The 57,671-nt window shown below is 39.4% G+C and carries 50 protein-coding genes (2 of these 50 running past the window's edge); 42 read left to right on the top strand and 8 right to left on the bottom strand.

Features of this window, described 5'->3' with window-relative positions:
* From B7E04_RS17000 to B7E04_RS16880, 24 genes are all read left to right on the top strand, one after another.
* Positions 1–3,839: the 3' portion of an alpha-2-macroglobulin family protein gene (locus tag B7E04_RS17000; RefSeq protein WP_080779679.1), read on the top strand. Its footprint begins 2,038 nt before the window's first position; only the last 3,839 of its 5,877 coding nucleotides appear in the window; its start codon lies off the left edge, out of view; the stop codon is at positions 3,837–3,839.
* A gap of 6 nt (positions 3,840–3,845) precedes the next feature.
* A complete protein-coding gene (locus B7E04_RS16995) occupies positions 3,846–9,734 on the top strand; it encodes an alpha-2-macroglobulin family protein (protein WP_080779678.1) in 5,889 nt (1,962 codons plus the stop codon).
* 161 nt (positions 9,735–9,895) lie between these two features.
* Entirely contained in the window at positions 9,896–10,384 is a 489-nt protein-coding gene (gene eco / locus B7E04_RS16990; protein ID WP_062650380.1) for a serine protease inhibitor ecotin, read from the top strand.
* A gap of 707 nt (positions 10,385–11,091) precedes the next feature.
* The gene (locus B7E04_RS16980) at positions 11,092–12,501 is read left to right on the top strand and encodes a TolC family protein (protein ID WP_080779676.1); all 1,410 of its coding nucleotides are present in this window, start codon (positions 11,092–11,094) and stop codon (positions 12,499–12,501) included.
* Positions 12,502–12,518: 17 nt separating this feature from the next.
* The gene (locus B7E04_RS16975) at positions 12,519–13,475 is read left to right on the top strand and encodes an HlyD family secretion protein (protein WP_080780731.1); all 957 of its coding nucleotides are present in this window, start codon (positions 12,519–12,521) and stop codon (positions 13,473–13,475) included.
* Positions 13,476–13,477: 2 nt separating this feature from the next.
* Positions 13,478–14,650: an ABC transporter permease gene (locus B7E04_RS16970; protein WP_080779675.1), complete on the top strand. Its 1,173-nt coding sequence runs from the start codon at positions 13,478–13,480 to the stop codon at positions 14,648–14,650.
* A gap of 284 nt (positions 14,651–14,934) precedes the next feature.
* Positions 14,935–15,390 (top strand): DinB family protein, encoded by a 456-nt coding sequence (locus B7E04_RS16965; RefSeq protein ID WP_080779674.1) that lies wholly within the window; start codon positions 14,935–14,937, stop codon positions 15,388–15,390.
* A gap of 9 nt (positions 15,391–15,399) precedes the next feature.
* Entirely contained in the window at positions 15,400–15,870 is a 471-nt protein-coding gene (locus B7E04_RS16960) for a hypothetical protein (protein WP_080779673.1), read from the top strand.
* Between the two features lie 2 nt (positions 15,871–15,872).
* The gene (locus B7E04_RS16955) at positions 15,873–16,277 is read left to right on the top strand and encodes a hypothetical protein (protein WP_080779672.1); all 405 of its coding nucleotides are present in this window, start codon (positions 15,873–15,875) and stop codon (positions 16,275–16,277) included.
* 83 nt (positions 16,278–16,360) lie between these two features.
* A complete protein-coding gene (locus tag B7E04_RS16950; RefSeq protein WP_062648025.1) occupies positions 16,361–16,732 on the top strand; it encodes a VOC family protein in 372 nt (123 codons plus the stop codon).
* 8 nt (positions 16,733–16,740) lie between these two features.
* Positions 16,741–17,283 carry an SRPBCC family protein gene (locus B7E04_RS16945; protein ID WP_080779671.1) on the top strand — a complete coding sequence of 181 codons (543 nt, stop codon included), beginning with the start codon at positions 16,741–16,743 and terminating at the stop codon, positions 17,281–17,283.
* 41 nt (positions 17,284–17,324) lie between these two features.
* Complete coding sequence (locus tag B7E04_RS16940; RefSeq protein ID WP_080779670.1) at positions 17,325–17,774, top strand: VOC family protein; 450 nt, start codon at positions 17,325–17,327, stop codon at positions 17,772–17,774.
* Between the two features lie 192 nt (positions 17,775–17,966).
* A complete protein-coding gene (locus B7E04_RS16935; protein WP_080779669.1) occupies positions 17,967–18,359 on the top strand; it encodes a DUF1398 domain-containing protein in 393 nt (130 codons plus the stop codon).
* A gap of 118 nt (positions 18,360–18,477) precedes the next feature.
* Positions 18,478–19,155 (top strand): DUF2490 domain-containing protein, encoded by a 678-nt coding sequence (locus tag B7E04_RS16930; RefSeq protein WP_080779668.1) that lies wholly within the window; start codon positions 18,478–18,480, stop codon positions 19,153–19,155.
* A gap of 87 nt (positions 19,156–19,242) precedes the next feature.
* A complete protein-coding gene (locus tag B7E04_RS16925; RefSeq protein ID WP_080779667.1) occupies positions 19,243–20,247 on the top strand; it encodes a bestrophin family protein in 1,005 nt (334 codons plus the stop codon).
* Between the two features lie 190 nt (positions 20,248–20,437).
* Positions 20,438–22,051 (top strand): Na+/H+ antiporter, encoded by a 1,614-nt coding sequence (locus B7E04_RS16920; protein ID WP_080779666.1) that lies wholly within the window; start codon positions 20,438–20,440, stop codon positions 22,049–22,051.
* 21 nt (positions 22,052–22,072) lie between these two features.
* Entirely contained in the window at positions 22,073–22,498 is a 426-nt protein-coding gene (locus B7E04_RS16915) for an SRPBCC family protein (protein ID WP_080779665.1), read from the top strand.
* Positions 22,499–22,503: 5 nt separating this feature from the next.
* Complete coding sequence (locus B7E04_RS16910; protein ID WP_080779664.1) at positions 22,504–23,013, top strand: GNAT family N-acetyltransferase; 510 nt, start codon at positions 22,504–22,506, stop codon at positions 23,011–23,013.
* On the top strand, positions 23,010–23,387 hold the full coding sequence (locus tag B7E04_RS16905) for a VOC family protein (RefSeq protein ID WP_080779663.1): 378 nt from the start codon (positions 23,010–23,012) through the stop codon (positions 23,385–23,387). The genes B7E04_RS16910 and B7E04_RS16905 overlap by 4 nt, the downstream gene beginning before the upstream one ends.
* Positions 23,388–23,422: 35 nt before the next feature.
* The gene (locus B7E04_RS16900) at positions 23,423–24,445 is read left to right on the top strand and encodes a glutaminyl-peptide cyclotransferase (RefSeq protein WP_062648006.1); all 1,023 of its coding nucleotides are present in this window, start codon (positions 23,423–23,425) and stop codon (positions 24,443–24,445) included.
* A gap of 99 nt (positions 24,446–24,544) precedes the next feature.
* A complete protein-coding gene (locus tag B7E04_RS16895; protein ID WP_080780730.1) occupies positions 24,545–25,570 on the top strand; it encodes a glutaminyl-peptide cyclotransferase in 1,026 nt (341 codons plus the stop codon).
* 74 nt (positions 25,571–25,644) lie between these two features.
* Positions 25,645–26,613, top strand: a complete 969-nt coding sequence (locus tag B7E04_RS16890; RefSeq protein WP_080779662.1) for a hypothetical protein — start codon at positions 25,645–25,647, stop codon at positions 26,611–26,613.
* 28 nt (positions 26,614–26,641) lie between these two features.
* A complete protein-coding gene (locus B7E04_RS16885) occupies positions 26,642–27,256 on the top strand; it encodes a deoxynucleoside kinase (protein WP_080779661.1) in 615 nt (204 codons plus the stop codon).
* Between the two features lie 85 nt (positions 27,257–27,341).
* Positions 27,342–27,692, top strand: coding sequence for an ArsC/Spx/MgsR family protein (locus B7E04_RS16880; protein ID WP_062647997.1), 351 nt, complete (start codon positions 27,342–27,344; stop codon positions 27,690–27,692).
* Positions 27,693–27,743: 51 nt separating this feature from the next.
* Here the strand turns inward: B7E04_RS16880 and B7E04_RS16875 are convergent, their stop codons facing one another.
* Both B7E04_RS16875 and B7E04_RS16870 read right to left on the bottom strand, forming a co-directional pair.
* Positions 27,744–28,049 carry a DUF493 family protein gene (locus B7E04_RS16875; protein ID WP_062647995.1) on the bottom strand — a complete coding sequence of 102 codons (306 nt, stop codon included), beginning with the start codon at positions 28,047–28,049 and terminating at the stop codon, positions 27,744–27,746.
* Positions 28,050–28,090: 41 nt separating this feature from the next.
* Positions 28,091–28,762 (bottom strand): DUF4197 family protein, encoded by a 672-nt coding sequence (locus B7E04_RS16870; protein WP_080779660.1) that lies wholly within the window; start codon positions 28,760–28,762, stop codon positions 28,091–28,093.
* A gap of 369 nt (positions 28,763–29,131) precedes the next feature.
* Between B7E04_RS16870 and B7E04_RS16865 the strand changes: the two genes are divergently transcribed.
* From B7E04_RS16865 to B7E04_RS22005, 8 genes are all read left to right on the top strand, one after another.
* Positions 29,132–31,894, top strand: a complete 2,763-nt coding sequence (locus tag B7E04_RS16865) for a SusC/RagA family TonB-linked outer membrane protein (RefSeq protein WP_080779659.1) — start codon at positions 29,132–29,134, stop codon at positions 31,892–31,894.
* Between the two features lie 10 nt (positions 31,895–31,904).
* Positions 31,905–33,335 carry a RagB/SusD family nutrient uptake outer membrane protein gene (locus B7E04_RS16860; protein ID WP_080779658.1) on the top strand — a complete coding sequence of 477 codons (1,431 nt, stop codon included), beginning with the start codon at positions 31,905–31,907 and terminating at the stop codon, positions 33,333–33,335.
* A 74-nt stretch (positions 33,336–33,409) separates the two neighbouring features.
* Complete coding sequence (locus tag B7E04_RS16855; protein ID WP_080779657.1) at positions 33,410–34,801, top strand: glucoamylase family protein; 1,392 nt, start codon at positions 33,410–33,412, stop codon at positions 34,799–34,801.
* Positions 34,802–34,911: 110 nt separating this feature from the next.
* Positions 34,912–35,619 carry a carboxylesterase family protein gene (locus B7E04_RS16850; RefSeq protein ID WP_080779656.1) on the top strand — a complete coding sequence of 236 codons (708 nt, stop codon included), beginning with the start codon at positions 34,912–34,914 and terminating at the stop codon, positions 35,617–35,619.
* Positions 35,620–35,866: 247 nt separating this feature from the next.
* Entirely contained in the window at positions 35,867–38,194 is a 2,328-nt protein-coding gene (gene bglX / locus B7E04_RS16845; RefSeq protein ID WP_080779655.1) for a beta-glucosidase BglX, read from the top strand.
* 85 nt (positions 38,195–38,279) lie between these two features.
* Complete coding sequence (locus B7E04_RS16840) at positions 38,280–38,666, top strand: hypothetical protein (protein WP_080779654.1); 387 nt, start codon at positions 38,280–38,282, stop codon at positions 38,664–38,666.
* 229 nt (positions 38,667–38,895) lie between these two features.
* Positions 38,896–39,309 carry a hypothetical protein gene (locus B7E04_RS16835; protein ID WP_080779653.1) on the top strand — a complete coding sequence of 138 codons (414 nt, stop codon included), beginning with the start codon at positions 38,896–38,898 and terminating at the stop codon, positions 39,307–39,309.
* A 149-nt stretch (positions 39,310–39,458) separates the two neighbouring features.
* Positions 39,459–39,596: a bacteriocin-like protein gene (locus B7E04_RS22005; protein WP_139785424.1), complete on the top strand. Its 138-nt coding sequence runs from the start codon at positions 39,459–39,461 to the stop codon at positions 39,594–39,596.
* Between the two features lie 88 nt (positions 39,597–39,684).
* Here the strand turns inward: B7E04_RS22005 and B7E04_RS22215 are convergent, their stop codons facing one another.
* Positions 39,685–39,834: a hypothetical protein gene (locus B7E04_RS22215; RefSeq protein ID WP_165439462.1), complete on the bottom strand. Its 150-nt coding sequence runs from the start codon at positions 39,832–39,834 to the stop codon at positions 39,685–39,687.
* 265 nt (positions 39,835–40,099) lie between these two features.
* On the opposite strand from B7E04_RS22215, the gene purB reads away from it, so the two are divergent.
* The 7 genes from purB (at position 40,100) to B7E04_RS16795 (ending at position 49,596) form a co-directional block, all read left to right on the top strand.
* A complete protein-coding gene (gene purB / locus B7E04_RS16825) occupies positions 40,100–41,527 on the top strand; it encodes an adenylosuccinate lyase (RefSeq protein WP_062647967.1) in 1,428 nt (475 codons plus the stop codon).
* A 45-nt stretch (positions 41,528–41,572) separates the two neighbouring features.
* Positions 41,573–42,532 carry a WG repeat-containing protein gene (locus B7E04_RS16820; RefSeq protein WP_080779651.1) on the top strand — a complete coding sequence of 320 codons (960 nt, stop codon included), beginning with the start codon at positions 41,573–41,575 and terminating at the stop codon, positions 42,530–42,532.
* Positions 42,533–42,541: 9 nt separating this feature from the next.
* Positions 42,542–43,966: a serine hydrolase gene (locus B7E04_RS16815; RefSeq protein WP_080779650.1), complete on the top strand. Its 1,425-nt coding sequence runs from the start codon at positions 42,542–42,544 to the stop codon at positions 43,964–43,966.
* Between the two features lie 65 nt (positions 43,967–44,031).
* Entirely contained in the window at positions 44,032–47,727 is a 3,696-nt protein-coding gene (locus tag B7E04_RS16810) for a phosphoribosylformylglycinamidine synthase (RefSeq protein ID WP_080779649.1), read from the top strand.
* Positions 47,728–47,795: 68 nt separating this feature from the next.
* Positions 47,796–48,200 (top strand): barstar family protein, encoded by a 405-nt coding sequence (locus tag B7E04_RS16805; protein WP_080779648.1) that lies wholly within the window; start codon positions 47,796–47,798, stop codon positions 48,198–48,200.
* A 437-nt stretch (positions 48,201–48,637) separates the two neighbouring features.
* Positions 48,638–49,267, top strand: a complete 630-nt coding sequence (locus B7E04_RS16800) for an SGNH/GDSL hydrolase family protein (protein WP_080779647.1) — start codon at positions 48,638–48,640, stop codon at positions 49,265–49,267.
* A complete protein-coding gene (locus B7E04_RS16795) occupies positions 49,264–49,596 on the top strand; it encodes a gamma-glutamylcyclotransferase family protein (protein ID WP_080779646.1) in 333 nt (110 codons plus the stop codon). Before B7E04_RS16800 ends, B7E04_RS16795 begins: the two co-directional genes overlap by 4 nt.
* A gap of 314 nt (positions 49,597–49,910) precedes the next feature.
* On the opposite strand, the gene B7E04_RS16790 is transcribed toward B7E04_RS16795, so the two are convergent.
* A complete protein-coding gene (locus B7E04_RS16790; protein WP_080779645.1) occupies positions 49,911–50,264 on the bottom strand; it encodes a diacylglycerol kinase in 354 nt (117 codons plus the stop codon).
* Positions 50,265–50,519: 255 nt separating this feature from the next.
* Here B7E04_RS16790 and dnaN point away from each other — a divergent pair, with 255 nt between their 5' ends.
* From dnaN to B7E04_RS16775, 3 genes are all read left to right on the top strand, one after another.
* Positions 50,520–51,650, top strand: a complete 1,131-nt coding sequence (gene dnaN / locus B7E04_RS16785) for a DNA polymerase III subunit beta (RefSeq protein ID WP_062647953.1) — start codon at positions 50,520–50,522, stop codon at positions 51,648–51,650.
* A 349-nt stretch (positions 51,651–51,999) separates the two neighbouring features.
* Positions 52,000–54,402, top strand: a complete 2,403-nt coding sequence (pheT, locus tag B7E04_RS16780) for a phenylalanine--tRNA ligase subunit beta (protein WP_080779644.1) — start codon at positions 52,000–52,002, stop codon at positions 54,400–54,402.
* A gap of 393 nt (positions 54,403–54,795) precedes the next feature.
* Positions 54,796–55,206 carry an META domain-containing protein gene (locus B7E04_RS16775; RefSeq protein ID WP_062647949.1) on the top strand — a complete coding sequence of 137 codons (411 nt, stop codon included), beginning with the start codon at positions 54,796–54,798 and terminating at the stop codon, positions 55,204–55,206.
* Between the two features lie 49 nt (positions 55,207–55,255).
* On the opposite strand, the gene B7E04_RS16770 is transcribed toward B7E04_RS16775, so the two are convergent.
* The 4 genes from B7E04_RS16770 to bla-A all read right to left on the bottom strand — a co-directional run.
* A complete protein-coding gene (locus B7E04_RS16770; RefSeq protein ID WP_007845674.1) occupies positions 55,256–55,495 on the bottom strand; it encodes a hypothetical protein in 240 nt (79 codons plus the stop codon).
* Between the two features lie 53 nt (positions 55,496–55,548).
* On the bottom strand, positions 55,549–56,439 hold the full coding sequence (locus B7E04_RS16765) for a 3-hydroxybutyryl-CoA dehydrogenase (protein ID WP_185117087.1): 891 nt from the start codon (positions 56,437–56,439) through the stop codon (positions 55,549–55,551).
* Between the two features lie 11 nt (positions 56,440–56,450).
* The gene (locus B7E04_RS16760) at positions 56,451–56,861 is read right to left on the bottom strand and encodes a hypothetical protein (protein ID WP_080779642.1); all 411 of its coding nucleotides are present in this window, start codon (positions 56,859–56,861) and stop codon (positions 56,451–56,453) included.
* Positions 56,862–56,928: 67 nt separating this feature from the next.
* Positions 56,929–57,671, bottom strand: partial view of a CGA/CIA family class A beta-lactamase gene (gene bla-A / locus B7E04_RS16755; protein ID WP_080779641.1) — the 3' portion only. Its footprint extends 136 nt past the window's final position; only the last 743 of its 879 coding nucleotides appear in the window; its start codon lies off the right edge, out of view — the gene reads right to left on this strand; the stop codon is at positions 56,929–56,931.

Raw genomic sequence — 57,671 nt, 5'->3', positions numbered from 1 at the left:
AAGAAAATATCCGCCAGCGCTATTTCTGGTGGTATCCCGCTGAGCAGTACAGCAATGAAAATTCTGTCCTGGGAAAAGCTGAGACCAATGAAAAAGGCGAATTTACCATTAAAATAGACCTGAAAAAGGATGAAAATACGGAAGGTATTCAGGTTCATAACTATAAAGTGAAAACCTCGGCCACGGATATCAACGGAGAAACACAAATGGCAGAAACCAATATCAAGGTAGCATCCGTTTCACATTATCTTTCAGCCGATGAAATCAAGGAGGCCTCGGCAGATGAAGAGCTGAAAATCAACGTGAAATCTTTCAATTACAATGATATTCCTTTACAAAAGAAATATAATGTAAAGCTGATCCGGCTGAAGCAGCCGAAACGCGTTCTCAGAAATAATTTTCAGAATAACATTCAGGATCTTCCGAAAATGTCAAAGGAAGAATTCCTGACAAAATTCCCACATGACAGATACGATAAATCAGAAGACCGCAAAAACTGGGAAATCCTGAAAACCGTGACAGAGCGTTCGCAGGATGACAAAGAACTGAACCTTGGAAAGCTGGGAGCCGGAGATTACAGGCTGCTGGTCTACAACATCGAAGGAAAGGATACCATCAAAGCTCAGCAGGATTTCAGCGTCTGGGACAAAAACGGGCTGGGCCCGGATCAGTTTCCGTTCCTGAAAATTACAGCACCCAAAGAGGAAGTGAAAAGAGGTTCTCAGGTGACAATATATGCCTATTCAGCTATTCCGGATGCCGTGGTCAATGTCTACTGGCAGGATGCTCAGGGGAAAAAGAAAGTGGAAAACAAAACATTTACCAACGGAGTGCTCGCCTATACGTTCCCGGTTTCTCAGGATAAGAATATAGTGAAATATAATGTACAGTTTGTGCTGGCCCATTATAATGATGCTCAGAATGAATTTGCCAATATCTACGTGAAAAATGACGAAGATCCTTTAAAAATCGAACTGACCACTTTCAGGGATAAAGTAGAACCCAATTCAAAAGAAAAATGGAGCGTTAGGATCTTAGGAAGAAACAAAGAAAAGGTTGTAGCTGAAGTCCTGGCTGCCATGTACGATAAATCTCTGGATAAGTTTGTCCCGAATACGTACCGTTTCGATAAATTCTATATCCCATACAGTGTAATACAGGATTACAATGTAGATAATCGGCTGGAGTCCCTGTACTGGTATAAAAATATCAATTATGTGGAAACCAAGAACGTATATTTTCCACAGTTCAGATGGTTTGATGATAATGTATTTTATAACCTGCTTGTAAAATACTGCCTCACCACAGATACGGACGGCGACGGGGTAGATGATGGCCATGATGCCTGTCCTACAGTGCCCGGATTAGACGTTTACAATGGCTGTCCGAAACCGAAAAATATGACTGCAATGGAAGCAACCAGTAGTTTAGCCAGAAATAAGGGACGTTTTGAAAATGACGAAAATAGCAGGTTGGGAAAAAAAGAAAAGCAGGCAGAAGAGAAAAAAGAGGACCTTGAAGATATAAAAGTCCGTAAGAACCTTAATGAAACTGCATTTTTCTATCCTCAGCTCAGGACGGACAGTGAGGGCAGGGTAAGCTTTGAATTTACAACACCCGAAGCTCTTACAAAATGGAAACTGATGTTCCTGGCACACACCAAAGATGCAAGAAGTGCGGTGCTGGAAAAAGATATTGTTACACAGAAAAAGCTATCCGTGAATCCGAACTATCCGAGGTTTTTAAGAGAAGGCGATGAGCTTAATTTCCAGACAAGAATTTCAAACCTTACCGATGAAGCCATGGCCGGCGCAGCCTCTTTACAGATCCTGAATGCGGAAACCAACGAAGATATCTCCTCATTGTATGGGATCATTTCCCCTATGCAGAAATTCAATGTGGGAGGAACCGGAAATTCTACGGTGAGCTGGAATATTAAAACGCCTTTCAACAAAGCCTATTCCATCATCATCAAAGTAGTGGCAAAAGCAGGAAACTATTCGGATGGTGAGCAGATCCCGGTTGCCGTACTTTCCAACAGGATGATGCTGACGGATGCGGTTCCTCTTTTTGTAAAGGAAGGACAGACCAAAACATTTACATTAGCCAATTTAAAGAACAATACTTCTAAAACTGCAGTCAATTTCAGGAATACACTTGAACTGAAAACCAATCCGATTTGGGAAATCATCTTTGCCCTGCCTGATCTGAGCCAGAATTTAAATATAAGCTCTGATGAAATATTCAATACCTGGTTTGCGGATGTGGTAGGAACGGAAATCTTCAAGGCCAATCCGAGGATGAAAGCGGTCTTTGATGAATACAAATCGGCTGATATTCTGAAAAGTAATCTCGAAAAAAATCAGGAGCTGAAACAGGTTCTCCTGGAAGAAACCCCATGGGTACTGCAGGCTAAATCTGAAACAGAAACCATGAATAATATTTCAAGGCTTTTTGAAGTGAATGCAATGAAAAACTCCATCAATAAAGACTGGAATCTGCTCAGGGAATTCCAGAACAGGGACGGAGGCTTCCCATGGCTTCCCGGCTATGAAAGTTCTTATACCTGCTCACTGTACATCCTGAAAAATCTTGGTAAAATGAATGAATGGCTTAAGGAAGGAATTTCTGAATACCAATCCGGCCAGACTGCGATGGTAAGCTCCCTGATCAGTTTTGTAGACGGACAGCTGGAAAGATACTGGAAGGAAGACGAGGACAATCCGTGGAGCAATTTCGCGCTGGATTATCTGGATGCAAGAAGGTACTGGGAGAAAGAATATCCTATTGAAGGAAAAGAAGCAAAGCTGAAGGAGACGATCATCAGCCGGGCCGATAAGTTCAAGGTGACGGATCTTACTTTCTTCGGAATTCACAGGGCTGCACTTATTTATGACAGCTACGGGCTTCAGAATACCTCTAAAAAGCTGATCAATTATCTGAAAGAAACATCCGTTTCCTCCGAAACACAAGGGGCGTATTGGAAAAAGAACCTGAACGACTGGGGCTGGTATGAAAGCAAGGCTGTGAATCATGCAGGCGCTATAGAAGCCTTAAACAAAATAGTTCCGAACGATATTGACTTCATTGAAGAATCTAAAGTCTGGCTGGCAACCCAAAAAGAAGTAAATTCATGGGGGAATTCCAGGACCACGGCAGAGATCATTTACATTCTGATGAATTCAGGAAAATCATGGACTACCCCGGAAGCAGACAAAGCCACCGTGATCTGGGGCGGAAAAGCAGTTTCGCCACAGACCAAAACTACAGGCTACCTGAAGCAGATCATCAGATCATCAGAGATCAATAAGAATCTGGCGGAAGTGACCATTACAAAATCTGGTCCGGGAATTGCACAAGGTGGATTGTTCTGGCAGTATTATGAAGATCTGGAAAATGTAAAATCTACAGAGACCTATCTTTCCATGAACAGAGAATATTATAAAAAGATAAAAACAGAAAACGGAGAGCAGTTGCTGAAGATTACGGAGAACAGTCCCTTAACGGTAGGAGACAGGCTTACGGTAAGAATGATCCTGAATACGGACCGCCCGATGCAGTATGTTCACCTGAAAGATATGAGGGCTGCCGGTCTGGAACCTGTAGATGTACTGTCAGGCTATCAGTATAAAAATAACCTGGGCTATTATCAGGTGACGAAAGACGCTTCTACAAACTTCTTTATTTATTATATGCCGAAAGGGAAATATGTATTTGAATATGATCTGGTATGTAATGCTTCAGGAAAATTTTCAGGCGGTTTTGCCATTCTGCAGAATTTTTATGCCCCTCAGATGAATGCCAGAACCAAAGGAGACAAAATAGAAATAAGAAAATAACAAAATATGAAAAACATTAAACTCATCATGATATTTCTGTGTGTCGGCTTTTTTGCCCGGATGCATGCCCAGAAATACTACGACGACCAATGGAAGAAAGTGATTGAAAACACTACGAAAGGTGCTTATAAATCCAATCTTCCCATTATTTTAGACATACAAAACCACGCCATGAAAGAAAATAATGCCATCCAGCTTATCCGTTCCCTGAAAGCGGAATTCAGCATTGTCAACCAAACGGTAGACGACAATCAGAATGATGCTGCCTCAAAATTTTTCAAAAAACTTCAGGAAGCAGATTCCAAGCTGAAAGGAGAGGAAAAACTCATGTACCGTGTTCTTCTGAATGGATTTTTCATGGATTACTTTAATCAGCATTCATGGGAAATAGAATCCCGTACCAATATCAATTCCCAGGATCTGGGCCAGATTGAAACCTGGAGCAAACTTGATTTTAAAAACTATCTGAAAAAAAGCTATCAGGAACTGGATCAGCAGAAGCCGGAAATGAAAAATATTGCGCTGGCGAAGTATAAGGATATCTTTACAGAGAACAAGGATATTGCCTACTTTCCGACTGTTTTTGAATGGTATTCCATGAAGAAGATCAGCTTCCTTTCCGACACTAACCTGTTTACAAAAAACGAGCTTACAGAGAACAGAACACAGATTACCGCCACGTTTGATGAGCTTATTGCCCGGAACACGGGAAATCCGAAGCTTTATTTTATGAAAGAAAAGCTGACAGAAAACTGTAACTACAGCCAATGCAAAGATAAGCTTGAACAGCTTCAGAATCTCCTGAAATCAGATGCAGAAGGAGATTACAAGGTGATCATTATAGAAGACATCATGAATGAACTGATCAGTAAAAAGAAGACAAAAGAAGCTCTTGCGTACGCTGATCAGGCTAAAAAGCAGTATCCGAAATCTCCATTTATTGAAAACATCAGAAACAAGGAAAACCAGCTCACCAATCCGCTTCTTACCATTAAATATGAGCAGCAGACCCAGAACAATCTGCCGATCCATTTTGTAGCGGAACATAAGAATGTATCGGAATTTTCCCTGAACATCTATGAAGTAAAAGAAGACTTTGCGACCCTGATGCAGTATGTACAGAATTCTTACAACAATACCTTTGGAAAGGTTAAAAAAACATTGGTAAGAAAGGAAACATTCCCGCTTACTGATGCGAAGGATTATCAGGTTCACAAAACTTCACTGGAGATTAAGCCGCTTCCTTCCGGAGTATACGTAGTTGAATACTCAGTTGCCGGAGCAGAGGCAAAGGACAGTGATTCCAGACAGAATTTCTATTTCCTCGTGTCCGGAAACCGCATCATCTACCAGACGAAAACAGACAGGAACCAACTTTCCAATACCATGAAGCTGGTCAACAGTGAAAATGGTCAACCGGCAGCCAATGAAAACCTTACGTTCTATGAATTTGTTGCCAATAAAACACTAAATAAAATTGAGGGTAAAACTGATGCCAACGGGACCTTTAAATTCCCGTCTACGGCCAGCAATGAATACTACAGGACTTTCCTGATCCGCCAGCCAAAAACCAATGATTTCCAGATCATGCAGGTCTACGGAAACAGCGGAAATACAGAAGCTTACAACCCGAACAAACAGACCCGTACCCTGGCACAGATTTTTACTGACCGGGCTATCTACAGACCAGGCCAAACGGTTTATTTCAAGGTGATTAATACGAAGATCGACAAAGAAATAGAAGCAACAACAGCCGGTTTAAAGCAAAAAGTTACTCTGCAGGATGCCAATGGCCAGGACGTTTCTTCCCAGGATTTTACCACCAATGAGTTCGGTTCTTACCACGGAAGCTTCATTCTTCCGAAAGGCCAGCTGAACGGTGTTTTCTATTTGAGAACTGCCGATGGTTCCAATGGCTACAAAGATATCAGGGTGGAAGAATACAAAAGGCCTAAATTTGAAGTCACTTTTGACCCTGTCAAAGAAGAATACAAATATGGTCAGACTATAGAGCTCAAAGGGAAAGCAATGATGTTCTCCGGTGTGGCTTTAAGTAATACAACCATTAATTACGAAATCAAAAAACATAACATCAGATGGAGATATTTTTGGTGGTATCCGAATGATGACAGCAATGAAAATTCTATCCTCGGTGAAGCCAAAACCAATGAAAAAGGAGAATTTGTGATCCGTCTTGATCTTAAAAAAGATGAAAAGCTGGAAGGAATCCAGATCGATAATTATGAGATTAATGCCTCTGCAACGGATATCAACGGCGAAACCCAGTCGGCCAACACCCAGCTGAAAGTAGCTTCCGTTTCTCATTATATCAAAGCGGATGAGATTAAAAATACCTTCAGCGATGAAAATGTAAAACTGAAAGTAGCCACTCTGAATTATAACGAGCAGGACCTTAAAAAATCCTATCACGTAAAGCTTTCCAAACTGAATGTTCCTAACAGGATTTTCAGGGATAACTTTGCAGCAGAAGTTCAGGACCAGCCAAAATATTCAAAAGAGGAGTTCATCAGCAAATTCCCTCACGACTTCTTCGATAAAAATGATGAGGTTAAAAACCTGAAAGCCGAAAAAGTAATCTTTGAAAAACAGCAGCAGCCATCAGATCAGCTGGATCTTGGAAAACTGGAGGCAGGAGATTATCAGCTGGAAATGTTTAATATCGAAGGAAAAGATACCATTAAAACTTCACAGAATTTCAGCATCTGGGATAAAGGGGCTTTAAAACCGTCACAAAAAACCTTCCTTACGGTTATTGATCCTAAAACAGACTTCACCAGAGGGGAAAAAGCTAAGATATATGTCTATTCGGCGGTTCCGGATGCAATCGTTAATGTATTTGTTCAGGATGGCTCGGGGAAAACTGTTTCAGAAGCTCATCAGCTGAGAAAAGGCGTTCTGGAATACACGGTTGAGGTTCCTAAAGATAAAGCCGTATCTGCATTGAATATTCAGTTCCAGGTTGCGGCATTCAATGATGTGCAGACCCAATCGGTAACATTAAGAATAAAAGACACGGAACAGCCTCTGAAAATTGAAACCATTACGTTCAGGGATAAACTTGAACCCAATTCAAAAGAAAAATGGACGGTAAAAGTTTCAGGAAGCGAAAAAGAAAAAATAAACGCCGAAGTCCTGGCCAATATGTACGATATGTCACTGGATCAGTTCGCAGCGAATAATTTCAGCTGGCAGAGGCTTTATACGCCGTATTCCATGATTACTTCTTATGACATCAGACAATATCTGCTTCAGCAGTATTATCAGAAAAGATTGAAATACTATAACGGAGCCTATGTAGACATCCCGAATTTCAACTGGTTTGACGGGGATTTCAGCAGTTATGGCTTTGGCGGAAGGGTTGCAGGGTTACAGATTGAAAATATGGTAGCATCACCTCCGGCACCAATTGCAAAAGAAGCAAGCCTTGAACAAGTTGTTGTGACAGGAGCTGTTAGGAAAAGATCAATGAAAGCAAATGCAGGAGCAGAATTGAGTGAGCAGGAAGCAGATGCCGATGGAGTTCTTGATAAAGAAGATAAACCGGAAGATCTTGAAAAAGTTCCCGTACGCCAGAACCTGAACGAAACCGCATTCTTCTATCCTGATCTGAAAACAGATGCCGAAGGAAACGTAAACTTCGAATTCACTTCCCCGGAAGCGTTGACAAAATGGAAGCTGATGTTCCTGGCTCACACCAAAGATGCCAGATCAGCAGTCCTGGAAAAGCAGGTCGTGACGCAGAAAGAATTCTCAGTAACACCAAATTATCCGAGATTCCTAAGAGAAGGTGATGAACTGAATCTTCAGTCCAAATTATCTAACCTTACGGATAAAAAACTAAGCGGTTCTGCAGAGCTTCAGATCCTGGATGCCTTTACCAATGAAAATATTTCTTCAAAATTCGGGATCACCGCTGGAACACAGAATTTTGATATCACTGAAAAAGGAAACACGGCCCTGACATGGAAACTTAAAGTTCCTAATAATGTGTCTTCCATTATTTTAAAAGTAGTGGCAAAAGCCGGAACGTATTCAGATGGTGAGCAGCAGGCGGTAGCCGTACTTCCAAACAGAATGCTGGTAACGGATGCCGTTCCTGTCTTCGTGAAAGAAGGGGAAACAAAAACATTCATTCTTGATAATCTTAAAAATTCGAATTCCACAACCATTTCCAATGTTTCGAACACGCTGGAACTGACGACCAACCCGATCTGGGAAATCATGTTTGCTCTTCCAAGCCTGAAAAACGACCCGAATAATTCTGCTGATGTCATCTTCAATAAATGGTTTGCCGATGTACTGGCTTCCGAAGTTTTCAAAGCCAATCCGAAAATGAAAACCGTGTTTGAAGAATACCAGAATAAAGGTCTGTTGAATTCAAATCTTGAGAAAAATCAAGAACTGAAACAGCTTTTACTGGAAGAAACCCCTTGGGTATTGGAAAGTAAAAATGAAGGCGAACAGATGCAGAAACTGGCGCTATTATTTGATGCCAATACCATGAGGAATTCGATCAGGCAGGATTGGGATGACCTTAAGAAACTGCAGAATCCGGATGGCGGCTTCTCGTGGTATCCTGGTTACCCAAGTTCTTACGGAACCTCTCTTTATATCCTGAAAAATTTAGGAAAGATCAATGTATGGCTGAAAGATAATGCAAAAGAATATCAGAGTTCAGAACAGCAAGAGCTGGCAGCAAGACTCATTCAGTACGTGGACAATGAGATTGATAAATACTGGGATGTGAAAAAAGGAGACATCTGGAACAACTGGACCATTGATTATCTTGACACCAGAAATTACTGGGAAAAACAATACCCTTTAAAAGGAAAAGGAGCCACTTTAAAATCATTGGTAAAACAGAAAGCAAAAACAGCGAAGATCACAGATTTCACTTTCTTCGGGCTTCACCGTATGGCTTTACTGATGAATGCGTATGGTTTGAAAGACGTTTCCAATAAATTGGTGAACTATCTGAAAGAAACATCCACTGATACTCAAACACAGGGAGTTTACTGGAAGCAGAACCTGAACGACTGGGGCTGGTTCGGATCCAAGGTAGTGAATCACGCAGGCGCTCTGGAAGCATTCAACACCTTAAAGTCCGATGACCAGAAATTTATTGAAGAAATGAAGATCTGGCTGATCACACAGAAAGAAGTGAACTCGTGGGGAAGCTCAAGAGGAACTTCGGAAGTGATTTTCACCATTCTGAATTCAGGAAAATCTTGGACAAGCGCAGATAGCGACAAAGCAACGATTGTGTGGGGCGGAAAAGAACTGGTTCCGCAAACTCAGGCTACAGGTTATGTAAAATCAACCGTGAAAACTGATGTGGTTGATAAAAACCTTGGAACGGTTACCGTAACCAAACCTGGTCCGGGAATTGTTCAGGGAGGCTTGTTCTGGCAGTATTATGAAGATCTGGATAAAATAAAATCTTCTGAAAATTATATCTCCATCACCAAAGAGCTTTACAAAAAGGTGAAAACCGTGAACGGGGAAGAACTTCAGAAAATATCAGCGGATACACCTTTAAAAATAGGGGATAAAGTAACCGTAAGAATGATCCTGAATACAGACAGAGCGATGGAATTCATTCATATTAAAGATATGCGGGCTGCAGGATTTGAGCCTTTGGATGTACTTTCAGGTTACCAGTGGAAAAACAGCCTGGGCTACTATCAGTCCACAAAAGATGCATCCACAAACTTCTACATCCAGTACATGCCAAAAGGGAAATATGTCTTTGAATATGACCTTGTCTCCAATGCAGCCGGTAAGTTCTCTAATGGGATTACGACGATGCAGAATTATTATGCACCACAGATGAATGCCCATACAAAAGGAAGTAACGTGACAATTTCAGAGTAATTTATAAAAATAAAGTAAGCAAAAAAGCTGTAGTAACTTGTTACTGCAGCTTTTTTTGTTCTGAATATAAAAATTATTTAAAAAGTTTCTATAATATTAAACGTTTGTTTAATATTGGAATGGTTTTTGAAAGTATCACAGAAATTTTAAAAACAAACAAAATGAGATTTTCAAAAACTTTAATGACAGGGTTGATCATGTTGGCAGGTGTAAATGCTTTCGCACAGAAGAAGGCAGAAAAGTTTGAGAAGCTGGAAATTGAAATGTTCCCTAAAGCTAAGGACGGATTCAAACAGGTATACATTCAGCTGCCCGTTGCAAAAAATGAAAGCGATTTAAAAGTGGAGTTTTTTGTAGGGACTGAAAAAATGGTAGACTGCAACAAATATTTCCTGATGGGTAATGTAAAAACCCAGGATCTTCAGGGATGGGGCTACAACTATTATGAAGTGGAATCTAATGGAGAAGCAGGAGGAACCCTGATGGCCTGCCCGGATCAGAAGAAAACAAAGAAATTTGTAACCCTTCAGCCGGAGATTGTAAGATACAACAGCAAACTTCCTTTAGTATTCTATGTACCGAAAGACCTTGAAGTTCGTTACAGGATTTTGCGTCCCGATGCGAAAATGAAATCTGCAGTTCAGAGATAAACAATTTATCTTTACATAGAACTCCTCACTTTTTGTGGGGAGTTTTTTGTTTATAATAAATTCCATGTTTTTTAAACTGAAGAAAAAAGTTCCCACAGATTCCGCAAATTTCACAAATTTTTATTCACCTTCTAAAAAAAATCTGTGTTATCTGAGAAAGCCGTGGGATGAAATTATTAACCAAAAAAGTTACAAAAGTTTTGAACACTTAAGATTAATTAAGATTAAATTGCTGCTGCAATAAAGTACACCTAAGTTTTGGAAAAAATCAAAGATTTTTTATGTGTCATCCTAAATCTGCTTTATCTGTTGGATCTGCGAGAGATAAAGATTAAACCATTAAGTTTGATTTAAGTTTTTAAGAATATTAAGGTTGAGCTTCGCTTTAAAGCGCACTACTTAAAAAATCTTTAGATTTTCCCTTAACGATTCTTATCTCCTTCATTTATCTTAATGTTTCAAAAAAATACCCGCAAGCATCTGTGCTCATCTGTGAAAATCTGCGGTTAATTTTTTTTATCACAAAATTTAATTTTTCTTTCCATTAAAACACCCTTTAAATTAAAACTAAACAGATCTTCTATTCTTATCACAAACAAAGGATTAAAACTAAACACTTTTTAAACTTATTTTAAATCCATTGTTATAATGAATTATCTTCGATGATTTAACAAATTTTTGCATTATATTTGTTATAAACATAAACCATGAAAAACAATTTATTGATTTTTGCGTTTAGTTTTCTGGCTTTCCCTGCTTTCTGCCGGGCACAGTCTGCGCCGGATTTTAAAGAACTTTTAGACAGTGCTATGGTCCGAGATTCCGATCTTAAAATGCAGATCACGCAGAACAAACTCACAGACCTTGACACCCACAAACTGAAAGACATCTTTCTTCCCACTCTGGAACTCAGCGGGCAGGCGGGGTATCTTAATGCAACGGCAAGGCTCACATCGCCGGAAATCAATCTGGCTCCTTTTATTCAGATCCCTGAAGGAAGTTTTAATAATAACCTTAATGTTTCAGGGTTTTCGGGAATTGCAAAAGCAGACGCTAAAATGCTTCTCTATTCAGGAGGAAAAGTGAAATATCTGAAAAAAGCCAATGAAGAAAAGAAAATATCCGAAGATATCCTTCTTGAAAAAACAAAAGATGATGTTGTAGCCAATATTTCAAAGGCCTATGATCAGCTGGCCCTCATTCATCAGTCTAAAAAAGTCCTCGATGAGAGTAAAAAAAGACTCGACATCAACAGAAAAACTGCGGATAAAGCATTAGGTTACGGACTTATCACTCCCTATGATCATAAGAAAATAGAACTTGCCCAGGCGACCCTTAATGCTAAAATGGTGGAGTATGAAGGCAAAAAAGAACTTCTTCTCACCCAGCTTTATATTCTTACAGGAATCAGTAAAGACCGCCTGAGGATGATTGATCCTGTGCTTGCTCCCGTAGAACTTCTCTCTTCAGAAAAAGGAATCGAAGAAAGGGCTGAAGTTCGTGCCCTTGATCATGGGATTACGGCCGCAGACTATAAAATCAAGGCAGAAAGAACCTGGATGATCCCGAAGGTCCAGCTCATGGCTTCTGCTTATTATATTGGCCTGTATGGCAGCCGTATCAAGACTTCAGAGAACGTAATTCCTGCAGTTCCCGCTTTAGGCTACGGAGGGGCCAAACTGGACTGGAGGCCAACCAATATCAATATCCTTCCTTTATTTACGGCAGGTGTAGGATTCAAGTGGGAGATCTTTGACGGAAAAGAAGGAAAACACGCAGAAGAAACTGCAAAAGTCGGAAAAGAAGTCCTTCAGAATAAAAAAGAAGATGCCCTTAAAAAATTAACCCTGAATCTGGCTAACAATCAGACCAATTATGATATCGCAACCGCACAGATTGCTTTAAAAGCCAAAGAAAAAGAACTGGCTAAAAGTGCGTTGGTTCAGGCGGAAAAAGAATTCAGGTACGGAATGAGCAAATCTTCACAGCTCATTGATGCTGAAAATGACCTGGAAATAGCGGAACTGGAATACCAGAATGCCTTATTTAACCAGCGGAGAGCCGGAATAGAGCTCATGAGATCCACACAGGAGCTTGATATCACTAAACTTTATTAATCCTTATCCTTACCATGATGCATAAAAATATATTCATAATATTTACAGTTCTTTTTCTGGCAGGGAGTTGCACTAAGAAAAAAGAAAATCTTAATGATTCCGAAGGAAAAGTGAAAAAGGAAGTGATCTCTTTCGCACCGAAAGTAACCGGAAGGATCTTAAAAATATACGTAACAGAAGGCCAGAGTGTGAAAAAAGGAGATACAATGGCATTGCTTGATGTACCGGAAGTTTCTGCAAAAATTGCCCAGGCTCAGGGAGCGGTAAGTGCGGCAACGGCCCAGGAACAGATGGCCAAAAACGGAGCCACGGCAGATCAGCTGAGGCAGCTTAAAGCCAAATACAAAGGCTTGAAAGAGCAGTATGAATTTGCCCAGAAATCTTTTAAAAGAGCCAATAATATGTACCGCGACAGCCTCATGTCTCCACAGGCATATGATGAGGTATATGCCAAACTTCAGGGCGCAAAGGCACAATACGATGCAGTGGTGGCAGAACTGGATGATGTACAACGCGGAACCCGTGTTGAAAAAGTGGAAATGGCAGCCGGACAGGCCTCGCAGGCTAAAGGAGCACTGCAGGAAGCCAATGTGGCCTATTCCGAAAGATATATTATTGCAACAAATGATATGGAAGTAGAAACCATCAGCCTCAATACAGGCGAACTGGCTACGGCAGGTTTTGCATTATTTAACGGGTATATTCCGAAAAGCACCTATTTCAGGTTTACCGTTCCGGAAAGTTCCATTTCAAAATATAAAAAAGGACAGGACGTGAATATGCAGGTGGTGTATAACAAAGAGAATCTGCAGGGCACAGTGGTGTATATCAAACAGTTGACCAGATATGCGGATATCACAACAGCTTATCCCGATTACCAGCTTCAGGATGCCGTTTACGAAATTAAAGTGAAGCCGAAAGACATGAATAAGGCCAAAGGAATATTGGTGAATGCTAACGTTATCCTGAAATAATTATGAAAGAATTTTTCCGGCTTTTAAAACGGGAGTTCAGGCTTTTTATCGGCAATTCTACCCTGAGGACCGTCTTCTTCCTGGCCCCGGTATTCTATGCCACTTTGCTGGGCTTTGTCTATAAAAGCGGGAAAGTGGAAAATACACCGGTACTCGTAATCGACAGGGACAATACCCCTTTGTCGAACCAGCTGACGGATATGCTGGATGATAATAAAAGCATAAGCATCATTAAATATCCACAGGAGCCTTTCAGCATAAAAGATGAAGTGATCCGGCATGAGGCGGCGGCGGTGGTGATCATCCCGTCAAGGTTTGAAGCGGATATGCTCCAGAAAAAATATCCCGAGCTGAATGTTTATGTCAATACCGGAAACGTTCTTACCGCCAATTTCGCATCCAAAGCCCTGCAGCTTACCATAGGAACATTTTCCGCCGGAGCATCCATCAAAGCTTTACAAAAGGCAGGAATGCCCGCAACAAAAGCAGCAACACAGTATGAGCCTTTTAAAGCGAATTATATCACCCTTTTCAATACCACCGGAAACTATCTTATTTTCATGTGGCCGGCCATGCTGGCTGTGGTTTTGCAACAGGTGATTCTTCTCGCCATGGCCGTAAGTTTCGCGGCTGAGTTTGAAAGAGGATCATTTGTGAAAGAATATGTCAAAATGAAAAGATGGGCATTTCCAACGATGTTGATCAAGGTGATTCCCATCTGGGTGTTCTCCATTCTGATTGTGGGAATTTATTACTTTATGCATATGATATTCAGGGTTCCGATGCCGGAAGGAATACTCAGTTTTATTCTTCTTACCGCAGTTTTTGTAGGTTCTGCATCATTTTTAGGCGTATTTATCAGTATTCTTATTCCTGATGCTTTGAAAGCAACACAGATTCTGATGGTCATTGCATCACCGGCATTTATTATCAGTGGGTTTACGTGGCCATTGAGTGCAATGCCTGATTTTGTGCAGCTGATGGCAAATATTATTCCCCTGACGCCTTTTCTCCAGGCATTTAAAATCTTACTGATCCAGAAAGGTTCGGTTGAACTTACATTTCCCTATTTGCAGCATTTGAGTATCCTGCTTGTATTCTACGCTGTTCTCGGCTGGATTGCATTAAAGGTCAAGCTGTGGCTGATTTTTAAAAAGACAGAAAAGATTGAGTAGGAGTGTTGAGCGTTTGAGAGTTTGAGAGTTTGAGCGTATTAGTGTAAGAGAGTATAAGAATAATCTGATGTAAAATATCCTATCTGCCAATTCAACTCATAACTAACAACTAGCAACAAGCAACTCACAACTCATAACTCATAATTAATAACTCATAACCCGCATTCAGAAACCCACACCCCGCACCAAATGCCTCCTCTTCAAACACGTCATCACTTTTTTCATTACCCTGTAAAAATGAAACGAAAAAACTGATATATTTGCTTTCAGAAATTAGAAAGAATATGGAAAATGTATTTGATGCAAAAGATGCTCAAAACTATATTGACAGGATCAATAATCTGGTGGAAGATACCCATGGTTTATGGGGTAAAATGACTGTAGACCAGATGCTTGCACACTGCAGTGTGTCCTACGAAATGGTATACGAGCCTGAAAAGCATAAAAAACCGGGAGCCATTGCGAAATTTATTTTAAAGACTTTTCTGAAGCCTAAAATTGTAGGAGAAAAAGCCTATCCAAGAGATTCCCCTACAGCGCCGCAGTTTGTGATTACCGGAAGAAAAAACTTTGACGAAGAGAAAAAAAGACTGATCGGTTTCATCCAGAAAACACAGCAGCTGGGTCCGGATGCTTTTGATGGTAAGGAATCGTCCTCTTTCGGAAAACTAAACGCACAGGAGTGGAATAATATGTTTGCCAAACATCTGAATCACCACCTGGCTCAGTTTGGAGTATAAAACCGGAGCATGAAAAAACTTTTATTACTTCTCATTCTTGCCTGTAATTTTGCCTGGGCACAAATGCCGGATATCTCTACGGTGTGGCTGAATAATAGCAAACCTTACGTAGGAACCATAGGAAACAGCGGGCAGCAACTTAAGCTGAAGGTTAATATTTCCGAGCAGAATAAAAAGAACGACCAGGAATATTTTATTTCAGGGTATTCTCTGGTAGACGATAATTACGCCAAATATGAAGGAAAAATTACCATCACCAAATACAGGGATGCTAAAAGAAAAGGAGTGGTATTCGGAGAGTATGATCTGGCTGAAGAGGCTAAAGGAAAACACTCCGGTACATTCAAAGGCAAGTTTGTTTATACCTTCAAATGGAACAAAAAAACTGAAAAAGTAGAAGGCCAGTATATAGAGCTTATTGGAGATTGGAAAAGTTATGACGGAACACTGGACTTCAAAACCCGATTAAAAAATCAATAACCATGTTAAGACGAATATTAGCGGTCCCGGCCGGACTCATTGCAGGAATCATCTGCATTACCATCGTGGAAAAAATAGGACATAGTGTATACCCGCCGCCTGCAGCAGCTGGAAATGGCGATATGGAGGCGATGAAGGAATATATAGCTTCAGCTCCGTTTATGGCTTTGTTTTTTGTAATCATTGCTTATGCGTTGGCGGCTTTGGTTTCAGGATTTACAGCTTCCAAAGTGGCCAATAACGGAAAACATACTTCCGCAGCAGTGTGTGGGGTTATTTTTCTCTGTATCACCATCTATATGATGTTTTCCCTTCCAACCCCGATCTGGTTCTGGATCCTTGGAATCCTTACCTGGGGATTGGTCTTTGCCGGAAGCACACTCGCTTTAAGAACAAACAAAGGATAAAAAATAACTCAAATAAATGAGTGAATTACATACGTGTGATCCGCATGTGATTTACATCGTCATTAAAAAATAATAACTAACATATGAGATTAGGAGCATTTTCAATCAGTTTAAGTGTAAAAGATCTTCAGAAGTCTAAAGATTTTTACGAAAAACTGGGTTTTACCGCTATGGGCGGAAATATGGATCAGAATTATCTGATCATGAAAAACGGAAGCACATTGGTCGGTCTGTTCCAGGCCATGTTTGATGGAAATATGCTGACCTTCAATCCGGGATGGGATGAAAACGCCCAGAATCTGGAATCGTTTGATGATGTACGCAGCATTCAGAAACATTTAAAAGAAAACGGAGTGGAGCTGGATAAATCAGCAGATGAAACCACTTCGGGACCTGAGCATATTTTCCTGAAAGATCCGGACGGGAATATGATTTTAATTGATCAACACAGATAATCAGTAGTATGAAAATATTAAAGAAGATCATTATTGTCCTAGCATCGGTCCTTATACTATGGATGGTGGTGGCCGCATTTATTTCCGGGGATTGTGTTTATGAAAAATCAATAACCATCAATGCTCCGGTGGAAAAAGTCTGGCAGCAGACGAATACATTGAAAGCCATGGACCAATGGAGCCCGTGGAACGATCTGGATCCGGGAATGAAAAAGGACTGGACAGGAACTACGGGACAGCCGGGGGAAAAAGTATGCTGGGACAGTGAAAAAGATGCTGCCGGAAAAGGATGCCAGGAAGTGAAGAAAGTGGATGCGGCAGGTAAAAGAATTGAAACGCAAATCGTTTTCTTGACACCCTATGAAAGTGAGGCCAATGCGTATGTAAAAATTGTCCCTGAGGGCAGCGGAAGCAAAGCCACATGGGGATTCACTTCAAAAATACCTTATCCGTTCACGGTAATGAAATTGTTTATGAATTTGGAAGATGCTATAGGAAAAGATTACCAGAAAGGACTGGACAGATTAAAAGAATTATCTGAAAGACCTTAAACAGAAACTCATTAAAACTTAACAAATAAAAAAAACAATCAATGGCATCAGTAAACGTTTATTTATCATTTAATGGAAACTGCAGAGAAGCATTCGATTTCTATAAATCAGTTTTCGGGGGAGAATATCCTTACATCGGAACTTTCGGGGAAATGCCTCCAATGGAAGGCAAAGAAACTCCTGAAGCAGACAAAGACAAAATCATGCACGTTTCTCTTCCTATTTCAAAAGAAACCATACTAATGGGAAGTGATACGGGTGAAGAATGGGGCGCACACTATAAGCAGGGAAATAACTTTTCTGTTTCTATTAACGCAGACTCTAAGGAAGAGGCAGACACATTATTCAACGGGCTTTCTGCAGGCGGACAGGTAACCATGCCAATGGCAGATACCTTCTGGGGCGCTTATTTCGGAATGTTTACAGACAAGTTCGGGATCAATTGGATGGTTAATTATGATGATCCTGCTAAAATGCAGCAGCATCCTTAAAATTTATATTTTAAATACGAAATATAGGTAAAACAAACCGGTGGACATTTCCTCCGGTTTTTATTTTATGCTACTTTTGCATTCCAAAAATTTTTAAATTTGAATAGAGGTGGCAGGTAGAAAGGGATAGATTGCAGGGATTAGGTACAGCCTACTGCTTATAGCTTAAAACAAAAAAATAAAAAAACAGATATGAAATTTACAATTGACCAAATTAAGGCAGAACATCAGAAAGTAAAAAGCGGAGCAGATTTTCCGGCATACATTCAGGGAATGAAGAATTTGGGTGTTTCAAAGTATACCGTATATGTGGCTGACGGAAATACGCAGTATTTTGACACAGATAATCAATCCTTAACTTCAGGAAAAAAATATGATGAACTTACCGTTTCAGAAAACCTAAATCTCGAGCAGTTTAAGACAAGGTTAAAGCTTCACCAGCAGGGAGGAACAGATTATCCTACATTCTGCAGCGACTGTGCAGAAAACGGAGTGGAAGGCTGGAAAATGGATCTGGATGCCATGACCTGTACATATTTTGATAAACAGGAAAACGAAATTCTCGTAGAGCAGATTCCCGGATAAAGGGTTCTCGCTTACCGCCTACTGCCTGTAGCTTCTCACCTAAAACATTTATTGTTTGCAATTATTGATTTAAATTATTAATTTTGTTTTGTACGATAGATAATAGTAATTGAATAATATGAGAAAGGTCTTTACGAAGCTGTTATATACGGTATTAAGTCTGGGTTCCATAACTGCGTTGGCACAAAAGAATGATCTGGGAGCGTGGTATATGTATTTCGGGAATAATAAAATCAGCAAAAAACTGAACTGGCACAATGAGATCCAGTACCGGAACTTTGATGCCGTAGGAGACCTTGAACAGTTACTGATCCGTACGGGAATAGGATATGACCTGAGCGAAAATAACAACAACGTATTGCTGGGCTATGGTTTTATTTTGAGCCAGCCTTATGTAAATGGCGAAAAGAAGGAGAATATTGAACACAGGATCTTCCAGCAGTTCATTACCAAGCAGAAGTTCGGGCGTTTCAACCTTCAGCACAGGTACAGATTGGAAGAACGCTTCCTTCAGGATGATTTCAGGATGAGATTCCGGTATATGATCGGTTTGAATATCCCGATTACCAATAAGGAAATGCTTCCGAAATCCCTGTATGCTTCAGTGTACAACGAGATTTTCCTGCATTTTGACAGTCCGGTTTTCGACCGGAACAGAGTGTATGGAGCTCTGGGTTATGTGATCAATAAAAATATGAGGATAGAAGCCGGTTACATGAATCAGATCCAGGAAAACAGGAACCGCGGCCAGATTCAGATCGGTTTTTATAATAATATTCCTTTTAACAAAAATTAATATTGACAGTCCTTGCCAGGTGCCTTGATGAAGAAAAAACTGTTAGTTTAGACCATAGAATCAACAGATTAAAAACAAATAACACATATGCATTCAGGGAAGAGATTTGGGGCGCTTGAGTTCGCCACCTGGACAAGACGCAGTATCTACGTTTTATCGATATTGGCGGCTATACCTACCGTTCTGTATTTTTTTGGCTGGAAATTTATTTCCGTTCCCTGGCAGCCCATTGCCATTTTAGGAACTGCCGTAGCCTTTATTGTAGGGTTTAAAAACAATGCAAGTTACAGCAGGCTCTGGGAAGCCAGACAGATTTACGGTGCGATTATCAATGACAGCCGTAGTTTCGGATACATTTTAAGAGATGCCCTTTCGGGTAAAGATCCGAAAAAAGTAAAAGAAATGTTTCACCGTCATTATGCATGGCTCACAGCCCTGAGGTTTCAGCTGCGTGAACCCAGAACCTGGGAGAATATGGGGACGGCACAATATGACGAATATGCGCAGAAATACGACATTCCGGAACGATTGACCAAACTGGATGAGGAGTTGCAAAAGTATCTTTCCGATACGGAACTGCAGTATATTTTAAGTAAAAAGAACAGGGCGACACAGCTGATGGCCAGCCAGAGCAAGGAATTGTCCGAAGCGTATGCCCATGGAGAAATCAACGATTTCCAGTGGACGCAGATCAACCAGCAGCTGGTGAAATTTACAGACAACCAGGGAAAGGCGGAAAGGATCAAGAATTTTCCCTATCCGAGAAATTTCTCATCCATTACCACCTATCTTTTGCTGCTGTTCATCCTTTTTGTACCGTTCGGATTGCTGAAAGAACTGGATAAATTAGGTGACGGGACCATGCTGGAAGGCTGGACGATCTGGTTTAATATTCCGTTTTCACTGATGGTAACCTGGTGTTTCCATACGCTGGACAGTGTAGGGGAAGCTTCCGTAAACCCTTTTGAGGGAAGCCCGAATGACGTGCCGATCACCCAGATCAGCCGTACCATAGAAATTGATATGAGAGATATGCTGGATGAAGCTGATCTTCCGCCGGCCATTGCTCCAAAGAACAATATTGTACTTTAAAAATAAAACTCATTTAAATACAAAAAACGATTTAGTTTAACCAAAAAATAGCTGGAAATCTTCGATTTTCCAGCGCCTTAAAAACAGCTTAATACTTAAAGACCTTGCGCCTTCGCGATAACCAACAAAAAAAGGTTTAACTCAGCCTTAAGCTTAACCATTCATAAAAACAACTAAAAAACAACTCAAAATGATTCACAATTATGTTATCATATCCATTGCGGTACTGCTGTCTGTGATGATATTGGTGATGATAGGGCAGAAGCTCAAAGTAGCGTATCCTATCTTCCTGGTGATTGCCGGTCTCCTGATCAGCCTGATTCCCGGAATGCCGCATATTGAAATAGAGCCGGATCTCGTATTCCTTATTTTTCTTCCTCCCATCCTGTTTGAAGCCGCATGGTTTACGTCGTGGCAGGATTTTCACAAATGGAGGAAACAGATCTTTTCAATGGCATTCGGGCTTGTATTTTTAACGTCAGTAGTCGTGGCTTATCTCTCGTCTTCTATTATTCCGGGGCTTACCGTTGCGATGGGATTCCTGCTTGGAGGCGTAAACTCACCACCGGATGCTGTGGCGGCAACTTCTGTACTAAAACATATGAAGATTCCTAAAAAGATCACCAGCATCCTGGAAGGCGAAAGTCTGATCAATGATGCGTCCAGTTTAATTGTCTTTAAATTTGCCTTGGCAGCCGTTATTTCGGGGCAGTTTATCTGGAGGGATGCCATTCAGGATTTCTTTATGATGGCTGTAGGCGGAGTAGCGGTTGGAGTCGCAGCAGGCCTTTTATTTGGTGCCCTGCTCAGGATTATTCCTTCCAATTCAAATATTGATACGGTTATTACACTTATTGTCCCTTACATCATGTATGTGGGGGCTGAACATTTCCATTTTTCCGGCGTATTGGCGGTAGTTGCCGGAGGTCTTCTCATGTCCTATAATTCACACTGCTACTTAAGCCACACTTCCAGGATACAGTCCGGAAATGTATGGAGCGTGCTCATCTTCGTGATGAATACCATTATCTTTATCCTCATTGGTCTTGAGCTTCCTGTGGTAGTGGCGGCGATGAAAGATTATACCATTTCAGAAGGAATTTTTTACAGTGTGGTCATCGGTGGAGCTATTATTCTCACCAGAATATTGTACAGCTATGCCGTGATGTATTTTCCAAGGCTTTGTTCAAAAGAATTAAGATTAAAAGTACCGAAACCGGACTGGCGGGAACCCTTCATCATCAGTTTTGCCGCTATGAGAGGTGTGGTTTCACTGGCTGCAGCTCTTTCAATTCCGGCATTTTTACCAAATGGAGAAGCTTTTCCGCACCGTAATATCATTTTATTCGTAACTTTCGTCATCATACTGATCACATTGGTAGGACAGGGGCTTCTTCTGACTCCGATCCTGAAGTGGTTAAAAATAGACGATGCAGGAAGCGAACTGCCAGAAGAAAAGCAGGAAGTGATCCTGATGCGTAAGCTTAAAGAAACGGCATTGCACAAAATGGAGAATGATTTCTCTGAACTGGCAGAAAAGAATACCCTGGTACGCCACCAGAAACATAAACTGGAAACAGAAATGATGCTGATGGCGGATAAAGCCCAATGTATGGCTTCCACAGGAGATTATGTAAATGCGATCAATGAAAATAAAGATGTGCTCCGCCAGATTATTCAGGCCCAGAGAAATGAGCTGCACAGGATGAAAAGAGAGAAAATATTTGATGATCACGTCATGAGAACCATTGAGATGCAGCTGGATTTTGACGAAGCAAAAATTACAGGATTCTCCCACAGCTAAATTTTAATTAAACCTGAAACTATGAATACACCGATCACTGTTCAGTACAAATTCAGTGCTTCTGCAGAAAAAATATGGAAAGCACTGACAGATAAAAATGAAATGAAATCCTGGTACTTTACAATCCGCGATTTCGAGCCGGAGCTGGGAAAAGAGTTTGATTTCTATGAATCCTGTGATGGCGGAAAATATCTTCACCACGGTCGTATTTTGGAGATTATTCCGAACAAAAAACTAAAACACAGTTGGGCCTATCCTGAACTTTCTGATGCCGTGACCATCGTGACCTGGGAACTTCATCCCGAAGATAACGGAACATTGGTAACACTGACGCACGATCATATTGAAGGCTTCGATGCTCTGGGAGAAACTTTTTCCAGAGCAAGCTTTACAGAAGGCTGGAATTCAATTATCGGGCAAAGTTTAAAAGAATATTTGGAAAAATAAATACAATGATACAGCTGCAGCCATTCACCACAAAAGATAGTGAGGAATTGATTTCCAGAATAGGAGACAGAAGAATGCTTCTTCAGTTTGCCGGCCCTGCTTACCATTTTCCGTTGACAAAAGAACAGCTGGATCAGGATCTGGACAATGAAAACAGATTCATGTTCAAAGTTGTTGACCCGTCAGAAGACAAGACCATCGGCCACGCCCAGATCTTTTTAAAAGAAAAAACGTTCCTGCTCGGGAGAATCCTGTTATGGGACGAAAACAACAGAGGAAAAGGCTATGGAAAGAAAATTGTACAGGAACTCCTGAACTATGGTTTTAGCCATTTTGAGAGGGAAACAGCAGAACTTAATGTATACGACTGGAATACAGGAGCCATTGAATGTTATAAAAAAGTAGGCTTTGAAATTGATCCGGAAGTGATGAGTGAGGTCAGTATCGATAACGAATTATGGCTTTCCATCAATATGAAAATCAGCAGAAACACTTTTGAAACACAGAAAGTATGACATTCACAGCACTCCGTCCGATTTTGTGGACAGATAATATAGACGAAACCATAGGCTTTTATATGCAGGTTCTGGGCTTTACCCTGATGGGCAGGAATGATCAGTGGCAGTGGGCCTCGATCCGTAAGGACGATGTACAAATCATGCTCTCTCAGAATGATTATGAAAAACCCAACGGGATAGGCTTCTCGGGCTCTTTTTACTTTAATGTGGATAATGTGGACGATCTTTGGGAAGACCTGAAGACCAAAGCAAAAGTCTGCTATGAAATAGAGACCTTTGAATGGGAAATGAGGGAGTTTGCCATCTATGATAACAATGGGTATATGTTACAATTTGGTCAACCCGTCGATAATATTGGCAATACGGAATAAAATTTGCTATTTTTGGGGAAATATTTAGAAATTCAATGAAAAAGAATATCATACTGGGTTTAGCAGTCGTTCTGATGCTGGCATCTTGTAATAAAGATGAAAAAATTCTGAACACCCTGAACGAATATAATAATTCAATGGTGGAAAAAGGCTACCACTTCGGGGATAAGCTTGAACTGCCGAAAGAGGTGACGGAAAATGCAGAAAGTATCAGCATCAGCTTTGGAGACAAGGAAACTTCCAGTTTAACGGTGGATCCCAAATTTTTTACCCTGGGAGATAATGCCGTAACCTTTAACATCAAAACAAAAGGAGGAAAAGTATTAAATCAGGACGCCACCATCAATGTATTTGCAAAAAATCCTGAAAAAAATATAGCATTCCAGATCATTGCAGAATATCCGCATGATCCGAAAAATTTTGTACAGGGCTTCCAGATTGAAGGAAATACCATTTACGAAAGTGACGGGCAGAACGGTTCTTCACAGATCCTTAAATATACCCTGGGAACCACCACGCCGCTGGCTTCCACCAAACAGGCTCAGGAGGATTTCTCCGAAGGAAGCACCATTGTAGGTGATAAAGTATATCAGCTGACCTGGCAGAGCAAAAAAGGATATGTATATGATAAAAGTTCCCTGAAACTCCTGTCTGAATTTGCGTATCCGAATGTGCTGGGTGAAGGCTGGGGACTGACGTACGATGGCAAAAACCTGATTGCATCAGACGGAAGCAAGCTTTTGTATTTCCTTGATGCCAATGATCCTTCAAAACTCATCAAATACGTAGCGGTGGCAGGAAGCTCACAGATTTATGACCAGCTGAACGAGCTGGAATACCACAACGGGTTTATCTATGCAAACGTATGGCAGAAACCTGTGGTATTAAAGATCAATCCTGCAACAGGAGAAGTAGTGGGAACCTTTGACTTCACGGAGATTGCAAAACAGAATACAAAAGGAAGCGATGATGTATTGAACGGGATTGCTTTCAAAGGTGACAATATGCTCGTAACCGGTAAAAACTGGCCGAAGATCTATGAAGTTCAGATCAAATAATAATTAAAGTTTATTTCAGATATATAGCGTTCCTCAGGAGCGCTATTTTTCTTTAGAGGATTAAAATTTTAGTATTTTTGGAAAATGATTAAAAGTTCACTGAAAAGAAATATGCTAACAGGTTTCACGGCAGTTCTGCTGCTGTCATCATGCGGTAATAACCGGGAACTCCTCAATGCCCTGGCAGATTACAATAATTCCAGGGAGGAAAAGGGCTATCACTTCGGAGATCAGCTCCATCTTCCCAAAGAGGTGACGGACAATGCAGAAACCATTGCGATTAGTTTCGGTGACAAAGAACTGTCTGATTTGACAGTTGATCCTGAATTTTTCACTTTGGGAGACAATGATGTTACCTTTATCATTAAAACAAAAGATGGAAAAACCCTGAATCAGGATGCTACGATCAACGTTTTCACAAAAAATCCAGAACAGAATTTATCTTACAGCATCGTGGCGGAATACCCGCATGATCCCAATAATTTCCTCGAGGGATTTCTTATTGAAGGCAATACCGTTTATGAAAGTGACGGACTGGACGGTTCATCACAGCTGATCAAATATACGCTCGGTTCCACAACTCCGAGCCTGGTGGAAAAACAAGAGGATGGTATTTTTTCCGAAGGCTGTGCTGTGGTAGGAAATAAAATCTACCAGCTGACCTATCAGAACAAAATCGGTTTTGTTTATGATAAGAATACCCTGAAAAAGATTTCACAGTTTCCCTTACCCAACGTGATCGGGGAAGGCTGGGGACTGACGTATGACGGTAAAAACCTGGTGGCTACGGACGGATCAAAAAACCTCTATTTCCTTGATGTGAATGATCCTTCGAAAGTAATCAGAACAGTTGCCGTGGCAGGTCATACGGAAACATACGACAAGCTGAATGAACTGGAGTATCATAATGGCTTTATTTACTCCAATATCTGGCATAAACCTGTTATCCTGAAGATCAATCCGGCTACCGGAGAAGCGGTAGGAAAATTTGATTTTACAAAGCTGACCAATGAAAACAATCAGGGAAACAGCGAACATGTGCTCAATGGAATTGCTTTTAAAGGTGATAATATGTTGGTTACGGGTAAAAATTGGGCAAAAATTTACGAAGTGTCGATTAAATAATTAATTATTTAAAGTTTAAATAAAAACAATTGCTGATGTTCCACTCAGGAAAGTTATCTTTACCAAAATAGACTGTGAAATTATTTAATATAGTACTGATCTTTTTTTTCTGTACCCTTGCTGCGCAGAAATCCCTGCCTTTAGATACTTTAAAGCTGAAGGAAGCTAAAGATATGCTTGCAGATGATTACGGAAACCTGTATATCTATAAAAACAAAGACTTTAGTTTAACCAAGTATGATTCACTGGGAAAGCAACTCGGAAAACTGATGCTGACTGTTCCGTACAAAGTGCAGACGGTCCAGAACCCTTTAAGTGTGCCGTTGTTCTCGGAAAATGCCCAGGAAATGAAATTTGTGGATCAGAATATGAATGAGATCCAGCGGATAGATTTCAAACAGAAGTTCGGGTTTATCAGAATGGCCTATGCGGAAGACCTTCAACAGCTCTGGCTTCTGGACGACAGTACGAAACGCCTGATCCAGTACAACTTCAGAAACAATACCACCATCAATTCCTATCCGTTTGATGCCAGTTTTGATGACCTGATGGATCTGTTGGTTTTTGAAAATAAGGTCTATATCCTGACCAGGAAGCATATCATGGTGTATTCTTTGAAATTTGAAAAGATCTTCGAAGCGCCGCTTGAAAACGGAAAAAGATTCAGAAGGGAAAATGAAGTGATTTTGGTGATTGCGGACAATTCTATTCTAAAGTATGATCCGGAAAAAGGAATGGTCAAAATTTTCGGGGATCCGGATGCACAAATTGTGGATAAAAACATTCTCGCTTATTTTGAAATCAAAGCCAACAAACTCTATCTTTACAACCTTGAAAAAATAAAGGAAACGAAACTGCAGACGGAACCGGAAATCAGGAAAGAAACTCCTTCAGCTGTTACGGAACCGTCATCTGAAAAACCGGTGGACGGCGAAGTGAAGAAAGCGGAAGAAGAGCCAAAAGAATCATCTGAAAAAGCTCCTGAGACCGGTTTACAAAAGTTGATGAATGATATCTTGGAAGCTCAGGCTGCAGGGGTTTAGTTAGATTAATTAAAAAATACATAGGAGAATGCATATTGCTGTTACTGGAAATATTGGTGCCGGAAAAACAACTTTAACCACAATGCTTGCCAGGCATTACGGATGGGATGCACAGTTTGAAGATGTAGACCATAACCCTTATCTTGAAGATTTTTATGCAGACATGAGCAAGTGGAGTTTTGCACTGCAGATCTACTTTTTAGGAAGCAGATTCAGGCAGGTAAAAGAGATCAGGGAGAGTGGTAAAAATATTATCCAGGACCGTACCATCTATGAAGACGCCCATATTTTTGCAGAAAACCTGAATGATATGAAACTTCTTTCCGACAGGGATTTTAATAATTATGTCTCTGTTTTCGGGCTGATGAAGTCTTTTGTTTCTGCACCGGACCTTTTGATTTATTTAAAGTCTGATGTTCCGAACCTGGTGAAAAAGATTTACAAAAGAGGAAGGGAATATGAGGCCTCCATCAGCATTGAATACCTTTCAAAACTGAACCAGAAGTACGAAAAATGGATCTCCAGTTATACAGAAGGCAAGCTTCTAATCATTGAGGTGGATGATCTGGATTTCGTGGAAAAGCCGGAAGATTTCGGATTCATTCTTGAAAAGATTGAGGCAGAGCTGAACGGCCTGTTTTAACAAATTTTTATCAGAAATTAAGACCGGTTTCACGTCTTTTCTTCCTAAATTTGATGAAGTAGCTTAATTTTTAAATAATTACATTATGATGGTTAAGGTTTTACACAACGGAAACTGCTCCAAGTCCAATGCCGTCCTGGAGTATCTGGATGAGAATGGGGTGCCTTTTGAGATCATCAACATCGTGGAAGATCCGCTGAGCATCCTTGAGATCAAAACAGTATTGAAAAAGCTGAATCAGAGCGTATTCCATATGATCCGTAAAACAGATAAGCTGTACACGGAGCAATATGCCGATAAAAATTATTCCGAAGAAGAATGGATTAAGATTCTTTCTGAAAATCCTTCCCTGATCCAGAGACCTATACTGATCAAAGGGTCGGTTGCCATGCTGGGAAGACCTATTGAAAATGTGAAGTTCTTTATTGAAAAATAATTCAATTAATATTATAAAAAAAGTCAGCGTTTGCTGACTTTTTCTTTTTTCTTACAATAGAATGACGCCTTCTATTTTGGCGACTTCCCTATAAATATGCACTACCTGATCTGCATCCAGAACGAATGCATTGATGTTACATGCAGTATATTTTCCGTTTTTGCTTTCGCGGTTTCCCAGCGTGAACTTTATACCGTCAAAAACTTTATAGATTTCAGTAAGTTTGGCCTGGTCTGTAGGAATGATAAATTTAAATAAATAATCTTCCGGAAAGTCATGGTGGCCTTCCAGTTTTTCCTTCAGGGAACTATAAAATTCCTCCGGGCTTGCGTGTTGATTTCCTTGTAATATATCCATCTGCCTTTGTTAAATTATATATAAATATAGCGAAAATTTTTCTATTTTCCAAGCGGTCCCAGCAGTGCTTTCGAATTCTGATGCTCGTAATCTTCAATGATGTTGAAGAGTCCGTTAACCAGTTGCTCAGATGCAAGTTTGCTAAGTCCACCCGTATTGATATTGTTGCTGCTACCCCCAAGAAGGCTTCCCAGAAGATTGTTTCCTGAAAGGGCTGTATTAATGGTTTTAGCAATGCCATACTCATTCAGCTTTTCATCCACTTTCGGAGCAATGGCTGCTACCAGCTGCTGTGAAGTCTTTTCTTTCAAGATCTGCGTGGCTGTAGTCCCCTGGATAATTCTGGTGACATCCTGTGCATTCAAACTGTTAACTGCCCCCTGAAGGATAGGTTTCGACGTATTAACGGTGTAAGCCGCCGCCTGTGCAATAAAGTCTCTTTCTTTAGCCACCAGTGAAGGGACTATTTTTTCCAGCGTAGCATTGATATCTCTGAGTTCCTTTGGAAGAGCCTTATCTACGAGATTATTCTGAAGAAATGCCTCTTTGTTACTGTAGATTCCCATTCCTTTATCTATACCGTTCAGAAGAACTCTTTTAATGATAGACAAACCAAGGTCCGAAGTCGCCATGGTCTGGCAGGATTGTACGGTGGTGAGAACCAAAGTTCCTGTTCCAATTAACAATGCAGCAGCTATAATATATTTTTTCATTGATCTTTTTTCTTATTTTCTCAAATATTACGCCAAAGGTAAACACTATATATGTATTAACAAAATATTAATCAAGGCAGCCGATTTGGTGATTTTTTTGTTCGGAATCATATTTTTTTCATTGGTTATTTTGTTTCATATTGATATTTATAATGATTTTTTTTTGTTCAGTTTTAACTTATTTAGTTTTTTGTTTAATTTGTATATGATTTTTTTAAATTTTTAAGATTTGTTAACGATGTTCGATTTTTTTTATACTTTTGAGTAATGTCTTTTTTTGAGAATTTAAATAACTCCACAAAAGGCATTATTAATTTTGATTGTACGAATAAAATTAAACTATATGAAACAACGTGATTTAAAGTATTCATGTCTCATTGCGGTTTTATACTTCGGTATGAACGCAATGCACAGACTACCCCAAAAGATACTGCCGTAAAAGAGCAGAAGATTGAGGAGGTAGTACTGATCGGATATGGGGGACAAAAAAAATTGAACATTACAGGAAGTATAGGTACTGTAAGTGCAAAAGATTTGGCTGATAGACCTAATTCTAACCCTATCAGCTCTGTTCAAGGAAAGGTAGCGGGGGTTAATATTGTTAACCCGGGTGCTCCAGGAGTTTCTCCAAGAGTTGATATTAGAGGTATTAGCTCTTTAAACGGAGCAACAGTATTTATTGTAGATGGTATTATTACTACAGACATTTCATATCTTAATCCTTTGGATATAGAATCTATGAGTATATTAAAAGATCCTTCATCTTTAGCAATATACGGGAGTAGAGCCACTAACGGAGCCGTTATTATAAAAACAAAAGGAGGTAAAGGAAAGACAACCTTTAACTTTAATTCTTATTTAGGATTAAAGACAGTTCCGAATGTTGTAGATATGGTTAATAAAGATCAGTATATTGAACTTTATAATGAAAAACTAAAATATTCCGGAGCATCATCAGGTTTTTTGGATCCAAATAATTATAGTATTAGTACGGACTGGTTTAAAGAGATTCTTAAACCCTCCATTATTAATTCAAATGATATTTCGGCTTCTGGATCTACAGATAAAATGAATTACTTTTTAAGTTTAGGATATTTGACAGATCAAGGGAACTTTGATGCAGGAAAAGGTATCAATTCTGGAAATGATTTTAAAAGGTTCACTTCAAGAATAAACGTAACTTACAAATTAACTGATAAATTAACAGTAGGTACTAATTCATCTTGGTCGCAAATGAGCAGAAATAATGCTGTGAACCCTCTTTTAACAGCATATAATTCTCCACCAGTTTATAACCCGATAAATCCTGATGGCTCTTATGGTTATCAAACATTAACATCATTAGCTAATCCTAGAGCTCAATTAGATCTTACTCGCGACAGAAATAAAGAAAATAGATATATTATCAATCTTTGGGGAGAATACAAGATTTTAAAGGATTTAGTATTTAAAACTAATTTCACTCAGGATAATGGAGATACAAGTGGATTTATTTTTACAAGTCCTTCAAGCTACCTGCCCGGAAATAATGATAGGTCAAAGTTATCTAAGTTTACTTCAAATTCCAGAAATTATGTTTTTGACAATACATTAACATGGACTAAAAACTTGGGATCTCATCATTTTGTTGGTTTAGTAGGGGCATCTGCCCAAGAAGCTAAAGCATATAAACTTACTGGAAAAGCTGAAGGTGTAAAATACAGTGGGGATGATGGTAGTTTATTTCTCATCAACGGAGGAACTAACATGACTGTTGAAGAAACTGACGTGAAAACAAGCAGGCTTTGGGGTTATTTTGCTAGAATTAATTATGATTTTGCAGGCAAATACTTACTTAATGCATCTATAAGAAGAGATGCTTCTAATAATTTTTCAGAAAGTGACAGATCTCGTTGGTTTCCTGCGGTAGGTTTGGGATGGGTTGTTTCAAAAGAGAACTTCCTGGCAGAACAAAATGTTCTAAGTTTATTAAAACTAAAGGCGAGCTGGGCTAAAATGGGTAATCCTGATGTTCCGAGATCTTATGATAATCGAGCAATCAAAATAGGAGGTGCGTATTTTGGCAATACAGGCATTGATGGCTATAGTACTACTGATATTTATGATTTAAATATTGGATGGGAAACCATTGAAGGAAAAGATGCCGGAGTAGAACTAGGTTTCTTCAATAATAAACTAACATTAGAAGCTAACTATTATCGTAAAGATTCTAGAGATGTAGTTTATCCAATAACACAACCGGCAATATCCGGAGCTAGTAATAAATTGGTAACTAATGCATTTTCGTTTTATAATAAAGGTTTTGAATTTAATTTAGCTTATAACACAAATATTACGGATAAAATCAAATTAGGAGTATATGGTAACCTAACAACATTAGATAATCGTATTACAAGTGTTTATAATAATTCATTTAACGAAACTGGTCCTTATTTATTTGGTAATACCATTACGAGATTAGAAACTGGACAGGCAGTTGGTGCTTTCTATGGATATAATGTTGTTGGAGTATTTCAAAATCAGGCACAAGTAGACTCTGCTCCTGTATACTCATCAGTGAAAAAGCAGGTTGGTGGGTTCATGTTTGAGGATAGAGATGGAAATGGTGTAATTGATAGTAGGGACAAATCATTTTTAGGAAGTCCTATCCCTGATTATACTTATGGATTCGGATTCAATCTGTCTGGATATAATTTTGACTTTGCCATTGATTTCCAGGGAGTACAAGGAAACAAAATATACAACTATAATAGAGAGCAGCGCTATGGAAATGAAAGCTGGGATTTAGATATGTACAGAAACCGTTGGCATGGTGAAGGTACTTCCAATACAAATTCTGCAATTTCCACAGACCAACAGATTATAGTGCCAAGTAGTTTTTATGTAGAAGATGGTAGTTTTTTTAGAATTAGAAATATATTAGTAGGATATACATTAGGCTCTGATTTTACAAAGTCTCTTAATATAGAAAAATTAAGAATTTATGTTTCTGCTCAGAACCCGTGGACAAGTTTCAAATATAATGGATTCTCTCCGGAAATTTTAAACTCAGACAGGGTACAAATGGGAGTTGATAATAATATTACTCCTATATCAGCAATTTATACTTTAGGTTTAAACTTAACATTTTAAAAATTGAGCAATGAAAAAAATAATAATATCATCAATTCTTGTATTGTCCTCTCTTTCATGTAGTAATGACTTTTTGGAAAACAGAGTTGAAAATGCAGTTTTAGCAGAAGAATTTTTTAAAACTGAAGCAGACGCAATGTCTGGTACGGCTGCTATTTATGCTTTTTTGAAAGGATGGGATAATTCTGCTTTTCCTTTTCAATATGTAATGGGAGTTACTGGTGATGATGTGGTTAAAGGAAGTAATCCAGGAGATTCTTCATTTATTAATGCATACGATAATTACTCTTATACAGTCTCAGATGCAGGTATTGAAAGCTACTGGAAAGCACAATGGAAAGGAATTGCATTATGTAATCGTGTTATTACGCATGTTCCTTTAATAGAAATGAATGCAAACCTCAGAAATAGATTGGTTGCGGAAGCGAAGTTTTTAAAGGCTTATTTTTATTTTAATTTAGTCAGGTTATGGGGCGGAGTTCCAATATTTGATAATATTCCTGTAAATCCCTCAGAGTTTAATTACAACATACCAAGAAATTCAGTGAATGAGGTGTACGACTATATTATAAAAAACCTGAATGAGGCAGCTGATGTTTTACCTCAGTCTTACCCAGCAAGTGACTTAGGCCGTGTAACCAAAGGAGCAGCAAAGGGTATATTGTCAAAAGTATATTTATACAAAAAAGACTGGCAAAAAGCCTACGACACATCTAATGAAGTTATAGCTATGGGATATAGTTTAGATCCCGATTTTAACCATTTATTCAGGATTGAAGGTGAATTTGGAACTGAATCTGTATTTGAAGTAAATAATCAATGTACTGGAGCTTTTGGCGGTTCTCAGTATGCTCAAGTTCAAGGAGTCAGAAACCAGTTTGGGTGGGGATTTTTCACTCCTTCTCCTGCTCTGGAAAACGCATTTGAAGCAGGTGATATCCGTAAGGAGCTCACAATTCTTAGAAATGGGGAAACTACGCCAGAAGGAGATGTAATCGCAATGCAGGATCCTCTTTCCGTAACAACTTTTAATCAGAAAGTATATGTTCCTAAATCACATCAGACTGGTTGTGATCAAGGCTCAGAACAAAATATAAGAATTTTACGTTTTGCAGACATATTGCTGATTAATGCAGAAGCGGCAAATGAGTTAGGAAATATTTCAGCAGCAGCAACTTCATTGAATAAAGTTAGGAATAGGGCAACCTTGGCAAATACTACGGCATCCAATCAGGAAACTATGCGGGCAGCTATCTACCAGGAAAGAAAAGTAGAACTGGCTATGGAAAATGATAGATTTCCAGACTTGTTAAGAACTGGACAGGCAGCAACTGTTTTAGGTCCACTAGGATTTAAATCGGGAAAAAATGAATTGTTACCGATTCCATTGAATGCTATTAATGATAGTAATGGTGTTCTAACCCAAAACCCAGGATATTAAAATTTAACCATACACTTTAGAGGAGAATGAAAGTTCTCCTCTTCTTTTAGCAGAACCAGGTAAAAAAAGATTTCATGAAAAGGACCGTATTATCAATTGCCATCACCTCTTTATTCTTTGCAAATTCCTGCAAAAACTCACAGTCTCCGAAACAGGAAACTGCCCGCACGGAAGCGGTGAAAAGTGACATCACAGACGAACAGCTGATGGACAGAGTTCAAAAAGATGCCGTAAAATATTTCTGGGATTACGCTGAACCCAAATCCATGATGGGTAGAGAGCGTTACCATGAAGACAATATTTATCCGGATAATGATAAGCATGTCATTACCACCGGAGGGTCAGGATTTGGACTGGCCACGCTTCTGGTAGGAGTAGAAAGAGGATTTATTCCACGACAGGAAGCCATAAAAAGACTCACCCATATGATGGATTTTCTGGCCAGGGCAGACCGTCATAAAGGGGCCTGGTCACACTGGATCAACGGAGAAACAGGAAAAACAGTCCCTTTCGGCAAAAAAGATAATGGCGGCGATCTTGTGGAAACGGCATTTCTTACTTCGGGAATTCTGATGGTCCGTGAATATTTTAAAAACGGAAACACAGAAGAAAAAGCACTGGCTGCAAAATGTGATGAAATCTGGAAGGGAATCCAATGGAACTGGTATACAAAAGGAGGTGAAAAAGTCCTCTACTGGCACTGGTCTCCGGAATATCAGTGGGAAATGAATTTCCCTCTGGAAGGCTATAATGAATGCCTCATCACCTACATTCTGGCAGCTTCATCACCCACGCATTCCATTGATGCAGAAACCTATTACAAAGGCTGGACAAGAAACGGGACCTACCTTACAGACAAAACAAAATACGGACTTCCTTTGTACGTAAAACACAATTATGCCGAAGAATACGGCGGACCTCTCTTTTGGTCACAATATTCCTACATCGGGCTGGATCCTACCGGACTTTCAGATAAACTGGTGAAAAATTATTTCGAATTAAACAAAAATCAGGCCCTTATTGACTATAAATACTGTGTAGAAAATCCAAAGCAATGGAAAGGCTATGGTGCCAATTATTGGGGACTGACAGCCGGCTACACAAGAAATGAAGACGGAAGCACTGGCTACACCGCACATATGCCTTCCAATGACAATGGCGTAATCACACCCACTGCCGCACTGAGCAGCTTTCCGTATACGCCTAAAGAATCTATGGCTTTCCTGAGGTTTCTATATACCCAAAAACCTGAATTCATAGGATCTGCAGGACCTTATGATGCCACTTCAGTAAATTACAACAACTGGTATACCCCAAGATATTTAGCGATAGACCAGGGGACAATAGCCCCAATGATTGAAAACTACAGAACGGGATTTTTATGGAAATTATTTATGAATGCTCCTGAAATCCAGCAGGGACTAAAAAAATTAAGCTTTCAATCTGAGAAATATGGTATTAAATAACCAGGATTAGTATTATCTTCAGCAGGATTTTTATTCACTAGAACGGGCTTTAGCCCGCTTAAATAAAAAAACAAAATACCAACGGCTTTAGCCCAAACAAAAATGGCCATATGAAATTAAAACTGAAACATCTTCCCCTTGTACTTCTTCCGCTTTCACTGCAGCTTAATGCACAGGAACTAAAAGGGGAACTGAACAAAGAGATTAAAAGGACAGAAAAAATGTCTTACATTCTGGATTATCCTCAAAAAGCCAAAGGAAATGTCCCTTTAATTGTATTCCTGCATGGTTCCGGAGAAAGAGGAAATAATCTTGAAATGGTTAAAGCGCATAGTCCGTTCACCTACAAAAACCTGATTAAGGAACCCGTAGCGATTCTGGCACCTCAATGTCCTGCAGATTCATGGTGGGATACCATTACGGTATATAACCTGATCAAAGAGATTCAGAAAAAATATAAGATTGATGCTTCCAGAATTCATCTTACAGGGCTTTCAATGGGAGGCTGGGGAACATTGAAACTGGCTCAGGAGCATCCAGAAATGTTTGCATCGGTAGTTTCTGTATGTGCACCAACGGATTTTCCCATGTATGCCAATATCAATAAGTACAAAGGACTGAATATGAAAATTTTTCACGGAGGAATGGATGATATCGTACTGCCGGAAAATGCCTTTAATTTCTATCAGAGGCTGCACCCGGTAAATCCGTCGGCAGAGCTCATTATTTTCCCGAATGACAATCACAATTCCTGGGACTCCACCTATTCTGATCCTAAGCTTTATGAATGGATGCTGTCCAGGAAAAAAGGGGAATAATTAGGAGATAAGAAGTTAATAGAATAAAGAATAAAGAATAAAGAATAAAGAATAAAGAATAAAGAATAAAGACACAGATTATAACAGAATCAATTTTTATCGCAGATAAAATCCTTGCGCCTTAAAACGTAACATTTGGAAAAAACTAGCGCCTTTGCGCTACCCAACAGCTCGTTAATAAAAAATGAACAGTCTTTATTAAACAGTAAAAAATAAAATCAGAACTATAATTTAAGAAGATAGATTTATGAAAAAGTTAATTGTAATTGCAACCCTGGCACTTTCGCCCGTATTTTCCGCACAGGACATGGTCACGAAACCCGTGCAGTCTTTCCAGACGGCCCAGTATCAGGCAAAGAAAAAAGCTTTCATCGAAAATCTTTTGTCTAAAATGACTTTAGATGAAAAGATTGGCCAGCTCAATCTGCCCACCTCCGGAGATTTCACCACAGGGCAGGCCCAAAGCTCGGATATCGGAAAAAAAGTGGAGCTGGGGTTAGTGGGAGGATTATTCAACATAAAAGGAGCTGAAAAAATTAAAGCAGTTCAGAAGGTAGCTGTAGAAAAAAGCCGCCTTAAAATTCCTTTGATCTTCGGGATGGATGTTATCCACGGCTATGAAACCACCTTCCCGATTCCATTGGGACTGGCTGCTTCCTGGGATATGAACCTGGTGCAGCAGTCTGCAAGGGTAGCCGCAAAAGAAGCTTCTTCCGATGGGATCAACTGGACCTTCTCTCCAATGGTGGATATTTCCCGCGAACCGAGATGGGGAAGAGTATCCGAAGGCTCCGGGGAAGATCCGTACTTAGGAAGTGAGATTTCAAAAAATATGGTGTATGGTTATCAGGGGAAAGATCTTTCCGCCGGAAATACCATCCTTGCCTGTGTAAAACACTTTGCATTATACGGAGCAGGTGAAGCCGGCCGTGATTACAATACAGTAGATATGAGCCACGTGAGAATGTTCAATGAATATTTTCCTCCTTATAAAGCAGCTGTAGATGCCGGTGTAGCCTCTGTGATGGCTTCCTTCAACGAAGTGGACGGGGTTCCTGCAACCGGAAGCAAGTGGCTTCAGACAGAAGTTCTCCGAAAAATGTGGAACTTCAAAGGTTTTGTGGTAACCGATTATACGGGGATCAACGAAATGGTAGAGCACGGAATGGGAGATCTTCAGCAGGTGTCTGCTTTAGCCCTGAAAGCAGGAGTAGATATGGATATGGTAGGTGAAGGATTTTTAACCACCCTTAAAAAATCTTTGGACGAAGGAAAAGTTACCCAGGCAGAAATTGATATGGCGGCAAGAAGAGTCCTTGAATCAAAATATGACCTTGGATTGTTTGATGATCCTTACCGTTATGGTGATGCGAAACTGGCTGCAAAAGAGGTGTACAATATGGACAATCGCAATATCGCAAGAAACGTAGCTGCCCAGTCAATGGTATTGTTGAAAAACGAAAACCAGGTATTGCCTTTGAAGAAATCCGGTACCGTAGCAGTGATAGGACCATTGGTGAATAACTCACTCAACATGGCCGGAACATGGAGTGTGGCTACAAAACATGCTATTTCAGTTTCATTGATGCAGGGACTTCAGGCCAATTATGGAAAAGAAGTGAAATTTCTTTCCGCAAAAGGAGCAAATATTGATTACGATGCAAAATTAGAAGATATCTACGCAGCTCACGGAAAAAAAACAGACCGGGACAACCGCCCGAAAGAAGAGCTGTTGAAAGAAGCCGTAGACATCGCCAACAAAGCAGATGTTATTGTTCTGGCCATTGGTGAATCCGCGGAAATGAGCGGTGAATCCTCTTCAAGAACAGAGATCACCATCCCTCAGTCGCAGGTGGATTTATTAAACGAATTGAAAAAGACCGGGAAGCCTATTGCTATGGTGCTATATACCGGTCGCCCGCTGGCTTTGACCAATGTAAAAGATACACCGGATGCAATTCTTAATGCCTGGTTTGCTGGTTCAGAAGCCGGAAACGCCATTGCAGATGTTTTATTTGGAAAAGTAAATCCTTCAGGGAAGCTTCCGATGACTTTCCCGAGAAGCCTGGGGCAGGTTCCTATTTATTATAACGCAAAAAATACTGGCCGTCCGTTGAATCAGGATAAAGTGGATAAATGCGTATATGAAAGATTCCGTTCCAACTATATGGATGAATGTAATACACCGCTGTATCCGTTTGGATATGGATTGAGTTATACTAAATTCAGTTATTCCGATATGTCGGTTTCAAACCAGAATCCAAAAGGAAACCAGACTATTCAGGCTTCCGTAACCGTTACCAATTCCGGGAACTACGACGGGGCAGAGGTAGTACAGCTTTATATCAGGGATATGGTAGGAACCATTACCAGACCGGTAAAAGAACTGAAAGGATTCCAGAAAATTTTCCTGAAAAAAGGAGAATCTAAAAAAGTGACCTTTGATATCAATCCGGAAAGTTTGAAATTCTACAACGGAGAACTGAAATTCGACTGGGAGCCGGGAGAATTTGATCTTATGATCGGAACCAGTTCAGAGCATGTAAGACATTCCAAAATCAACTGGACGAAATAATAATCGGGAAGCCATTCTTCGGAGTGGCTTTTCCTTTTTTGGCATGATTTTTAATAGCACACTAATATCTTTAAAAATAATAATTATGAAAAAAACGATTGTATTTGGAGCAATGATGATGGGATCTTTTATGTGGGCACAAACGGTAGGAGGAGACAGAGATGCTCATGGATGCATAGGTTCTGCGGGATACACGTATTCCCAGATCAAAAAAGACTGTGTAAGGGTTTTCGAACAGAAAATAAAACTGACTGAGGTAGAGCCGAAAGGAAGTTCCACTTCAATGACGGCCGTGATTTTCAGCAAGGATATGAAGAAAGCAGAAATTTTCATCCCCGATACAGATGGTGAAAGCCTCATTCTTACAAGAGTAGGTAAGGGAAAAATATGGAAGAAGGATGATTATGTACTGGTTCCGTTTAAGAAGGGAGAATACCAGCTTAAAAAAGATAACGTGGTGATTTACCAGTAAATCCGGAATTTTAAAATACTATAAAGACTGTCTGTGAAGGCAGTCTTTTGTTTTGATTAATATTTAAGGTACAGATTTAAAAGCATTTTGACAATTCTAAAAAATTTTATTACAGAATTGAATAATATATTGATAAGTATCACATAATGAGTAGTTTTTTGTATCTTAGATCAGCTAATCCTTTATTTCTGTTATTATTTAAAAAACTTAAAACCATTAATATTTAAATATGAAAAAAACTATTTTATTAGGCGCAGTGTTCCTCGGTTCTTTATTTTTTGGTCAGCAGAAAGCTCCGGTGCTGGGAGGTGACAGAGATGTTCATGGCTGTATAGGTTCAGCGGGGTATACCTATTCACAGATCAGAAATGATTGTGTGAAGGTTTTTTCACAGAAAATCAAATTAAAGGAAGTTAATTCTGATAAAAGTTACACTTCAATGACAGCCGTTATTTTCAGTAAAGACATGAAAAAAGCCGAAATTTTTATCCCGAATGGAAATGCCAAAAGTATTATTCTTAACAGAGAAGGAAAAAGCAAAATGTGGAAAAGCGGAAGTTATATTCCGGAAACGTATGTATTGGTTCCTTACAAAAAGACAGGGTATCAGATTAAAAAAGATGATGTAGTAATTTATCGGTAAATACGGTTTTCTGATGAATAATTTTCTCTTTTATTTAAATTAGATCATGGGTAATCAGAATTATTTTGAGTAAAAATGTATATTAGTACCACCAATCATAGCAGGATCCGAAAAGCTTAAAGAGTAGGAACAACCCCAAAATTATTAATATGAAAAATCTGAGAAAATTGACAAAAAAAGAATTGAAAACAGTTCAGGGAGGAATCCCGATGTGTTTACCAGGGTATTACTGGTGTGCATTTGTAAAAAAATGTATTTCCGTGAACGTAGAATGCGGACTTGCATAATAAGCTCCGGATTGTTTTTAATAAAAGCAAATAGCCGTTCAGATGAACGGCTATTTTTATGGGCAAAGCATGATGCTTAACTGCTTTTTTAATAACACTTATCAGCGTCGTATTTTCTGCATGGTCCGTTTTCTGTATATTGGCAGGTTCCCTCAGGACATCTTCCTCCCGGTGGCGGCACCCAGCCTCCTGAAATCATTTTTAAACTGGATTTTGATAATTTCTTTAAATTTTTCATAATAAGTTTTGTTTACTTTGGTTTCTCTACTCTGTCAGCTTTTCGAGTTCCGCTATCTTAATCGAATTTATAAAATAAATTGAAATAAAATCACTACCTGTTGAAAAAAAGAATAATATTTTTTGAAAATAGCAGGAAATTGCCTCCTAGAAGTAAAAAATGTGATGGCGTCCGTGTCATTTTAATCTGAAATTTAAAAGACCATTCACAATTTTCATCTCTCACCGAAAATCCGTATTTTTGTGCATCTAAAAGTAAAAGAAGAATGAATTCCTACAAAAATCCATTGGAAGAACGCTATTCCAGTGAAGAAATGTTGTTTAATTTCTCACATAACAACAAATTCCGTACTTGGAGAAAGCTTTGGATAGCTCTTGCTGAAATTGAAAAAGACCTTGGCCTTGACATTACAGATGAGCAGATTGCTGAGCTTAAAGCTAATGCTGAAAATATCGACTATGATAAAGCGGCAGAATACGAAAAGAAATTCCGTCATGATGTAATGGCTCACGTTCACACGTATGGAGATGTGGCGCCTTCAGCAAAAGGAATTATCCATTTAGGGGCTACTTCGGCTTTTGTAGGAGACAATACAGACCTTATCCAGATCCGTGACGGGCTTTTGATTTTAAAGAAAAAGCTGGTTAATGTAATGAAAAACCTGGCAGATTTCTCTATTCAGTATAAAGACCTTCCAACCTTAGGATTCACTCATTTCCAGCCGGCCCAGCTGACCACAGTAGGGAAAAGAGCTACACTTTGGCTGCAGAGTCTTGTTCTCGATATTGAAGAACTTGATTTCTTCCTTGAAACACTTCGTTTCAGAGGAGTAAAAGGAACTACAGGAACTGCTGCAAGCTTTCTTGAACTTTTCAATGGTGATTATTCCAAAGTAAAGCACCTGGATAAAGAACTTTCAAAAAGATTCGGTTTTGAGAAAGTGTTCGGAGTTTCCGGTCAGACTTACGATAGAAAAATTGATGCTAAAGTGGTGGCTTTACTAGGGAATATTGCACAATCTGCCCATAAATTCACTAACGATTTACGTCTTCTTCAGAATCTTAAAGAAATTGAAGAGCCGTTCGAGAAAAACCAGATCGGTTCCTCAGCAATGGCTTACAAGCGTAATCCGATGAGAAGCGAAAGAATCGGGGCGCTGGCAAAATATGTAATGTCTCTGACGACAAGTTCTGCAATGGTAGCTTCTACTCAGTGGTTTGAAAGAACTTTGGATGACTCGGCAAATAAGAGATTAACTATTCCTCAGGCGTTCCTTGCAGTGGATGCGATCTTACTGATCTGGAACAACATCATGAACGGAATCGTGGTGTATCCAAACAGAATCAACAAGCATATTATGGAAGAACTTCCTTTCATGGCGACGGAATATATCATCATGGAAGAAGTGAAAGCCGGCGGTGACCGTCAGGAAATTCATGAAGTGATCAGGGTTCACTCTATGGAAGCTTCCAAAAAAGTGAAAGAAGAAGGAAAAGAAAATGACCTTATTGAAAGAATCCTGAACGATGATTCTTTAAAACTGGACAAATCAAAATTAAAAGAAGTTTTGGATCCTAAAAACTTTATCGGTTTTGCACCGGTTCAGACGGAGGAATTCATCAGCAATGAAGTTCAGCCGATTCTCGACCAGAACAAAGACCTGATAGGATTGGAGGCTGATCTTAAAGTATAAAGCATATGCAGTCTTTTTGGGCTGCATATTTTATTTTATTCCAACATGAAAAAAATACTGTTTCTTATTTCCATGATACCCGTATTTTCTTTTTCCCAGAAGAAAGAGGTGTTAAAGTATTTTATCTCAAAAGATACGTTGACTGGAGTGAAAGATCAGGATGGAAAAATTATCGTCCCTGCACAGTTTAGAATATATTCGGATCTTAAGGACGGGGAGCAGGTAAAGGAGGAAACCATTTATTTCGACGGTTTTAAAAAAGGAGAAACCAAAGAAAAAAATGCATGGGGATATGTATATGATAAAAAAGGAAATTTCCTGTACAGGCCCTTCTTTTACGACAATGGAGCAGATTATTTCAGGGAAGGTCTAAGGAGATTTGTAAAGAACGGGAAAATAGGTTTTGCAGACCGGAATGGAAAACTCGTAATAGAAGCTGAGCATGATTTTGTTTCGTATTTTGATTACGCTTATGCTGTTTTTTGCGATGGCTGTGCGTGGAAAGAAACGGGAGATGGACACAAAACTATGGAAGGCGGAACCTGGGGCGTAATGAATACCAGAGGAGAAGTGGTGGAACCTGTTGCAAAACCCTCGGACAAGGACAAGGAAATCCTTGGGAAATATTATCCGAACCCTTTTGAGTACAACGCGAAAGAGAAAAGCATTCTTCAATTTTTTGAAAAGCAGAATACCTTGCTTTCAGGGCTTTATTATGTCAATGTTTATCCTGAAATGTCTGAAGACCAAAAGAAATTACTTTTTGAAATTGTAGAAAGACCGAAAGAAAATTTCCCCTTCTATCAGATCAATACCTATGATCTGAGTAGGGATGGCTCTACTTCTGAACGATTTAAATTCCTTGTTTCAGAAGATGGTAAAGAAAATTATGGTCTGGATTTTAACGAAAAAATTCCTTACCGGAAATGGCTGGATAATGAAATAGAAGAAGCGGAGAAATTTCAGAAAGAACATCCGGATAACCCGAATAAATTTGTAAAATAACAATAGTCCATGAAATACCTGTCGGTTTTTTTATTAATCCTTCTGTCTAAGATGAGCTTCTCACAAAGCCAGAAAGAAATGTATTCCATCATGGATACCAATGCAGCTAAATTAAAAGAAAAATCCGGAGCGTATTCCGTGTCTGTAGGAATCCTGAAAGATGGTAAAGTATACACCAGACATTATGGGGAAATAGATAAAGGACAAGGAAACCGGGCGACCGACAATACTTATTTTGAAATAGCCTCCGTAACCAAGCTTCTTACCGGACAGCTGGTGGCTCAGGCCGTATTGGAAAATAAAATCAGTCTTGAGGATGATATCCGTAAATACCTGAAAGGATCTTATCCCAATCTGGAATATAATGGAACGCCCATCAGAGTAAAAGATCTTATATCCTACAGAACAGCATTGCCGCGAAGTCTTCCGGACGATAAAGCTCTGAGGGAAAATTTGACCGATGAAACTCCTTTTGAATACAATAAATTAGGAGAAAACTATACAAAAGACCAGTTCAAGCAGGACCTGCATCAAGTAAAACTGGACACACTTCCGGGAACGCAGTATGTATACAGCAATATTAGCTTGGAAATTGCAGGGCTTATGCTCGAGAATATTTATGGACAAAGCTATGAGTCCCTGCTTAAGAAAAACATTCTTTCAAAGGCAGGAATGAATCACACCAGGCTGGAACTCGCAAAAAATGAGATTCTGGCGAATGGTTACTATTCAAACGGCCGTCTGATGCCACATTTCAAAAGCCTTTTATGGGGAGCCAGCGGAATGAAGACCAAATCTACCATGGGAGACCTTATGAAGTTTTTACAATACGAACTGGATGCTAAAAATACAGTGGCTCAGGAATCCCAGAGAAATATCAGCGATAGCCAGAGCGGCTGGTTCGGGTACTTCTGGGATAATTTTGGAACCAATGAATATGGGAAAAACGGTTTTAAACATGGAGGAGCATTCGGAAATCAGGTGTGGTTTGCCGTATATCCTGAACTCAATACCGGGATTTGCATGATCGTGAATATCAGTGGTCCCGAAACGTTTCCTGCACTTTATGATGCCGGAGCGGATCTTATCGGGGATCTTGAAAACCATTCAGATAAAAAGCAGACGTATGGTTACACCATTAAAGGAAATAACGTTGTTTTTTCCTATACCCATGGTAAAAATCTCGATGCAAAGCTGATCTACTCAGTTTTCGTAGCAGGGAGTTTTAATGACTGGAATTCTGAGAATAAAGAATACCAGATGAGGAAAAAAAATGAAAATCAGTTTGAATTGGAAGTTCCATTATCCAGATTTGAAAAAGGTAAGACCTATTCCTTTAAATTTGTACTCAATAAAGAATTTTGGATGACAGCTCCAAAAAATGCTTCCAATACAGACGGAACGAAAGACAATAATCTGGTTTTGGTGCTTTAGAAAAGGAACTCAACCTGAAAAAAGAAAAGAAAAAATAAATCTAATATTAAAAAATCTGACATCTAATGTCTAATAACAAAAGAATTTTCGTAGAAAAAAGAGGAATTTTCGATGTGGAAAGTCCAAAAGTTTTTGATGAAGTAAAAGCGGTCGTTCCGGCGGTCAGAAATGTGAAAGTTTATAATGTGTATGATATTTTCAGTCTCCATGACGGAGAATTTGAAAAAGTAGTCAACAGTACTTTCGTAGACCCGGTAACGGATATCCTGCATACGGAAAATCCTGCAGAGCAGACGTATTTTGCCATGGAATTCCTTCCGGGACAATATGATCAGCGTGCAGATTCTGCCCAGCAGTGTATCGCTTTATTGACGGGGAATGAAAAATCCAAAGTAAGAAGCGGAAAACTGATACAGTTTGAAGGCGTTTCTGAAGCAGACCTCGTAAAAATAAAAGATCTGCTGATCAATAAAGTGGAATCACAGGAAAAAGACCTTTCTATCCTGGATATTCCGGCAGACGAAATCCCGTCAAAAGTTATCATCCACGAAAATTTCATCAGTTTCAATGATGCTGAGCTCGAAAACTTTTACAACGGCCACGGTTTTGCATTAGGACTGGACGATCTGAAGTTCATCCAGGAATATTTCAAAACAGAAAAGAGAAATCCTACCGAAACCGAACTTAAAGTTTTAGACACGTACTGGAGTGACCACTGCCGTCATACCACTTTTGAAACAGAGCTGTCGGACATTCAGTTTGAAGGAACATTCAAACATACATTGGAAACCATTTTCAATGATTATATTGAAAAAAGAAAATTCTTAGGCCGCGAGCTGAAACCGATTTCTTTAATGGATCTGGCAACAGTTTGTGGTAAATATTTCCATAAAACCGGAAACCTGGACAACCTGGTGATCTCAGATGAGATCAACGCTTGTACTATCCGGATTGAAGCAGAATACGACGGTAAAAAAGAGCCGTGGTATTTATTATTCAAAAACGAAACCCACAATCACCCTACGGAAATTGAGCCGTTCGGAGGAGCTTCCACATGTCTGGGAGGCGCCATCAGAGACCCTTTGTCCGGAAGATCATTTGTTTTTCAGGCGATGAGGCTTACGGGTGCTGCAGATGTTCTGGAACCGGTGGATAAAACCTTACCGGGAAAACTTCCTCAGAAAACCATTACAAAACAGGCAGCCAACGGATATTCCTCTTACGGAAACCAGATCGGTCTTGCCACAACCATGGTTTCTGAAATCTACGACGAAGGTTACAAAGCCAAAAGAATGGAAGTAGGATTCGTTACCGGAGCCGTTCCTGTAGATTGGGTGAGACGTGATAAGCCTGAAAATGGTGATTCCATCATTATTTTGGGAGGAGCCACAGGCCGTGATGGAGTTGGAGGAGCCAGCGGAAGCTCAAAAGAGCAGGATGAGACTTCTATCCACACCATGAGTTCCGAAGTTCAGAAAGGAAATGCCGTAGAAGAACGTAAGATTCAGAGATTATTCAGAAACCCTGAAGTAACAAGACTGATAAAAAAATCCAATGACTTTGGAGCGGGCGGTGTTTCAGTAGCTATCGGTGAAATTGCTGATTCCCTGGAAGTGAATCTTGATGTTCTTCCTTTAAAATATGAAGGATTAAACGGAACCGAATTAGCCATCTCCGAATCTCAGGAAAGAATGGCGGTTGTAGTAGATCCGAAAGACAAAGATCAGTTCATTAAATTCTGCGAAGCTGAAAATATTGTTGCTGTAGAAGTGGCAAAAGTAACAGACTCAGGAAGAATGCAGATGTTCTGGAAGGGAGACAAAATTGTAGACCTTTCAAGAGAATTCCTGGATACCAACGGATGTTCCAAAACACAGGAAGTAAAAATTACCCACCTGGAAGAAGTAAAAGATGAAACAGCTTCTTTTACCAAAGACAACTTCATCAGAATATTAAGCGATAAAAATGTAGCTTCCCAAAAAGGATTGCTCGAAATGTTTGATTCATCCATAGGTGCCACTACGGTTGCTATGCCGCTTGGAGGAAAATACCAGCAGACCCTGATGGAAGGAAGTGTACAGACCCTGCCAATTATCGGAGCAAAAGACATCGAAACGGTTTCTTTGGCAAGCTGGGGATTTGATGCGGGAATTTCTAAGCAGAATTCTTTGCTGGGAGCTTCTTATGCTGTAGTGGAAAGTGTGGCTAAAATTGCTGCCATGGGTGGCGATTACAAAAATATCAGACTAAGCTTCCAGGAATATTTCGAGAAACTGGGGCAGAATCCTGAGAAGTGGGGAAAACCTCTGGCTTCACTATTAGGAGCTTATGATGCTCAGATCAATCTTGGTCTTGCTGCGATCGGAGGAAAAGATTCTATGAGCGGTACCTACCAGGATCTGAATGTTCCGCCAACCTTGATTTCTTTTGCCTGTGCGAACGGTGAAAAGAAAAATATTATCTCTCCTGAATTTAAAAAAGAAGGAAATAAAATCTACTTCTTCAACCATATTCCTCAGGAAAGCGGACTTCCGGACTATGACAGTTTAAAAGGAATTTTTGATTTTATTTTCGAAAACATTAAAGCCGGAAAAATTGTTTCTGTGAAAACTGTTAAGGAAGGCGGTGCTGCTGTAGCATTGGCAAAAATGAGCTTCGGAAACAGATTGGGAGCTGAAATCAGTATTGAGGACAGTGCTTTATTAACTAAAAATATCGGAAGCTTAATCATCGAATCCAATGAAGAACTGAGCCATATTTCGCTTCAGCACATCGGAGAAGTAAAAGATTCAGGTGTTTTGAAAATAAACAGTCTTGAAGCTCAGATTTTGGAGCTGGAAGCAGCATACACAGGAACTTTTGAAAATCTTTTCCCAACTAAAGAAAAAGAAAAACTGACGGTTGAAATTGATGAAAAATCAAATTCGGTCAACCCTAGAAATATCATCATTAAAAAACACGGCATTGCCCAGCCTAAAGTATTTGCACCGGTGTTCCCGGGAACCAACTGCGAGTATGACACGCTGAATGCCTTTGCAAAAGAAGGAGCAGCAGTAAGCAGCCTGCCTTTGATCAATATCAACCACCAGCTGCTGGATGAAAGCATCGATGCCTGGGTAGAAGAGATCAGAACCTCTCAGATTCTGGCATTCTCAGGAGGTTTCTCAGCCGGTGATGAGCCGGATGGTTCTGCCAAATTCATCGTTAACGTCCTGAAAAATGAGAAGATGAAAAATGCTGTTCATGAACTATTAGACAGGGATGGAATGATCATCGGGATATGTAACGGTTTCCAGGCTTTGGTTAAATCCGGTCTGTTACCTTACGGAAGAATCAAGGATCTGGATGAAAATTCTCCTACACTGGCCCACAACGCAATCAGAAGACATATCTCTCAGATGGTGAATGTGAAAGTAGTGAATGATGAAAGCCCTTGGCTAAAAGGAATGAAAGATCAGGTATTCACTATCCCAATTTCTCACGGCGAAGGACGTTTCATGGCTTCTGAAGAAGAAATCAAAAAGTTGTATGAAAATGGTCAGATTGCCACTCAATACATAGATCTTGACGGAAATATTGCCCACGGAATGCCGTTTAACCCAAACAATTCATTATTCGGGATTGAAGGGGTAACCAGCCCGTGTGGAAAGATTTACGGAAGAATGGGGCACCCGGAACGTTTTGCAGAAGGTCTGATGAAAAACATACCAACCGCGAATTACCACAACATATTTAAAAACGGAGTGGAATACTTCAAATAAAATAAAAATGACCGCCACTGAATGGCGGTCATTTTTTATATTTACCAGAATCAAATCTTACCAGAACAATGTTAAATTCAGATCAAAATACCTTAATCACAATCAATAGCGGACACTTTTCAGATCTGCCCGGATTCTATGATGAGGTTTCCTCGGTTTTGATGAAAGATACCGGCTGGAAAGTTGGAACACTCGACGGTTTCGATGATATCCTGTACGGCGGTTTCGGAGTCTTTGAAAACGGAGAGCCCATTGAAATCATATGGAAAGAATCCCAGAAGTCAAAAGAAGATCTGGGTTTTGAAGCCACCTGTATTTTCTATAAAAACAAAATCAGACAGGGAAAACCATTCAATACACAGCTGATACAGGAAAAACTTGATGACCTAATTTCAGGAAAAGGACAAACCCTGTTTGAAATTTTAATCGAAATCATACAGTCACACAAAAATATTACCCTAATTTTGGATTAACACCAGGTTCATTGTAAACCATGGAGTCACAACGTGACGACTTAACCCAGGATAGGATGCAGTCCTATCAAATTAACATTAATACAAGAAACGGGACAAACCCTGTTTGAAATTTTAATTGAAATCATACAGTCACACAAAAATATTACCCTAATTTTGGATTGATATCAGGTTTACTTTATAACATGGAGTCACAACGTGACGACTTAGCTCAGGATAGGATGCAGTCCTATCAAATTAACATTAATACAAGAAACGGGACAAACCCTGTTTTGAAATTTTAATCGAAATCATACAGTCACACAAAAATATTACCCTAATTTTGGATTAACACCAGGTTCATTGTAAACCATGGAGTCACAACGTGACGACTTAACCCAGGATAGGATGCAATCCTATCAAAATGTTATCAATATCAAAAACAATCAGAAATAACAATGAAAAAAATAATCTACGGCCTGTTTTTCGGAGACAGCATCACCTATGGAGAATACGACGGTGTTTTCGGCGGCTGGGTCGATATTCTGAAAAGATATGCTTTACAACGTTTCCATGAAGGAAGTCATGAAGTGATCCTTTTTAACCTCGGAATTGGCGGGGAGACTACAGAAGGTCTGCTGAAAAGGATGCCTTATGAGCTGGCCGCAAGAAACTCAGCAGAAGGAAATATTGTTTTTATCGGATATGGAGCCAATGACCTGGTAGTAAAAGGAGGAAGCCAGCTGGTTGCTCCTGAAAAGTTCAGGGAAAATATCAAAACAGCCATTCAGCATGCAAAACAATATTCCCGCGATATTTATCTCGTAAGCATTCTTCCGGTTGCCGAAAAGGTAGACGGGGTGGAAACTCCCGCCGGAAAATTAAGAACCAATGCAGAAGTCCTGCGATACAATCAGATCCTTAAAGATATGGCTGAAGACAATGCTTTACAGTATATTGATTTTTATAAGGCAGTTGTGGAAGATAAAGAGATTCTGCTTTCTGAAGACGGCGTTCATCCGAATGAAAAAGGGTATGGTGTAATGGCTGAAACGGCATTACCGATCATAGAAAAATACTTATCATGATCTATTTATTTTCGTACGGAACCCTGCAGAAAGAGCAGGTACAACTTGAAACCTTCGGAAGGCTTCTGGAAGGGGAGAAAGATATTCTCACCGGCTATATCCTGAAAACAGTTGAAATTACGGATCCTGAAGTTTTACGGAAAAGTAATCAGAAATATCATCCCATTTTGGAATTTTCCGGAAACAGTACAGATGAAGTGGAAGGGATGCTTTTTGAAGTGACGGAAGAAGAAATCCTGAAGGCTGATGAGTATGAAGTGGACGACTATAAAAGAATTGAAACTGTTTTCAAATCAGGAAAAACAGGATTTATTTATGTGGGGAAATAATTTTTCACCAACGATTTTAGAATAATTATTATCAATAGAAACGGGGTTTAGCCCTGTTTTTTTATTTAATGAATTTAAATGGCTATTTGGATATAATTTATTTTATCCCGCAGATTTCTCAGATTTTCACAGATGATTGCGGATATTGTCGGGCATAAAAATCTCTGGTTTTTTCTAAACTTATGTGAACTTCTCTGCATTCTAACGTTAAACTTCAAATAACTCAAGTGTTAAAAAACTTTTGTGACTTTTGTGGTTATTTTTTTACAAATTTCTCAGACGACACAGATTTTAATATTTACCTTCCCTAATCCCTAAAAAACATACTTCCAGTACACCACCACACCCACCACAACAGATCCGGCCGCCATCAAAAGAACAGCACCTGCTGAAACATCCTTAATAAAGCCGATTCTTCGATCAAAATCAGGTTGAATCATATCACAGATCTTTTCAATGGCTGTATTGAAAATTTCCGCGCTTAAAACGGCTAATGAAACCATAAGAATCAATGCAGTATCCACCGCTGAAAGCCTGAAGTAGAAGATCAGGAAAATATTGATGAAAAAAGCGGCAAGTTCGATCTGGAAATTCCTTTCCGTTTTCATCATCATGAAAAGACCCCGGAAAGCGTTTAAAAAACTTTTGTGGACAGGTAGTTTCTGCATGATTTATTTTTTAGCAAAGATAAGATTTGTATTTTGACGGGGTAAGATATTCCAAGATCAGTTTTACAGCCATATTCACCGGCCGATGAAAAAATAAACACGGACAACCGGATTGAAAAATTAGTAATAAGAGAAATCTGGAGACTAAAATCAAGGCCGAAAACAGATTAACGATAATTGTTCAAAACTCCTTAAGATTATTTTTTTCATTATAGTTTCTATTTATTATATTTGTAGAAACTTATTTTTAAATCTATGAAATTTATTATTTCAAGTGGTGAACTGCAGAAAGCATTGCAAACTGTAAGTGGCGTAATATCAAGCTCTCAATCGAGACCGATTTTAGAAAACTATCTTTTTGAATTAGACGGAAATAACGTTACCATTACAGCATCTGATGGCGAGACTACTCTTGTTACTTCTCTGGAAGTAAAGTCTGACGATTCGGGTAAATTTGCCGTTCCTGCTAAAATTTTTCAGGATTTTATCAAGACTTATGGGGAACAGCCTTTAACGTTCGTAGTAAAGGATAATGCAGAAGGAACTGGAAGCCAGCTGGAAATTTTAGATGAAAAAGACAATTTCGCAGTAGCACTGGACAATGCAGACGACTACCCGGAACTGCCGGAATTTGATGCCTCGCAGAGCGTAACCATGCCTGCCGGAGTTTTATCCGAAGCATTAACGAACACACTTTTTGCCACAAGCAACGATTCTCTTCGTCCGGTAATGACAGGAGTTCTGTTCCAGTTTGGGGAGAATGAAACCAATTTTGTTTCCACAGACTCCCACCGATTGGTTGTTTACAAAAGATCAGACCTGATGAATGCCGAACCTATGGAATTCATTATGCCTAAAAAACCGTTGAACATTTTCAAAAATATCCTGGCAAGTTCCAATGAAGACGTTACCATCGACTTCAACGAGAATATGGCTAAATTTACGTTTGGAAAACACATCTGGATCTGTAGACTGATAGACGGGAAATACCCTAATTATACCGCTGTAATTCCGAAAGAAAATCCAAATGTGCTGACGATCAACAGAAATCTTCTTTTGGGAGCGATTAAAAGAGCATCCATCATGTCCAATAAATCGACCAATCAGGTAAGATTTAAGCTGTCTGCTAATATCCTTCACCTTCATGCAGAAGATACGGAATATGCTAACAAAGCGGATATGCAGATTCCTTGCGACTACAATGGAGAAGATATCAATATTGGTTTCAGCTCCAAGTTTTTAACGGAAATGCTTACTATTTTAGGTTCTGACGATATCACCATGAAAATGTCACAACCGAACAGACCGGGAATTATTGAACCTCTTGACGGTCTTGAAGAAAGCGAAAATATCCTGATGTTATCAATGCCGGTGATCGGATTATAACATTTTGAAAAATAAAATAGAAGAGGTTTTGTAAAAGACCTCTTTTTTTATGCCAATCCGGAGATAGACTTATGAAAATATTTTTTCGGATTTGCCACAGGAATAAGCGGTGGGAAATAGGAGGTTTTGCGGTTCTTGAAACAGGGGCTGATTCATCCATATAAATAAAACTTATTCTCTTAAAGTCCTCTCTAAATTTCGCAGTTTCTTAAAAAAACACGACATTTGTAGCGCGGAAAATTCTAATAAATTTTCTCATTACGAAAAGGTTTCTAACCTTTGAAAAAGAACAAAAATGACCGGATGAAAGGCTAAAAACCTTATCCGGCAATAAAAATAGATTGAGCAAATGAAAATATCAAACAACTGGCTGAAAGACTTTGTCAAAACGGAACTGAAAACTGAAAGAATCGGGGAATTCCTTACAGATATTGGTCTTGAAGTAGAGGGGATAGAAAAATTTGAAAGTGTAAGAGGCAGCCTGGAAGGTATTGTGGTAGGAAAAGTCCTGACCTGCGAGAAACATCCGAATGCTGACAAATTAAAGAAGACAACAGTTGATATAGGAAACGGCAAAATATTGAATATTGTCTGTGGAGCTCCCAATGTTGAAGCAGGACAAACCGTTCCTGTAGCCGTAGTTGGAACTAAAATTTATGACAAGACCGGAAACTTTTTCGAGATTAAGGAAGCGAAGATCAGAAGTGAGATTTCTCAGGGAATGATCTGTGCAGAAGATGAGCTTGGCCTTAGCGATGATCACGGCGGAATCATGGTGCTGGATGAAACCAAATATGAAGTGGGGAAGAACTTCGCGGATTATTTTGAACTGAATACTGATGAGGTGATCGAAATCGGTTTAACGCCGAACAGAACAGATGCAATGTCTCATTATGGTGTTGCCAGGGATCTTCACGCATTTCTTTCAACCAACCAGCAGAAATCCACATTTGAAAAAGTTTCTTCCGAAGTTTTGAATGGGGAAGGTACACACAATTTCACACTGGAAGTTGAAAATACAGAATTATGTCCAAGATACATAGGAGCTGTGATTGAAGACGTGAAAGTGGCAGACTCTCCGGCCTGGTTAAAAGACAGATTAAAAGCAATCGGTTTAAGCCCGATCAACAATATTGTAGATATCACGAACTATATCCTTCACGGATACGGACAGCCGCTTCATGCATTTGATGCAGACAGGATTACCGATAGCAAAGTGAAAGTAGGAACTGTAAAAACAGGAACAAAATTCACTACACTGGATGGTGTTGAAAGAACACTGAACGGTTCCGAGGTGATGATTAAAGACGGAAAAGACAACCCGATGTGCATTGCCGGAGTTTTCGGTGGAGCCCAGTCCGGAGTTTCCGGTGAAACCAAAACAATATTCCTGGAAAGCGCCTATTTCAATCCTGTAGCGGTAAGAAAAGGAGCTAAATTCCATGGATTGAATACGGATGCTTCTTTCAGATTTGAAAGAGGAGTAGACCCGAATATCACAAGAACAGCCATCACTCATGCCATCAAAATGATTCAGGAGATTGCAGGTGGAAAACTGGTAGGAGAGCTGTTGGAAGAATATCCTAAGAAAATTGAGGATCATTATGTGATCATCAGATTCTCAAAAATTGAACAGATTTTAGGAACAAAAATCCACAGGGAAAAAGTAAAGGAAATCTTAAAAGCACTGGAAATCCAGGTATTAAACGAGATCCAGAACGGACTTGAAATTTCTGTGCCGGCTTACAGAGCGGATGTCACCAGAGAAATTGACGTTATTGAAGAAATTTTAAGAATCTACGGATACAATAAGATCGATGCACCGCAGAAAATTTCTTTTACACCGGTTAAACTGAGTGCGAACGATCAGGATGAGCTGGAAAACAGCTGGGCAAGAACACTGCAAGGTCTTGGCTTCAATGAGGCAATGAACAACTCATTAACCTCTGTGAAAGATGAAACGGATGCGGTGAAATTATTAAATCCGTTAAGCGGGGATCTTGCATTCATGAGAAAATCTTTGCTGGAAGGCCTTCTTCAGAATGCAGGTTACAATATCAACAGAAAGAATCAGGATATCAAGTTTTTCGAATTTGGAAAAATTTATCATAAAAAAGAAAAGTACGAGGAAAGAAAACAATTAGCCATTCTGGTTACAGGAAGAGACCTTGCTGAAAACTGGCTTCAGCCTAAATCTGCTGTAAGTTTCTATAACCTTAAGGCTTATGTAAAAGTTTTACTGGAAAAGTTGGGTATCGATTATAAGGAAGTTGCTTTAACTGACGAGAGATTCTCTGATTCATTGGCTTATGAAGCAGATCAGAAAACACTGGTAAGAATCGGAAAAGTAGCTCCGGCATTACTGAAAGACTTTGACATCGACCAGGAGTGTTTCTATGCTGAAATTGAACTGGAATGGGCGCAGGAATTACGTTCTAAAAATGTACTGAAATTTAAGGATATTCCAAAATTCAACAAAATCAGAAGAGACCTTGCCCTTTTGATCGATAAAAATATAAACTATCAGGATCTGTATCAGACCGCGAAAAAGAATAAATCTCCTTTCATTAAGAGCATCAACCTGTTTGATGTTTACGAAGGCAAAAACCTTCCGGAAGGCAAAAAATCTTACGCGATGAGCTTTGAACTTCTGAATGAGGAAAAAACGCTGGAAGAGAAAGAAATCTCTGAAGTGATGGATTCCCTGATCAAATCATTCCAGAAAGAATACAATGCGGAATTAAGATCTTAAATCTAAAAATATACCATTGAAACGGGCCTTTTAAGGCCCGTTTTTTTTGTTTTTATTTTATCTTTTATATCGCAGATTGAGCAGATCATGCAGATTCATAATAGTGCTTTTCATATATATTAATAGAAAAAATCTGCCTCATCTGTTCAATCTGCGTGAGACAAAAAATATTTTCACTGAGCTTATTCAATAGAAGCGGGCTTCACCCCGCTTTTCAATAGTTGCAATCCAAAGGCTTTAGCCAAAATTTAAAAAATAGAAATCCTGCATCACAAATCTATTGGAATTGAAAAATAAAATGATAGAATTAGAATCCTAAAAAATAATAAAATTTCCCCCAGCCCGTTTAAATAATATAATTTCCTTAAATTTGAGTAATTCTAAAAGAAAAAAATGAAAAATCTTTTTTTAAGTATAGGTGCGGCGGCTATCCTGGCGTCGTGCGGTTCAATGTCCAGTGCTTCTGCATCAAAAGTAGGGAAGGCCCAACCAGCATTGGCGAATACCAAATGGACATTGGCAGATAACGTGAAAGGTAAGGTTCCGACCCTTAATATTGAAGGTGAAAAGATCAATGGAAACGGAGGATGCAACAACTATTTCGGAACAGCTAAAATAGATCCTTCTACAGGTGATTTTTCTGCAGGTCAGATGGGATCTACCAAAATGATGTGCAACAATATGAGCGTGGAACAGAATTTTCTGGATATGGTAGGGAAAGCCAATAAATATGTGATTTCCGGAACTACCCTGGAGCTTTACAAAGATAATTTGCTGCTGTTGAAATTCAACAAAGCTGAATAAAAAATAAAAGGAACTCAATCTGAGTTCCTTTTTTATGTTTAGAGAGTTATTATTCTTCCTCTTCTTCGTCGTATTTCGCCAACTCTTCATCGCACCATTTAAATGCAGCTTCTACCACTTTAGTAGCTTCGTCTGCCATAGTTTCCTCATCGTCACCTTCCAGATCATCCAACCACTCAACTTCTTCTTCCTCAACATTTAGGATAAATCTTGGATATTCTGTGTGAACTACGAATAAATCTTCAGGAAATTCCGAATTGTCTGCCAATAAAAACTTTGGTAATTTCATTTTTTTAATATTTTAACTTTATATCAAAGATAAATAAAATTATTGATTAAATATTATTTCAAAAACATTTTTGAAACTTTTTCAGCTTTTTTGCTCTCTGAATAATCATAGAACCCTTCCCCTGACTTTACGCCCAGTTTTCCTGCCATAACCATGTTTACAAGAAGCGGATTCGGAGCATATTTAGGATTTTTGAAGCCGTCATACATCACATTCAGAATAGCCAGACAAATATCAAGACCAATGAAATCTGCCAGTTGAAGTGGCCCCATTGGATGTGCCATTCCAAGCTTCATTACCGTATCAATTTCTTCTACTCCTGCCACGCCGTTATATAGGGTTTCTATAGACTCATTGATCATCGGCATAAGGATTCTGTTAGCCACAAAACCAGGATAGTCGTTCACTTCTACAGGAACCTTCCCAAGGGTTTTGCTCATATCATAAATAGCATCGAACGTCTCTTTGGATGTAGAATATCCTTTGATGATTTCTACCAGTTTCATGATAGGAACCGGGTTCATAAAGTGCATTCCGATCACTTTGTCGGCCCTTTTCGTTGCAGCCGCAATTTTTGTAATGGAAATAGAAGAAGTATTCGTCGCAAGAATACATCCGGCAGGCGCAAACTCATCCATCTGTCCGAAGATCTTCAGTTTCAGATCCTGGTTCTCAGTAGCCGCTTCCACAATAAGATCTGCAGTTCCGGCAGCATCCTTAAGTTCTGTAAAAGTAGCGATGTTTCCTAATGTTTCGGCTTTCTGTTCTTCTGTAAGATTTCCTTTCGCAATGATTCTGTCAAGGTTAGTTGTAATTGTTTTCAGTCCTCTGTCCAGGGCATCCTGAGATACATCTACCAGGTTTACTTTGAATCCGCTTTGTGCAAAAGTATGCGCAATACCATTCCCCATGGTTCCAGCTCCGATAACTACAATGTTTTTGATCATTTTTTCTTTTATTTTTTATAGATAGTTAAATTTTTGATGTCTTTAAGGTCAGAGCCATGAACAGTCACCGCGGAATCAAGATTTACGTGACCATCACGATCCTTTTTTCTCTTTTCGTTTTGTGAAGAGAGCGCAGACTGAAGCCCTTTTAAGAATGTCGTTTTTTTCTTTTTGCTTAATTTGTCGATTCCGATGTATAAATTAAATTCACCTTCTCTTCCCAGTCCGCTCTGGCGTAGTATCTCAAGAGGTTTAAGTCTATTCTTTTTCTCAAACTGTTTTACATAATCCGTTAACGGCTGTGTAGAGGGTGTTCCGCAGCAGATGCTGCTGTAGCTGACCTGAATATAGTTTTGGTTCTTCTGCGAAAAAAAGAACACAGAAGAGAACAGGAATACTGTACAGATAATTTTTTTCATATCAATGGTTGATCAATTCCGTTTTTATTCTCAGTAATTTCTCAGCTCTAAAAATAAGCTTAATATTTTACTTATTAAAATCGTCCCAGACCGCTTTGGAAATATCGGAAACCATTCTGCAGTTCACTGCATCTGATTCCGTAGAATTATTGACAAATACCGCAATAGCGTAATGTTTTCCGTTGGGAAGTGTAATGATGCCTATATCGTTTTCAGCAACGGTAAGCCCCTTTTCGTACTTTCCGGAAGCGCCTGTTTTATGGGCGGTAGGTGTACCTTTGGGAAGCTGTTCAACAATTTTATTAGTCCCCGTTTTGGTTCCCAGCATCATCTGCATCAGATAATCGGTGGACTTTTTGGAGAGCAGTTTCCCGTCATAGAATTTTTTAAGCACAAGGACTGCGGAATTCGGAGTACTGACGTTGTCATACTGTGTTTTCCAATTTTTATGCATATCATCCTCATTGCGTTTGATCTGAAACCCTTTTACGCCTTTAGAATCCATAAATTTCTGAACGGTTTGGGTTCCCCCGATCAGCTTCAAAAGAAGGTCACAGCCGTTATTATCGCTCAGGGCAACCGTGTAATCCAGAACTTCTCCCAAGGATAGTGAAACATTGGCATCAGGATATTTATCACGGATAGGCGACCAGGTGTTTTCCAGCATATCTTCCTTTTTAAAGAAGAGTTTCTGATCCAGCGACAGTTTCCCTTTATCTACCAGATCAAGCACCGCACAGGCGATATGAAACTTGAATACGCTTAACATTGGCAGCTCCTTATCCCCGTTTTTGCTGTATTTGAAATTGT

The sequence above is a fragment of the Chryseobacterium phocaeense genome, from assembly GCF_900169075.1.
Taxonomy (GTDB): Bacteria; Bacteroidota; Bacteroidia; order Flavobacteriales; family Weeksellaceae; genus Chryseobacterium; species Chryseobacterium phocaeense.
The sequence above is the reverse complement of the archived record's forward strand: the minus strand, read 5'-3'. Positions and strand labels throughout refer to the sequence as shown.

Excerpts from the sequence above, each read along its gene's own strand:
- B7E04_RS16850 (WP_080779656.1), top strand. The coding sequence starts at position 34,912 with ATGAAATTAAAACTGAAACATCTTCCCCTTGTACTTCTTCCGCTTTCA.
- dnaN (WP_062647953.1), top strand. The coding sequence starts at position 50,520 with ATGAAATTTATTATTTCAAGTGGTGAACTGCAGAAAGCATTGCAAACT.
- B7E04_RS16820 (WP_080779651.1), top strand. The coding sequence starts at position 41,573 with ATGAAAAAAATACTGTTTCTTATTTCCATGATACCCGTATTTTCTTTT.
- B7E04_RS16885 (WP_080779661.1), top strand. The coding sequence starts at position 26,642 with ATGCATATTGCTGTTACTGGAAATATTGGTGCCGGAAAAACAACTTTA.
- B7E04_RS16835 (WP_080779653.1), top strand. The coding sequence starts at position 38,896 with ATGAAAAAAACTATTTTATTAGGCGCAGTGTTCCTCGGTTCTTTATTT.
- B7E04_RS16905 (WP_080779663.1), top strand. The coding sequence starts at position 23,010 with ATGACATTCACAGCACTCCGTCCGATTTTGTGGACAGATAATATAGAC.
- B7E04_RS16960 (WP_080779673.1), top strand. The coding sequence starts at position 15,400 with ATGAAAAAACTTTTATTACTTCTCATTCTTGCCTGTAATTTTGCCTGG.
- B7E04_RS16815 (WP_080779650.1), top strand. The coding sequence starts at position 42,542 with ATGAAATACCTGTCGGTTTTTTTATTAATCCTTCTGTCTAAGATGAGC.
- B7E04_RS16945 (WP_080779671.1), top strand. The coding sequence starts at position 16,741 with ATGAAAATATTAAAGAAGATCATTATTGTCCTAGCATCGGTCCTTATA.
- B7E04_RS16940 (WP_080779670.1), top strand. The coding sequence starts at position 17,325 with ATGGCATCAGTAAACGTTTATTTATCATTTAATGGAAACTGCAGAGAA.
- B7E04_RS16995 (WP_080779678.1), top strand. The coding sequence starts at position 3,846 with ATGAAAAACATTAAACTCATCATGATATTTCTGTGTGTCGGCTTTTTT.
- B7E04_RS16770 (WP_007845674.1), bottom strand. The coding sequence starts at position 55,495 with ATGAAATTACCAAAGTTTTTATTGGCAGACAATTCGGAATTTCCTGAA.
- B7E04_RS16935 (WP_080779669.1), top strand. The coding sequence starts at position 17,967 with ATGAAATTTACAATTGACCAAATTAAGGCAGAACATCAGAAAGTAAAA.
- B7E04_RS16775 (WP_062647949.1), top strand. The coding sequence starts at position 54,796 with ATGAAAAATCTTTTTTTAAGTATAGGTGCGGCGGCTATCCTGGCGTCG.
- B7E04_RS16805 (WP_080779648.1), top strand. The coding sequence starts at position 47,796 with ATGTTAAATTCAGATCAAAATACCTTAATCACAATCAATAGCGGACAC.
- B7E04_RS16875 (WP_062647995.1), bottom strand. The coding sequence starts at position 28,049 with ATGGATATATTACAAGGAAATCAACACGCAAGCCCGGAGGAATTTTAT.
- B7E04_RS22005 (WP_139785424.1), top strand. The coding sequence starts at position 39,459 with ATGAAAAATCTGAGAAAATTGACAAAAAAAGAATTGAAAACAGTTCAG.
- pheT (WP_080779644.1), top strand. The coding sequence starts at position 52,000 with ATGAAAATATCAAACAACTGGCTGAAAGACTTTGTCAAAACGGAACTG.
- B7E04_RS16900 (WP_062648006.1), top strand. The coding sequence starts at position 23,423 with ATGAAAAAGAATATCATACTGGGTTTAGCAGTCGTTCTGATGCTGGCA.
- B7E04_RS22215 (WP_165439462.1), bottom strand. The coding sequence starts at position 39,834 with ATGAAAAATTTAAAGAAATTATCAAAATCCAGTTTAAAAATGATTTCA.
- B7E04_RS16800 (WP_080779647.1), top strand. The coding sequence starts at position 48,638 with ATGAAAAAAATAATCTACGGCCTGTTTTTCGGAGACAGCATCACCTAT.
- B7E04_RS16975 (WP_080780731.1), top strand. The coding sequence starts at position 12,519 with ATGCATAAAAATATATTCATAATATTTACAGTTCTTTTTCTGGCAGGG.
- B7E04_RS16860 (WP_080779658.1), top strand. The coding sequence starts at position 31,905 with ATGAAAAAAATAATAATATCATCAATTCTTGTATTGTCCTCTCTTTCA.
- purB (WP_062647967.1), top strand. The coding sequence starts at position 40,100 with ATGAATTCCTACAAAAATCCATTGGAAGAACGCTATTCCAGTGAAGAA.
- B7E04_RS16915 (WP_080779665.1), top strand. The coding sequence starts at position 22,073 with ATGAATACACCGATCACTGTTCAGTACAAATTCAGTGCTTCTGCAGAA.
- B7E04_RS16910 (WP_080779664.1), top strand. The coding sequence starts at position 22,504 with ATGATACAGCTGCAGCCATTCACCACAAAAGATAGTGAGGAATTGATT.
- B7E04_RS16810 (WP_080779649.1), top strand. The coding sequence starts at position 44,032 with ATGTCTAATAACAAAAGAATTTTCGTAGAAAAAAGAGGAATTTTCGAT.
- B7E04_RS16925 (WP_080779667.1), top strand. The coding sequence starts at position 19,243 with ATGCATTCAGGGAAGAGATTTGGGGCGCTTGAGTTCGCCACCTGGACA.
- B7E04_RS16920 (WP_080779666.1), top strand. The coding sequence starts at position 20,438 with ATGATTCACAATTATGTTATCATATCCATTGCGGTACTGCTGTCTGTG.
- B7E04_RS16880 (WP_062647997.1), top strand. The coding sequence starts at position 27,342 with ATGATGGTTAAGGTTTTACACAACGGAAACTGCTCCAAGTCCAATGCC.
- B7E04_RS16855 (WP_080779657.1), top strand. The coding sequence starts at position 33,410 with ATGAAAAGGACCGTATTATCAATTGCCATCACCTCTTTATTCTTTGCA.
- B7E04_RS16955 (WP_080779672.1), top strand. The coding sequence starts at position 15,873 with ATGTTAAGACGAATATTAGCGGTCCCGGCCGGACTCATTGCAGGAATC.
- B7E04_RS16795 (WP_080779646.1), top strand. The coding sequence starts at position 49,264 with ATGATCTATTTATTTTCGTACGGAACCCTGCAGAAAGAGCAGGTACAA.
- B7E04_RS16930 (WP_080779668.1), top strand. The coding sequence starts at position 18,478 with ATGAGAAAGGTCTTTACGAAGCTGTTATATACGGTATTAAGTCTGGGT.
- B7E04_RS16760 (WP_080779642.1), bottom strand. The coding sequence starts at position 56,861 with ATGAAAAAAATTATCTGTACAGTATTCCTGTTCTCTTCTGTGTTCTTT.
- B7E04_RS16965 (WP_080779674.1), top strand. The coding sequence starts at position 14,935 with ATGGAAAATGTATTTGATGCAAAAGATGCTCAAAACTATATTGACAGG.
- B7E04_RS16870 (WP_080779660.1), bottom strand. The coding sequence starts at position 28,762 with ATGAAAAAATATATTATAGCTGCTGCATTGTTAATTGGAACAGGAACT.
- B7E04_RS16790 (WP_080779645.1), bottom strand. The coding sequence starts at position 50,264 with ATGCAGAAACTACCTGTCCACAAAAGTTTTTTAAACGCTTTCCGGGGT.
- B7E04_RS16865 (WP_080779659.1), top strand. The coding sequence starts at position 29,132 with ATGTCTCATTGCGGTTTTATACTTCGGTATGAACGCAATGCACAGACT.
- B7E04_RS16980 (WP_080779676.1), top strand. The coding sequence starts at position 11,092 with ATGAAAAACAATTTATTGATTTTTGCGTTTAGTTTTCTGGCTTTCCCT.
- B7E04_RS16950 (WP_062648025.1), top strand. The coding sequence starts at position 16,361 with ATGAGATTAGGAGCATTTTCAATCAGTTTAAGTGTAAAAGATCTTCAG.
- eco (WP_062650380.1), top strand. The coding sequence starts at position 9,896 with ATGAGATTTTCAAAAACTTTAATGACAGGGTTGATCATGTTGGCAGGT.
- B7E04_RS16840 (WP_080779654.1), top strand. The coding sequence starts at position 38,280 with ATGAAAAAAACGATTGTATTTGGAGCAATGATGATGGGATCTTTTATG.
- B7E04_RS16970 (WP_080779675.1), top strand. The coding sequence starts at position 13,478 with ATGAAAGAATTTTTCCGGCTTTTAAAACGGGAGTTCAGGCTTTTTATC.
- bglX (WP_080779655.1), top strand. The coding sequence starts at position 35,867 with ATGAAAAAGTTAATTGTAATTGCAACCCTGGCACTTTCGCCCGTATTT.